47 protein-coding genes (1 of these 47 running past the window's edge) are annotated in these 57,671 nt (G+C 52.3%); 33 read left to right on the top strand and 14 right to left on the bottom strand.

Annotated elements, in window-relative coordinates:
- Positions 1–2,385, top strand: partial view of an EAL domain-containing protein gene (locus tag E3U44_RS16230; protein WP_134359145.1) — the 3' portion only. It extends 2,115 nt beyond the left edge of the window; the window shows 2,385 of its 4,500 coding nt (coding positions 2,116–4,500); its start codon lies off the left edge, out of view; it ends in the stop codon at positions 2,383–2,385.
- 47 nt (positions 2,386–2,432) lie between these two features.
- Here the strand turns inward: E3U44_RS16230 and E3U44_RS16225 are convergent, their stop codons facing one another.
- Positions 2,433–4,985: an FtsX-like permease family protein gene (locus tag E3U44_RS16225; RefSeq protein WP_134359144.1), complete on the bottom strand. Its 2,553-nt coding sequence runs from the start codon at positions 4,983–4,985 to the stop codon at positions 2,433–2,435.
- Positions 4,982–5,671 carry an ABC transporter ATP-binding protein gene (locus E3U44_RS16220; protein WP_134359143.1) on the bottom strand — a complete coding sequence of 230 codons (690 nt, stop codon included), beginning with the start codon at positions 5,669–5,671 and terminating at the stop codon, positions 4,982–4,984. Before E3U44_RS16220 ends, E3U44_RS16225 begins: the two co-directional genes overlap by 4 nt.
- 137 nt (positions 5,672–5,808) lie before the next feature.
- On the opposite strand from E3U44_RS16220, the gene E3U44_RS16215 reads away from it, so the two are divergent.
- Genes E3U44_RS16215 through E3U44_RS16205 form a run of 3 tightly spaced genes read left to right on the top strand, consistent with a single transcriptional unit; the run spans position 5,809 to position 9,929 of the window.
- Entirely contained in the window at positions 5,809–6,276 is a 468-nt protein-coding gene (locus E3U44_RS16215) for a nucleoside deaminase (protein ID WP_134359142.1), read from the top strand.
- A gap of 18 nt (positions 6,277–6,294) precedes the next feature.
- Positions 6,295–9,207, top strand: coding sequence for an FAD-binding and (Fe-S)-binding domain-containing protein (locus tag E3U44_RS16210; protein WP_240761583.1), 2,913 nt, complete (start codon positions 6,295–6,297; stop codon positions 9,205–9,207).
- Positions 9,208–9,248: 41 nt separating this feature from the next.
- Positions 9,249–9,929, top strand: coding sequence for a CPBP family intramembrane glutamic endopeptidase (locus E3U44_RS16205; protein ID WP_134359141.1), 681 nt, complete (start codon positions 9,249–9,251; stop codon positions 9,927–9,929).
- Positions 9,930–10,068: 139 nt separating this feature from the next.
- Here E3U44_RS16205 and E3U44_RS19710 read toward each other — a convergent pair whose 3' ends face one another.
- Complete coding sequence (locus E3U44_RS19710) at positions 10,069–10,413, bottom strand: hypothetical protein (RefSeq protein ID WP_206054819.1); 345 nt, start codon at positions 10,411–10,413, stop codon at positions 10,069–10,071.
- Positions 10,414–10,425: 12 nt separating this feature from the next.
- Positions 10,426–11,271, bottom strand: coding sequence for a tetratricopeptide repeat protein (locus E3U44_RS16195; protein ID WP_166805108.1), 846 nt, complete (start codon positions 11,269–11,271; stop codon positions 10,426–10,428).
- Positions 11,272–11,750: 479 nt separating this feature from the next.
- Between E3U44_RS16195 and E3U44_RS16190 the strand changes: the two genes are divergently transcribed.
- The 15 genes from E3U44_RS16190 to E3U44_RS16120 all read left to right on the top strand — a co-directional run bounded on the left by E3U44_RS16190 (position 11,751) and on the right by E3U44_RS16120 (position 28,902).
- The gene (locus E3U44_RS16190) at positions 11,751–12,605 is read left to right on the top strand and encodes a helix-turn-helix transcriptional regulator (RefSeq protein WP_134359139.1); all 855 of its coding nucleotides are present in this window, start codon (positions 11,751–11,753) and stop codon (positions 12,603–12,605) included.
- A 182-nt stretch (positions 12,606–12,787) separates the two neighbouring features.
- Positions 12,788–12,979 (top strand): Flp family type IVb pilin, encoded by a 192-nt coding sequence (locus E3U44_RS16185; RefSeq protein WP_134359138.1) that lies wholly within the window; start codon positions 12,788–12,790, stop codon positions 12,977–12,979.
- 93 nt (positions 12,980–13,072) lie between these two features.
- On the top strand, positions 13,073–13,597 hold the full coding sequence (locus E3U44_RS16180) for an A24 family peptidase (RefSeq protein WP_134359137.1): 525 nt from the start codon (positions 13,073–13,075) through the stop codon (positions 13,595–13,597).
- 26 nt (positions 13,598–13,623) lie between these two features.
- A complete protein-coding gene (locus E3U44_RS16175; protein WP_134359136.1) occupies positions 13,624–14,964 on the top strand; it encodes an AAA family ATPase in 1,341 nt (446 codons plus the stop codon).
- Between the two features lie 50 nt (positions 14,965–15,014).
- Positions 15,015–15,812, top strand: a complete 798-nt coding sequence (cpaB, locus tag E3U44_RS16170) for a Flp pilus assembly protein CpaB (RefSeq protein ID WP_134359135.1) — start codon at positions 15,015–15,017, stop codon at positions 15,810–15,812.
- Between the two features lie 125 nt (positions 15,813–15,937).
- Positions 15,938–17,632, top strand: a complete 1,695-nt coding sequence (locus tag E3U44_RS16165) for a type II and III secretion system protein family protein (RefSeq protein ID WP_134359134.1) — start codon at positions 15,938–15,940, stop codon at positions 17,630–17,632.
- A gap of 13 nt (positions 17,633–17,645) precedes the next feature.
- The gene (locus tag E3U44_RS16160; RefSeq protein WP_134359133.1) at positions 17,646–17,942 is read left to right on the top strand and encodes a hypothetical protein; all 297 of its coding nucleotides are present in this window, start codon (positions 17,646–17,648) and stop codon (positions 17,940–17,942) included.
- Between the two features lie 34 nt (positions 17,943–17,976).
- Positions 17,977–19,173, top strand: a complete 1,197-nt coding sequence (locus E3U44_RS16155) for a TadE/TadG family type IV pilus assembly protein (RefSeq protein ID WP_134359132.1) — start codon at positions 17,977–17,979, stop codon at positions 19,171–19,173.
- Between the two features lie 3 nt (positions 19,174–19,176).
- The gene (locus E3U44_RS16150; RefSeq protein WP_134359131.1) at positions 19,177–19,644 is read left to right on the top strand and encodes a TadE/TadG family type IV pilus assembly protein; all 468 of its coding nucleotides are present in this window, start codon (positions 19,177–19,179) and stop codon (positions 19,642–19,644) included.
- 124 nt (positions 19,645–19,768) lie between these two features.
- Positions 19,769–20,239 carry a TadE/TadG family type IV pilus assembly protein gene (locus E3U44_RS16145; protein ID WP_134359130.1) on the top strand — a complete coding sequence of 157 codons (471 nt, stop codon included), beginning with the start codon at positions 19,769–19,771 and terminating at the stop codon, positions 20,237–20,239.
- Between the two features lie 136 nt (positions 20,240–20,375).
- Entirely contained in the window at positions 20,376–21,563 is a 1,188-nt protein-coding gene (locus E3U44_RS16140; RefSeq protein ID WP_134359129.1) for a CpaE/TadZ family protein, read from the top strand.
- 18 nt (positions 21,564–21,581) lie between these two features.
- On the top strand, positions 21,582–22,961 hold the full coding sequence (locus tag E3U44_RS16135) for a TadA family conjugal transfer-associated ATPase (protein WP_134359128.1): 1,380 nt from the start codon (positions 21,582–21,584) through the stop codon (positions 22,959–22,961).
- A gap of 184 nt (positions 22,962–23,145) precedes the next feature.
- Entirely contained in the window at positions 23,146–24,117 is a 972-nt protein-coding gene (locus E3U44_RS16130) for a type II secretion system F family protein (protein ID WP_134359127.1), read from the top strand.
- A gap of 10 nt (positions 24,118–24,127) precedes the next feature.
- Entirely contained in the window at positions 24,128–25,078 is a 951-nt protein-coding gene (locus E3U44_RS16125; protein WP_166805107.1) for a type II secretion system F family protein, read from the top strand.
- Between the two features lie 290 nt (positions 25,079–25,368).
- Positions 25,369–28,902, top strand: a complete 3,534-nt coding sequence (locus E3U44_RS16120) for an HAD-IC family P-type ATPase (protein WP_134359125.1) — start codon at positions 25,369–25,371, stop codon at positions 28,900–28,902.
- A gap of 96 nt (positions 28,903–28,998) precedes the next feature.
- On the opposite strand, the gene E3U44_RS16115 is transcribed toward E3U44_RS16120, so the two are convergent.
- The gene (locus E3U44_RS16115; protein WP_134359124.1) at positions 28,999–30,159 is read right to left on the bottom strand and encodes a hypothetical protein; all 1,161 of its coding nucleotides are present in this window, start codon (positions 30,157–30,159) and stop codon (positions 28,999–29,001) included.
- Between the two features lie 415 nt (positions 30,160–30,574).
- Between E3U44_RS16115 and E3U44_RS16110 the strand changes: the two genes are divergently transcribed.
- From E3U44_RS16110 to iscB, 9 genes are all read left to right on the top strand, one after another.
- Entirely contained in the window at positions 30,575–31,492 is a 918-nt protein-coding gene (locus tag E3U44_RS16110; protein WP_134359123.1) for an arginase, read from the top strand.
- Positions 31,449–32,687, top strand: a complete 1,239-nt coding sequence (gene rocD, locus E3U44_RS16105; RefSeq protein ID WP_134359122.1) for an ornithine--oxo-acid transaminase — start codon at positions 31,449–31,451, stop codon at positions 32,685–32,687. The genes E3U44_RS16110 and rocD overlap by 44 nt, the downstream gene beginning before the upstream one ends.
- Complete coding sequence (gene amaB / locus E3U44_RS16100) at positions 32,684–34,204, top strand: L-piperidine-6-carboxylate dehydrogenase (protein ID WP_134359121.1); 1,521 nt, start codon at positions 32,684–32,686, stop codon at positions 34,202–34,204. The genes rocD and amaB overlap by 4 nt, the downstream gene beginning before the upstream one ends.
- Before the next feature lie 75 nt (positions 34,205–34,279).
- Positions 34,280–34,753: an LEA/WHy family protein gene (locus E3U44_RS16095; protein ID WP_240761581.1), complete on the top strand. Its 474-nt coding sequence runs from the start codon at positions 34,280–34,282 to the stop codon at positions 34,751–34,753.
- A gap of 111 nt (positions 34,754–34,864) precedes the next feature.
- A complete protein-coding gene (locus tag E3U44_RS16090; RefSeq protein ID WP_134359119.1) occupies positions 34,865–35,077 on the top strand; it encodes a dodecin in 213 nt (70 codons plus the stop codon).
- 99 nt (positions 35,078–35,176) lie between these two features.
- A complete protein-coding gene (locus E3U44_RS16085) occupies positions 35,177–35,638 on the top strand; it encodes a ferritin-like domain-containing protein (RefSeq protein WP_134359118.1) in 462 nt (153 codons plus the stop codon).
- A 59-nt stretch (positions 35,639–35,697) separates the two neighbouring features.
- Positions 35,698–36,705, top strand: coding sequence for a GTP 3',8-cyclase MoaA (gene moaA, locus E3U44_RS16080; protein WP_134359117.1), 1,008 nt, complete (start codon positions 35,698–35,700; stop codon positions 36,703–36,705).
- 220 nt (positions 36,706–36,925) lie between these two features.
- Positions 36,926–40,054 carry a bifunctional proline dehydrogenase/L-glutamate gamma-semialdehyde dehydrogenase PutA gene (gene putA / locus E3U44_RS16075; RefSeq protein ID WP_134359116.1) on the top strand — a complete coding sequence of 1,043 codons (3,129 nt, stop codon included), beginning with the start codon at positions 36,926–36,928 and terminating at the stop codon, positions 40,052–40,054.
- 315 nt (positions 40,055–40,369) lie between these two features.
- Positions 40,370–41,653 carry an RNA-guided endonuclease IscB gene (gene iscB / locus E3U44_RS16070; protein WP_134359115.1) on the top strand — a complete coding sequence of 428 codons (1,284 nt, stop codon included), beginning with the start codon at positions 40,370–40,372 and terminating at the stop codon, positions 41,651–41,653.
- A gap of 126 nt (positions 41,654–41,779) precedes the next feature.
- Here the strand turns inward: iscB and E3U44_RS16060 are convergent, their stop codons facing one another.
- From E3U44_RS16060 to queF, 8 genes are all read right to left on the bottom strand, one after another.
- Positions 41,780–42,226: a response regulator gene (locus E3U44_RS16060; RefSeq protein ID WP_166805106.1), complete on the bottom strand. Its 447-nt coding sequence runs from the start codon at positions 42,224–42,226 to the stop codon at positions 41,780–41,782.
- A gap of 9 nt (positions 42,227–42,235) precedes the next feature.
- Positions 42,236–43,360, bottom strand: a complete 1,125-nt coding sequence (locus E3U44_RS16055) for a sensor histidine kinase (RefSeq protein WP_240761579.1) — start codon at positions 43,358–43,360, stop codon at positions 42,236–42,238.
- 68 nt (positions 43,361–43,428) lie between these two features.
- Positions 43,429–44,364 carry a sigma-70 family RNA polymerase sigma factor gene (locus E3U44_RS16050; protein WP_134359113.1) on the bottom strand — a complete coding sequence of 312 codons (936 nt, stop codon included), beginning with the start codon at positions 44,362–44,364 and terminating at the stop codon, positions 43,429–43,431.
- Positions 44,365–44,540: 176 nt separating this feature from the next.
- Positions 44,541–45,149: a response regulator transcription factor gene (locus tag E3U44_RS16045; protein WP_134359112.1), complete on the bottom strand. Its 609-nt coding sequence runs from the start codon at positions 45,147–45,149 to the stop codon at positions 44,541–44,543.
- Positions 45,139–46,782, bottom strand: coding sequence for a hybrid sensor histidine kinase/response regulator (locus tag E3U44_RS16040; RefSeq protein ID WP_134359111.1), 1,644 nt, complete (start codon positions 46,780–46,782; stop codon positions 45,139–45,141). The genes E3U44_RS16045 and E3U44_RS16040 overlap by 11 nt, the downstream gene beginning before the upstream one ends.
- A 129-nt stretch (positions 46,783–46,911) precedes the next feature.
- A complete protein-coding gene (gene cysZ, locus E3U44_RS16035) occupies positions 46,912–47,736 on the bottom strand; it encodes a sulfate transporter CysZ (RefSeq protein ID WP_134359110.1) in 825 nt (274 codons plus the stop codon).
- 23 nt (positions 47,737–47,759) lie between these two features.
- A complete protein-coding gene (locus E3U44_RS16030; protein ID WP_134359109.1) occupies positions 47,760–49,085 on the bottom strand; it encodes an FGGY-family carbohydrate kinase in 1,326 nt (441 codons plus the stop codon).
- Between the two features lies 1 nt (position 49,086).
- Entirely contained in the window at positions 49,087–49,476 is a 390-nt protein-coding gene (gene queF / locus E3U44_RS16025) for a preQ(1) synthase (RefSeq protein WP_134359108.1), read from the bottom strand.
- A 65-nt stretch (positions 49,477–49,541) separates the two neighbouring features.
- Here queF and smc point away from each other — a divergent pair, with 65 nt between their 5' ends.
- The 5 genes from smc (at position 49,542) to E3U44_RS16000 (ending at position 56,933) form a co-directional block, all read left to right on the top strand.
- Positions 49,542–53,051 carry a chromosome segregation protein SMC gene (gene smc, locus E3U44_RS16020; protein WP_134359107.1) on the top strand — a complete coding sequence of 1,170 codons (3,510 nt, stop codon included), beginning with the start codon at positions 49,542–49,544 and terminating at the stop codon, positions 53,049–53,051.
- Between the two features lie 12 nt (positions 53,052–53,063).
- A complete protein-coding gene (zipA, locus tag E3U44_RS16015; RefSeq protein WP_134359106.1) occupies positions 53,064–53,963 on the top strand; it encodes a cell division protein ZipA in 900 nt (299 codons plus the stop codon).
- Positions 53,964–54,002: 39 nt separating this feature from the next.
- The gene (gene ligA / locus E3U44_RS16010; protein WP_134359105.1) at positions 54,003–56,030 is read left to right on the top strand and encodes an NAD-dependent DNA ligase LigA; all 2,028 of its coding nucleotides are present in this window, start codon (positions 54,003–54,005) and stop codon (positions 56,028–56,030) included.
- A gap of 207 nt (positions 56,031–56,237) precedes the next feature.
- The gene (locus E3U44_RS16005; RefSeq protein ID WP_134359104.1) at positions 56,238–56,432 is read left to right on the top strand and encodes a (2Fe-2S)-binding protein; all 195 of its coding nucleotides are present in this window, start codon (positions 56,238–56,240) and stop codon (positions 56,430–56,432) included.
- Between the two features lie 84 nt (positions 56,433–56,516).
- Entirely contained in the window at positions 56,517–56,933 is a 417-nt protein-coding gene (locus tag E3U44_RS16000; protein ID WP_134359103.1) for a secondary thiamine-phosphate synthase enzyme YjbQ, read from the top strand.
- 3 nt (positions 56,934–56,936) lie between these two features.
- Here E3U44_RS16000 and E3U44_RS15995 read toward each other — a convergent pair whose 3' ends face one another.
- Entirely contained in the window at positions 56,937–57,593 is a 657-nt protein-coding gene (locus E3U44_RS15995) for an esterase/lipase family protein (RefSeq protein ID WP_134359102.1), read from the bottom strand.
- Between the last annotated feature and the right edge of the window lie 78 nt (positions 57,594–57,671).

The following is a 57,671-nucleotide window of genomic DNA, read 5'->3' as shown; positions in this document are numbered from 1 at the left end:
TACGATTTAGTGCTGATGGATTGCCATATGCCGCGGATGGACGGCTATGAGGCAACCCGCCGGATTCGAGCTTTGGAGGCTGGCAAAGTACAGGTTCCCATTATTGCCATGACCGCCAATGTTCGAGAGGGGGACAGTGATAAATGCCTCTCGGCGGGCATGAATGACTACTTGCCAAAACCTCTCCGGCTAAATTTATTGCGAGACAAACTACAGCATTGGTTGGGCTTACATTCTTCAAGCACAACTAGAGTAGACTTATCAGGTACTCAACTAGAAAGTCTGGATGATGAAGTCCTATTAGATCCAGAAGTATTTAATCAACTTCGCGCCAGTGTGGGTGATGCTTTTTCTAAAATGATTGAGGCCTTTCTTGAGGATACCCCTCTTTATCTGGACTTGCTGCGAAAAGCAATCATTGAAAACGGAACTAAGGAACTCAGGGATATGGCCCATAGCATTAAGGGCAGTGCTATGAATTTTGGAGCCGTCCGGCTTGCTTCGGTCGCTAAGCAATTAGAAGAGTTGGGGCGTTCCGGTTCCAGCAAAGGGGCTAGAAAGCTATTAACGGTGCTAATTTCGGAATACTCCCTGGTTAAAGAAGCCCTACAACAGGAAATTCAGCCCGAATCTTATGGCGCTATGGACAAGAGACCATCGCGGGTGCTCATTGTCGACGACGATCGGGCCATGCGTATGGCTTTGCGTAATGTTTTGGAAGAGGGAGGTTACCGGATTGAGGAGGCGGTAAACGGCGAGCAAGCGCTTGCATTTTGTAGACGGCAGATGCCGGATCTGGTTCTGATGGATGCGATCATGCCGGTATTAGATGGCTTTAAGGCCTGCACTCAAATACGAGATATGCCGGGCAGTAGGCACACGCCGATATTGATCATTACCGCTTTGGATGATGAGCATTCCATTGAGCAAGCTTTTTCCGCGGGTGCGACCGATTATATCCCCAAGCCATTGCATTTTGGTGTATTACGGCAGCGGGTGGCCCGCCTCCTCGATGCCAGCCGCGCTGAGAAACATGTTCATCAACTTGCTTATCATGATTCATTGACCGGCTTGCCAAATCGTACTCTGTTTCGGAAGCATCTTGAGAAGCTGTTGAACCGGGTTCGTTCCGGGAAAGGAATGTTTGCAATTCTGTTTCTTGATCTAGACCGTTTTAAACTCGTTAATGATACCCTCGGCCATGATGTGGGTGATTTACTGCTGAAAGCAGCCGCTGAACGCATTGTCCACTGTCTCCGCTCGGGGGATATGGTAGCCCGCTTGGGAGGTGATGAATTCACGGTGATCTTGGAAGAGATTAGTTCGTCCGAGGTTGCAGAAGGAGTGGCTACTAAGATTTGCGGCGTGCTTTCTAAGCCCTTCGCTTTCTTGGGACAGGAAATGTATATCAGTACCAGCATTGGCATTTCCCTCTATCCTCATGATGGCGAAGATATTAGTACGCTCACTAAACATGCGGATACTGCAATGTTCCGTGCTAAGGAGCAAGGCAATAGCTACCAATTTTATGAAGAGGGTATGGAGACGGCAGCCGCTAAGCGGTTAGCTTTGGAGGCGGCTCTCCGCCGGGCACTGGACCGAAATGAGTTTACTGTCTGTTATCAGCCGCAAGTGGATCTTAACACTGGAAAGCTCATCGGCATGGAAGCGCTCATACGTTGGCATCATCCAGAACGTGGCCTGGTCTCGCCATCCGAGTTTATCCCACTAGCGGAAGAGACCGGGCTTATCGTGTCCATCGGCAAATGGGTGTTGCGGGAGGCCTGTGTCCAAATGCAATCCTGGCTACGGCAAGGATTTGGACCTTTCCGTATGGCGGTGAATGTCTCGGGCCGAGAGTTGGAAAGGGAGGATCTGGTAGATAAGATTATAGCGGTACTGGAGGAAACAGGTTTGCCCCCAGAGCTGCTAGAGCTTGAGATCACTGAAAGCGTGGTTATGAAATGTGCCGATGCAGCAATACCTAAGTTCCGTCAGTTGAGAGAAATGGGGATTAAGCTGGCGATTGATGACTTCGGTACGGGTTATTCCTCATTAAATTATTTGAAACGTTTTCCCGTCGATACATTAAAAGTTGACCGCTGTTTTGTCCGCGACATCATGAATAATTCGGATGATGCTGCAATCATTGTCGGCATTATTGCGTTAGCCCATAGTCTGCGTTTGAAAGTGGTTGCCGAAGGGGTGGAAACCCATGAGCAGGAAACCTTCCTTAAAGAACACCACTGTGATTCGATTCAAGGCTTTTACCTGAGTCAGCCTTTATCAGCAAACAGGATTGAGCAAACAATTTTGCACCGGGATAGGAAAGAATATCCTCTTTCGTCAAAGGTGTATCCCCTCCGGGCAAAAGGGACAGTTTAGAATCGAGTTCTTGATTTCCCCCTCCCCTCCAAAGAAGGAAGTTGGTATTACTCCTCCCTTAGTCCCGCAGCCGGAATGGTGTTGGCCATTCGCCATGCCGGATAAATACCCGCTAATAAGGCTGCGATCAAGGCCAGCAGAATTCCCTGTAAGAGAATCTCAGGAGAAATGGCAAACTCCATACTCCAGCCAAAAGAGCGGCGATTAATCACGTAAATTAACCCCATGGCTGACAGCAATCCTAGGGGAAGTGCCAGTAGGCCACAAACTAGCCCCATAAGCCCGGTTTGTCCTGTTACTAACCACCATAGTTGCCGGGGGATGAGGCCCGTGGCTCGCAGTATTCCAAATTCCCGCGTGCGCTCCAATTGGAGTGCCATCAGCGCGCTAAAGATACCGGCAAAAGCCACCAGTCCAGCAAGTAGACGTACAACTTCAGTGATGGCGAATGTGCGGTCAAAGATCTGCAATGAAAGTTCGCGAATAGACCGGTTAGTGCTGATTTGTAGTTCATGTTCTGGACTGATTCTTTCCAGCAGGATTTGACGAAGTGATTCAAGGTCTCTATTGGGTTGGGCATAAATCCCAATGCCGGAGACTCCGCTATCGGACCAATAACGCTGGTAAGTGTGGCGGTGGATAGTTACTCCTCCCCGATCGGATCTATAACTGCGGTAAACTCCAGCTACAGTGAAGGTATGCTGGCCTCGATCAGTGCGCAGCCGGAGGCTTGATCCGGGTGAGAGATCATGATGATAAGCATAGGACTCAGAAACCAGTACGGCCTCTTCATGGACAAACGCCTCCCAGGCCTTTTCCGGATTCCCAGCCGTAAATTGAAAACTGGCAAAGCTCTGGGGGGCAGGTTCAAGAACAGCCACATCGGTCAACCCCTCCCTGTCCTCCAGCCTTACTCGGCGTATGGTGCTGATAGCGGCGACTCCTGGAATGGTAGTAATACGGTCAATCAAGGTCGAATCCAGGGTGCTGTTGGCAGGAGTTAAGCTAGAACCGGGAATAGAGACATAAAGGTCGGCTTGTAAGGTCGTGGAGAGCCATTGACTGACTGAAAGCCGGAAGCTATCAATCATGACGCCAATCCCTACCGTGGCAGAGATTGCCAAGGTAAGAGCAGCCATTGCCACGCCGGTTCGGCTGAGACTCGCCACAATGCCCCGAGCGGCCAATTGTCCTAGAGTCCCAAAGCTACGGCCCAGTAATGGCCGGGCCAGGGCAAGTAAGAACGTGCCCAAGGCCGGTACCAGCAGGGCACACCCTACTTGCAGTCCGGTCAGGCCCACAAAGCCTAGGAAGATGCTTTTACTCGGCATCAGGAGCAGCAGAGTCCCGGCGATTAATAGGCTCCCGCCTATCAGAGCACTTCCCTTCAACCAACGCCGGGCTTGGGCTTCCAAGGGGGAGCGGCGTAGGGCCGTACCCGGGGGCACCTGGGTCGCTTCCCGGGCAGGGACCAAAGTGGCCGCAAGGGTAGCGCCTAGACCTAGGGCGATGCCTTTAGCCAAGCTCTCCGAAGTGATAGACAAGTCACGGACCTGGAGGGCGAAGTAAAGATCATTGAAGGTTTGGCTCACCAGCCCCAAGAGGAATTCGCCTAGACCGATGCCCAGGAGTGCGCCCCCTACCGAACCTAGGGCGCCAAGAACGAGCGCTTCGCTGAGAAGCAGGAGGAAGATTTGTTTTCGAGCTACGCCAATAGCCCGTAATAGGCCAATGAGACGTCGTCGTTGCAACCAGAGAAAGGTGACCGTATTGTAGACGATAAAGCTTCCGACCAGTAGCGCCAGTAAGCTAAGGGCGGTAAGGTTAATTTGAAAGGCCCGGGTCATTTCCGTTACGGCCTGACTGCGGGCACTGGTTTCGATAAGCTCTGCCCCCGGCGGTAAGAGATTTTTTAGCCGTGTTTGTTGGGCAACCCCCGCTTTGCCAGAGGGCAAGATCAGATCAATACGGTTTAGTTTTCCCAGTAGGCCTAAAACCTCTTGAGCAGTGGCGACATCGGCCATGAGTAAGTCCGCAAGTCCCTCTTGAGCCAGATTGTCTCCTTGAAAAATGCCCGCCACTTTCAAGCTGAGGTTTCGGGTTCCGACCTGGACGGTGAATTGCTCGCCCTGTTGAAACCCTAACCGTTGGGCCGTTGCTTGTTCGAGTATGACCGTGCCGGGCTCCGTGAGCAGGGCTGGAATGTCGATTTCTGAACCCGTGCCTGTTCCACTCAAATAATCGCGGAACGGCTGCTCTGCAAAGGGATCGATACCCAGCAGCCGCAATTGCTGGCCCTTTTCACCCGTCAGGTAAACATTACCTTCTACAATAGGGGCAGCAGGCTTTACCCGGTGATGCAACCGCAGCCGGGTATAAAACTGTTCTGAAAGGCCATCGGGTCCGCCAATGATCTGATGGGTTGCTCGCCCTGCCACACTTTCAGTAGCTAATAGGAAGGTCCGATGAGCACTGCTATTGGCAAGGTCAATGGCAATGACAACGGCCACGCCAAGGGCAATACCTAGCAGTGCTAGGGCGATCTGCCAAGGGTGTTGTTTTAAACTGCGCCAGTTGGCTCGCCACAGCACCGGAATCATTGGGGGAGCTCCTCGGCGACTAATCCTCCTGCGCGTAACCGCAGAATGCGATCCGCTTGCCCGACCACTTCTGGGCTATGGGTGACCATGATGAGAGTTTTGCCGGCTTGTTTGGTGAGACGGTCTAAGAGGGATAAAACCCGTTGTCCGGTTTCCAGATCCAGATTCCCCGTGGGTTCATCAGCCAGTATGAGCAAGGGATCGTGGACTAGGGCTCGGGCGATGGCCACCCGCTGTTGTTCGCCACCGGAGAGTTCATCTGGAGAGCTTTGAGCCCGTTCTAGGAGGCCGACTTCCTGGAGCAAATTTCGGGCGTGAGCGCGCTCAGCGGGACTATTGCGACCATTAAGCTCCAGTGGCAGCAGCAGATTTTCTTCTACAGTCAGGGTGGGGATGAGATTGAAGAATTGAAAGATGAATCCAATATGGCGTCGGCGCAGCAAGGTCCGATCTTCTTCGGAGAGTTGCATTAGAGATATCCCATTGATTTTCACTTCACCGGTGCTGGGAAAATCAATGCCCGCAATAAGATTGAGGAGGGTGGATTTACCCGAGCCGCTGCGCCCAAGTAGAACCACGCATTCACCCTTTTGCACAGTGGCGGTGAGCCCATGGAGTACCCGGTGCTCAGTCTCGCCTTCCCAGTAAGATTTGCTAAGGTTAAGGAGTTCTAATACTGCCGTCATTTCAAAATTGCTCTAGGGTCCTACTAGCGGAAGTGCTTATGCTTACTCTAACAGTAAATTAGACTTGTGGTTGAGTCGTCGCCTTAATTAACCTTTCCTCCCGCGGCTGAAGTCGCGGGTTTTTTTGCGGAGGATTTATGAATCCAGAGTTCATGGCAGAGGCAATTAGGTTAGCAAGTCAAGGCATGGGCGATGATCTTGGAGGACCTTTCGGGGCCCTGGTAGTTCGTGATGGGGAGATACTGGGGCGCGCTTGTAATGGGGTCATTAGGTTGCGTGATCCCACCGCCCATGCGGAAATTCAAGCCATTCGGATGGCTTGTCAGAATCTTAATCATTTTCATCTCGAGGGTTGTGCTTTATATTGCAGTTGTGAACCTTGCCCCATGTGCTTGGGGGCTGCTTACTGGGCCCATCTCGATGGTATCTACTATGCCGCTAGCCGAGAAGATGCAGCCAGTATTGGTTTTGCCGATGCCGCAATTTATGATGAACTCTGCCTTGAGCCGAGTAGGCGTCATATTCCCATGATCCAACTTATGCGGGAAGAGGTTCTCGATGTCTTTCGGCGCTGGAAGGAAAAATCGGATCGAATCCTTTACTGATAGAGAGCAATAGGGAGCATGATGCCTCAATTAAGCAGTAATTATTCCTTCCAAGAGCTTTCAAAAGCAATCCAGGGGGAAGTGCTGACCGATCGTTTGAGCCGGATGCTTTATGCTACCGATGCTTCTCCCTATCAGCAACTCCCCTTGGGGGTGGTTCGCCCTCGCAGTGTTGAAGATTGTGTGGTGCTGATAGATTTTGCTAACCGTCACCGGATTTCCCTGATTCCCCGTGCCGCGGGTACTAGTTTGGCAGGCCAATGTGTGGGTGAAGGGTTGGTGGTCGATGTTTCTCGGCACTTGACCAAAGTGTTGGAAATTGATGTCCAGGGTCGCCGGGCGCGGGTACAGCCGGGAGTGGTTTTAGATGGCTTGAATGAGCAGCTTCGGCCCTCAGGCTTGATGTTTGCACCGGACCCTTCGACGAGCAGCCGTTGTCAGATAGGCGGCATGATGGGCAACAATGCTTGGGGTCTGCACAGCCTCCGCGATGGGACGACTCGGGACCATGTGCTTGCGGTTAAAGCGGTCCTTAGTGATGGCAGTGTAGTTGGCTTTGGACCGCTAAGCCCCGGCGAATTGGAAGCGAAACTGGCGCTGAATTCCCTGGAAGGGAAGATTTACCGTGCCGTGGTTGAGGCTGTGGAGGAACAGCGGGAAGTGATCTTAGATCGCTATCCCAGTACCCGCGGGATTCCTTGCAATCAGGGTTATCCTCTGGACCTATTAGCCCAGGGGCAACCCTGGGTGAGCGATGGTCGGCCTTTCAATCTAGCGCCTTTTTTCTGTGGTAGCGAGGGGACCTTGTCACTGGTTGTTGAAGCCACCTTAAAACTGGTCCCTCTGCCAAAGGAGCGGACCCTCATTGGGGCTCACTTTAGTAGCCTTGAGGGGGCCTTGGGGGCAGTGGCCATGGTGCTAGAGCACCAGCCGGTGGCGGTGGAGTTATTGGATAAAACGATATTGGATTTGGCCCGAAGTAACCCGGAGCAGGCAAACAATTGTGCCTGGATAGAAGGGGCGCCGGCGGCGGTGCTGCTCATTGAACTGGAAGGTGATGGGGGCCAATTGCAGGGGCGGGGGGAGGCTTTAGCGGGAGCCTTGGGTGGGGGGAATGGCTGTTATGGGGCGCCGGTGCTGCCATTCCCGGAACAAGCATGGGCAGTGCGCCGCGCGGGTCTGGGGTTGCTCATGGGGGTAGCGGGTAAACGTAAGGCCGTGACCGGTATTGAAGATACTGCGGTTGCCGTGGCGGATTTACCCCAATATGTTATCCAGGTGCGAACTTTAATGGCCCGCTATCAGGTTGATTGTGTGATTTATGGATCGGCAGGGCGGGGGTTGTTGCACTTGCGGCCCAAGTTAGATCTGGAGCTGGTGGAAGATCAAGCCCGCTTTCAATCCATCATGACTCAAATGGTGGAACTGGTGAAAGCGTTTAGGGGGGTTTTTTCCGCCAAACATGGTGACGGACGGTTACGGGCCTCGTTTCTGGAAACCCTCTTGGGCAAGGAAATTATTGCCCTGCTGCGCCGCATTAAGCAGGCGGCCGATCCCCACCAGTGCTTCAATCCTGGCAAAATCCTGGAGCCTCCCCCCTTGCTGGACTCCCTCCGCACCCAGCAGGAAACCCCTCTAGGACCTACGTTGTCGTTTCTAGATTGGAGCAAAGACCAAGGCTTACGGGGCGCTGGGGCCCGCTGCAATGGGGCGGCCGTCTGTCTCAAAGGGGCCGGTCAGGGAACCATGTGTCCCTCCTATAGGGTGACCCAGGAAGAGCAGCATGGTACCCGGGGCCGGGCCAATGTTTTCCGGCAAGTGTTGGCTTCGCCTGGAGGGTTGACAGGTAGAGATAGCCCTTTGCTTAAAGAGGCGCTGGATCTATGCCTGGCTTGCAAGGGGTGTAAGACTGAATGTCCGGCTGGGGTTGACATGGCGCTCATGAAGGCAGAATTCCTACAGCAATACCAGAACCGCTATGGTCTTCCCTGGCGCGCTCGGGCGTTGAGTCAGTTCCAACGTTTGGCCTGGCTAGGCTCCTTTCTGCCCGCCGTGGCCAATGGACTATTGGCTTTGAAGTGGCCTCGGCGAGCATTAAAGCTGCATCCTCAACGCCAACTTCCCACCCTGGCGCATCGAACCTTTAGTTCCCAGCTTCGAGACCGCTCTCCCCATGCTCATGGGGGGCATCTTGGCGAAGTGGTGCTGATCAATGATCTCTGGACCGAGTTCTTTGCTCCCCAGATTGGGATGTCGGCCGTCAATTGCCTAGAGCAACTGGGATATGGAGTCACCGTGACCCCCTGGTTGTCGTCAGGAAGGATTCAGCTCAGTCAGGGGTTGTTGACTCACGCCCAGGAGCGGTTTCAGGAGGCGATTACCGTCCTTTATCCCTATGCCGCCGAAGGCAAACCATTAATTGGGTTGGAACCGTCGGAGTTGTTGACATTCCGGGATGAAGCTTTAGTTTTGTTGCCCGTGGGCGAGAGCCGCCGTCGGGCTGAAGCCATTGCGGGCAAGGCCCAGTTATTCGAAGAGTTCATGGCCCGGGAAGCGGCCGTTGGACATATCCATCCGTCATTTTTTGATGATCGAAGCCGCCGTATTTTGGTTCATGGCCATTGTCACGGCAAGGCCCTTGCTGGAATGCAACCCCTTTTAGATACGCTAGCCTTGATGAGAGGAGCGGTTATCGAAGCTATTCCTTCGGGTTGCTGCGGGATGGCGGGAGCTTTTGGCTATGAACAGGAGCATTATGAGTTGTCGTTGCGTATTGGTGAGCTGGTGTTATTGCCGGCGGTTCGCCGGGCCCCAGCGGGCACATTGGTGTGTGCACCGGGCATCAGTTGTCGGACCCAGATCAAAGATGGTACCCAAGTCCTGGCCTATCATCCTGCGGAGTTGTTGCAGAAAGCGCTTCTCTCTGTTTAGCGGTTGTTTTACAGTTTAAAAAACTTAGGTAGAGTATTGGCATGAACCGGCGGCAAGCATGGGTGGATATTATTCTTGCCCTGATCTTAGTGGGGGTGAGTGGAGTAGCTATTGGGCTAATGGGCGCATTGATGGCCCAGCATCAATTTTCCTTGCTATTGATATTGCAGGGAGTGGTCATTCTCCTCGGCTTACGCCTCCTGTTGGCCATGCGGGGGCAGAGTTGGCGGCACCTTGGATTACAAGCAATCACTTTTAAGGATCTGGGCCGGACGCTGGTAGGGTTGTTCAGTTGTATTGGCGCCAATATGGTGCTGACAACGGTGATATTTATGATTGACCCGCCATTACTCAAGCAACATATGAGTCAGCTTAAAGTGATCGCCACTTACTTGAGTGGTGAAATACCCTTTGCCGGAATTATCGCTATGATGTTCTTTGTGGGGGTGTATGAGGAAATAACGGCCCGAGGTTTCCTCCTGACTCGATGCCGGACTGCATTGGGAGGCCGATGGGGGCCCGTATTGTTATCCTCCTTTATGTTCGGATTAGGTCATCTCTACCAAGGATGGATCGGAGTAGCGCAAACGACTCTGTTCGGCATTGTGCTTGCCGCTTTAACGATACGGTGGGGAACCCTGTGGCCGGCAATTTTTGCCCATGCCATACTCAATACCTTTTCCCTTGTGGTTCTAGAACGGCTTGCTGAGCAAGTACCGTAAGTTTTTTTAGCACTCATCCCCGCCGATGCCTCTTCGTGCCCACAGCGCATGGGGCTGATCGGCTCGTAGGGGTGGTTGAGCAATGTGAAACCGACCGCATTCTTCTCAAGCTTTTTGCCGAGATATCTAAATGGCCGGGTTATTGTTTTGGGGGCGCATAATAATCCTTTTCATAGTGCCCTAGAGGCCTTTTAAAAGTGAACTCGGCAGGGGCCACGACTAAGGTTTGACCTGTCACTTTAAACGCCTCTCTATCCGCTATGCTGGCGAGGGCAGTGAGAGGACTGATCCCAATAAAAACTGCCGTTCCCACAATCGTCCCCACAAGCCCTAGAGGACGAAGAATTAAAACCTCTGTCAAGGCTTCTGATACTGTCCATCTAGGTTCTTCGATGTTTTCTTGAGAAAAAGCAGGACCAGTGGTGGTCAATACCAAAATGACGATTAACATCAAAGCGAGTTTTTTTCTTATTTGCCCAGACATGATTATTCTCCTCTATCCGTTTGCTTTAAGAAGGGCCTGAATTTTCTCCAAGTTGTCATTGGCTTCTGGATAATAGGTGGGTGAAGCATGGATGGCTTTACGGAAATATTTTTCAGCGGTTCGATGCTCGCCCTCCATCATCAGAATATACCCGATATGGTAGAGGGATTCGGGTTCATCCATAATGTTTTGGAAAGCGCCTGTGGCTTTATCATGATGGCCCTGACGTACGTAGATAAGACCCAGATTAGCCCAGGCCTTTTCATAACGAGAATCTTTGGCCAAGATTTTTTCAAAAAAAGAACGGGCCAATTCCCAATCCCCCGCAAGATAATGGGAATACCCGAGATTGTTGAGTAACAAGGGAAGTCCTGGTTTGATTTCCAGGGCGGCTTGGTAATGTTGCTGTGCAGTGACGTAATCCTTGCGAAGATCAGCAATCACCCCCAGGCCATTATGGGCCCGCCAGCGTTTTGGATCTATTTTAACCGCGGCTGCGAATTTATCCTTCGCCAACTCAAACTCCTTTTTATGGAGTTGCAATAATCCGAATCCTTCCAATGCTCCGGCATGATTCGCTTTTTGTTTTAGCGTGTCCCGATAAGCTTTCTCGGCTAGTTCCGTATTTCTTTTTTCCCGGTGTATGGTGGCTATTTTATAGAGGGCATTAATATTTTCTTGATCTAAGGTTAAGACCTTGACGTAATGAAATAAGGCCAGATCCCTATTGCCTGCCTTGAAGGCTTGGTCGCCAGTCTCTATCGCTTTTTGAACAGCTTGGGGATCGGGGGCAGCGGCATCCCTATTCTCAGGAGGAGGCTTGGTGGCAGTGGCGCAACCCAAAAGTGAGGTTGACAATGCTAGCAGCATTATCTGTACGAGTAATCTCATTCCTTGTGGGTATGGTTGAGAATCTAGGCTATCCATTTTTTATCCTTAGCCGATTTCATGGGAGAAATGGAATGTAAGTCTCTCAGTGAAAGTTTTTAAGTAGTTCTGAAGCGAGCCGGTGGCGTAGAGCCAGGGGACAGGGAAGTCCCCGCCAACCCTTTTTTCAGGGAGGAAAAACGGGTTGGCGGAACACTACCGGCTCGTTCCTAAAACACTTCATATTTTATTCATAGGTACTTAACTATTTTTACAAAGGGTGATGTCTTACTCATATCGGCAGCAAGAAGCGACCTATTAGCCCTTTCGTGCGCACGCTACTTGTTGCCTCTCTCTATGCCTAGTCCAGCTCCAAGCTACCCCGATTTTTAAGAATGTTAAACCTCAAGGCCAAGGTGCCGAAACATATAGGGAGATTAATCACCGTATGAAAAGATTTCGGAACCAGCATGAGGAAGGAAGCATCGGCTTCAGAAAGGTTAACCCTACTTTTAATCGATCTGAGGCAGCAGAGGGGAGAGCTAACGTCACCTGATGGCAAGTCTGATCTCCAGCATATCCTGGAACAGCAGGCGGTTGTGCATCATATTTCTTGGACGGGGGATATCCCCAAGAAGATAGTGGAGACGGCAGCTCAGGTCTTTTTTTTCGAATACGATTATCCCGACATTGCTAGGCTTTCATTCCTCCAGCAGACTAAGCTCCACTATCCCTCTATCCCTATTATCTTGGTCACGGAACAACATTCCGAGGCATTTGCTGTCTGGGCGTTTCGTTCGCGGGTTTGGGATTATTTTGTAAAGCCCCTGGTAGTCGACGATATTCTGCACTGCATGGAAAGTCTTGAGCTTGTAGTTGCAGAGCGGCATCGAGGAATGTCCAGGAAAGCGATTTTACCCCCCCATTCCATACCTACCGATGCCCGTTTCCGACCTTCGTCGCAAAAAAAAAACGCCATTAATGCGGGCATCTCTTATATAGAAAAGCATCTCCATGAGAATATTTTCCAATCCCAAGTAGCCGAGCTTTGCGGCATGACGCCTTTTCAGTTCAGCCGCTATTTCAAGCAAGCCTACGGCATGACCTTCCAAGAATTTGTTATCCGCCGGCGGATGACCGAGGCCGTGCGCTTACTTAAAAATCCGAGCGCCTCGGTTACGGATGTTTGCTATACCGTGGGCTTCCGGGATCTGTCTTATTTTACCCGCACCTTTCGGCGTTATGTGGGCATGACTCCTTCTCGCTATAAGGCCGATCTGGAGAATTTGCATACTTCCTTGTCTTCTTCCTCCCAAGTTTCCTAGGTTGTCACGGTAAAAGCAAAACAGTTCTAATCAATCGCAAGATTTTCATAACACTTAAATCGCCTCTGTCCCATAATGTTTACCAAGACAACGGTAAACAACACAACCAATTTTACATCAACCTTACCGCTGTCTGGGATGAGTTTGAGTTAACAAAATTTATAACGATGGAGGAAGATACCATGAGCAATCTGACCCAAAAAATCCGTTCTTTCTTGCGCGATGAAGAAGGCCTAACCATGACCGAATATGCGGTGGCAGGTGGTTTGGTCGTAATGGGTGCTGTTGGAATGTTCTCACTGCTGGGGAAGAATATTAGCGCCAGAATCAATGAAATTGCCCAGGCTGTCAGCGGTACCGCAGCTACTCAGTAATTGTTGGCAGGGAGGGGGCTCAGTTCCCCTCCCTGATTCTTTCTAGGACATCTCACTTTAAAAATTTATTCATTCTCTTTCGAGGTAAAACCCATGCTTACCTCTATCAGTTTCACCGCTTTTAGTGTCTTAGTATGGCTGTTAATTGCCACTAGTTATATGGACTTGAAATCTCATCGTATCCCCAATGTTTTAACTTTCGGCGGCGCTTTGTTAGGACTGGCATTACAAACCTGGTTTTTAGGTTTGGAGGGATTGTTTTCCGGCCTGGGAGGATTGACTCTCGGTTTGTTGCTGTATCTGCCTTTTTATCTGCTCGGCGGCATGGGGGCAGGGGATGTAAAACTCCTGGCGGCGGTGGGCGCCTTTCTGGGGGCCAAAGGCATATTAATGGCTGCCATTTTCAGTCTCTTTGCCGGTTCATTCATTGGCATCGGGGTGCTCATTGCCCGGGGTGTTTTTTTGGAAGTCTGGCGTCCCTATGCCACCACGGCCAAATTTCTGCTGTTGGCGGGAACCTATATTCCCCCGCAGACCAACAGGAATTTGAATACCCGTTTTCCCTACGCCGTGGCCATTGCGGCGGGAACTTTGGGTGCGGTCTTTTTATTGGCGTAGGGTGAACACTCAATGAGGTGATTTTTGTGGACACATTGGCACGACACATTTCGGAACAGCCTTCCATGGACCCCATGGAGATGAAATTGGCCGCCCTAGCTCCTCGTCCCCGGACGGTGGAGGAGACGGGCCTCAGCCAGAATCTTTTGGCAGCGCTGATCGCCAAGCACCTTTACGATGGAGGCGTCAGCACCCTGCGGGAGTTGGTGGCGAGAACCCTGTTAGCCGGATCGATTTTGGAAACGGTGTTGGCCCTGATGCGCAGCGAAGCCTATGTGGAAATTCGGGGCAGCGTGGACGGAACCACCGCCTTGCGCTATGGGCTCACGGATCGGGGCCGGGCTTTTGCCCTGGAGTCTTTGATGAAAAGCGGTTATCTGGGACCGGCCCCGGTACCGTTAACCCAATATATTCAGGTCGTGCAGGCCCAAAGTGTCCATCATCATCAGGTCACCCAGGCCCAGATGCAGTCTGCCTTTGCTGAGATCGTTATCGGCGATCATCTCTTAAATCAGCTGGGTCCGGCCCTGCATTCCGGGCGGGCCATTTTCATCTACGGTCCTGCCGGTACGGGTAAGACCTATATTGCCCAGCGCTTGGCTTGGATGCTCGGCGATCCGGTGCTAATTCCCCACGCCATTGCGGTCGGCGATACCCCCATTCAGCTCTTTGATCCCATCTTCCATCAGCCGATTAAAGATCCTGAGGGAACTCCCCATGCACTGTTCGAGCAAGGGTACGACCCCCGCTTTATCCTCTGCCAGCGTCCTGCCGTGCTCACGGGGGGGGAGTTAACCCTGGATATGCTGGAAATCAGCTATGAGGCGTCCACTAAAGTCTACCAAGCGCCGCTCCAACTCAAAGCCAATAACGGGATCTACCTCCTTGATGACTTGGGCCGCCAGCGGGTGGCGCCGATAGATTTATTTAATCGCTGGATTGTTCCCATGGAAAGCCAACAAGACTATTTGAATTTGGCCTCGGGCAAGCGCTTTCCCGTGCCCTTCGATGTGATCCTGATTTTTTCCACCAATTTGGACCCCAGCGCCCTCGCTGACGAGGCCTTTCTCCGCCGCCTGGGCTACAAAATCCGCTTTGGGGAATTAAATGCGAAAGAGTATGCGGCCATCTGGCGTCAAGTCTGTGAAGCGCGGGGCATCGAGTTCGATGGGGAAGTGTTGAGGTATGTGCTAGAGGAACTTTATGGCTCCAGCCATCGGCCGCTGCTGCCTTGCCATCCACGGGATTTGCTGTCCATGGCCTTGGATCAAGCCTGCTACTTGGGGGGTTCCAAGCAAGTGACCAAAGCCATGCTGGAGCTGGCTTGGCAGAGTTATTTTGTCGGACTAGAGAGTGACAAAAGCTAATTTACGGAGACTGCGATGGGGTTATCGTCAGAATCAAATAGGAGGTCAACATGATCAAGCGTAAGAGTTTGATGCTATTTTTCATCGCCATCGTCCTGGGGACCGGTGCCACTTGGATGGCCAATCAATGGCTCCAGAAGCGAATGCAGCCTGGGCCGGTAGAAGTGGTGTCTCCAGAGACTGCTTCCGTCGTGGTTGCTGCCCTGGAAATACCCTTTGGACAGAAAATCGAGGCGATGCACCTAAAAGTTGTTTCCTGGCCTGCCGATAACGTGCCAGAGGGGATATTTCATGAGGCATCCGCCGTGGAAGGCCGAATTGCCAGTCAAAAAATTTATCCAGGCGAGCCGATCATGAAGGATCGGGCGGTGGAGCAGCTTGGCGGTAGCACCTTATCGGCCCTTGTTCCCCGCGATAAACGGGCGGTGACCGTGCGTGTCAATGACGTCATCGGTGTGGCGGGTTTTCTTTTGCCCGGCAATCAGGTGGATGTCCTGTCCTCACGTAAAATTGATAGAAGTAAAAACCAAGTTCAAATCGAGACTATTTTGCAAAATTTAAAAGTCCTGGCGGTGGATCAAACGGCCTCCCAGGATAAAAACCAGCCCCTGGTGGTGCGCGCGGTGACCCTGGAAGCCGATCCGAAGCAAGCGGAGAAGCTATTTAAGGCGACCGAGGAGGGGACCATTCAACTGGTTCTGCGTAACCCGCAAGATGTTGCCCTTATCAAAGATCCTGAACCGGTAAAGGTGGCCAAGAAAACCTATTCTAAAGCACCGCAACCTGTTTCCGATTCGGTCACCGTGATCCGGGGAACCCAGGTGGATATCTCCAAAGTCAGGCTTTAGCTTAAGTCTTGGAAGGAGCAGGAACGCTTGAGGTTTTTTAAATAAGCAGGGAAATCTAAAGAGATTAATTTTGCCGCCGAACGATTAGCCAGCGACTTATATCTATAGAAAGGAGAATCCTCAGCATGTCCCCGCAAAAAAATCATTTTGTCGTTGGCAATCACCAATCCTGGCTATGCGGTAGCTTATTGCTCGCCATTAATCTTATTATTTTTTTCAGCCTTACTTCCCCTGTTTTGGCGCAAACCTCTCCCTTGACCCCACGACAGTCGGAGAATCTGATTATTCAATCCAATATCGATGGCGACTTTCAAGTGCCTTTATATAAGTCTGGGGTGATTGAGCTTGAAGAAAGGGCAAAGAGGATCTCTGTGGGTAACCCGGGTATCGCCGATATTCTCATGCTCCACAGCCGTCAATTGTATGTGGTGGGCAAGGCGCTCGGCACCACCAATGTGGTGGTTTGGGATAACAATGAACGGGTTTTTGCTTCCTTCAACATCGAGGTCGTCCATGACCTGGATATGTTAAAACGTAAACTTCATCGGTTGTTGCCCGGTGAAGTGATCGAAGTCCATTCCGCCCAAGAACGGATTATTCTCAGCGGGCAGGTCTCAAGTGTGGTGAAGATGAAGGCGGCGGAGGATTTAGCCCAAGGGTTTTTACCCGAATGCATCAGTGCCGAATCGAATGTCCTAGTGCGGGATACCACCCAAGGAACCCCCATTATTATTCAACAAGGTGAGGGTGGACGCGGCGCTAGTGGGGCTAACCAGGAGGGCTGCAAGAAAGGCAGTGTCGTTAATCTGATGCAGGTAGGCGGCGCCCATCAGGTGATGCTGGAGATTAAAGTCGCTGAGATTGCCCGTACGGTCCTGAAACGGTTCGACTCCAATTTTAATGTCTTTAGCTTCGACAGCCCCTGGAAGTTGGGTGCTAACAGTGGAGGGGCTTCCTTTCCCAACGCTTTGACCCCCAGCGGCAATGAGGTTCCCATCTTAGGTTCTCTCAATGGAGAGGATAGTCCCATTGGCCCGGTGGTTGATCTCTTTCAGCCGAACACTCCGGGAATACAAGATAAGGGGGTCTTTCTGAGCTACCTGAGTAGCAAATTCTTCCTGGAAGCGGTGCTGGAAGCTTCACGTCAGAAAGGGCTCGCCAAAGTCTTGGCGGAACCCACCCTCACTACGCTGACGGGTCAAGAAGCTCAGTTTGTCTCGGGAGGAGAGTTTCCCATTCCGGTTCCCCAAAGCGGTATTACCGGCAATGTGACCATTGAGTTCAAGGAATTTGGCGTGATCGTCAAATTTTTACCGCTGGTTTTGGATTCTGGCCGCATCAATCTTAAGCTCAATGTGGCGGTGAGCGAATTGTCTCAAGACGTCCCGGTCACCGTGGGAGTCCAAGGCACCGAAAGCACCTTCGTGATTCCTTCGCTGACTAAGCGCAGTGCCAAAGCCACCGTGGAATTAGCCGATGGTCAGACTATCGGTATTGCCGGATTGATTAACGATAACCTTCGGGAACTCGTGACTAAGCTTCCAGGCCTGGGTGATGTGCCGATCCTGGGCGCTCTATTCCGGAGCCAAGAATTTATGTCCGGCCAGACGGAACTGGTGATGTTCGTCACTCCCCATTTAGCCCGTCCCATTTCACCCCAGCAGGTCAAACTGCCCACGGACAGTTTTGTCCCCCCTACCGATCTTGAGTTCTATCTAATGGGCAGAATGGAGGCGCGGGAAATGTCGAACTCCTCCCCATCTTCTCAGGGCATTATTGATATTGGCCCCGAGAGTCACCGTTTTGGCCACCAGTTGTAAGGAGCATGCCCCGATGCGAGCAAACCTGATAAAAGTCTTTTGTTTTTCCGGTGGAATTCCCCTGGTGCTACTGCTCGGTTGTACCAGCACTGATCCGGTGCGTGTCGAGCAGGACTTTGGCAATTCAGTACGCAATATGATCCAGGCGCAAATCTACGATCCGGAGGCCGCCCGTAATCCTCCTGTAGATCCGCCGGCTGCACTGGATGGCGCCAAGGCGGGGGAAGCCTTGAAAGAATATCGCCAGGATGTGGGCAAGCCTAGCAAAGTGGAAAAAGAATTGCCCTTAAATATCCTCATCGGCCAGTGATCGGTACTGTTATTTGTGAATATGAGGGACTGAAATGAACGCACTGTATGCTATGCCCCATTCCCAGCGGGGGGTGACTATGGTTCTGTTCACTGTGGGCATGATCGCTATTATCGGCATGGCCGGGTTGGCGTTGGATATGGGGCATGCTTACCTGAATAAAACCCGTTTGCAGAATGCTTTGGATGCCGCCGCCCTGAGCGGTGCCAAGGTCCTGAACGATATGCATGATGTGGGTCAGGCCACCGCGGCTGCTTTAACCACCTTCAATATGCATCTTGAGGGTGAACTAGCGGATGCCGGTTTGGTTCCCACGGTGGAGGTTTCTGAGACCTTGTCTCCTTTTGTTCCCGGGGGGATCAATCCCCGTTACCTCCGGACAAGGGTGAATGACTTTCCCATGCAGGTCTGGCTGGCCCAGGTGCTCCCTGGGGTCGGCAACACTCAATCGGTAGGGGGAAGTGCGGTTGCGGGTCCCATCCCCCTAGGGCCTAAGAAATGTGATATCGCACCTATGGTTCTCTGCGCCGATCCAGGGGATACGGATTGCTCCGATGGGAATTGCTTTGGTTATTCCATGGATGGAGAGGAAGAACAGACTCTCAAAACCCATTCGGGGAACAGTAGTGATTGGGAAGTGGGGCCCGGTAACTTTCAGTTGATTGAGCTGGATTGCGGTCCAGGCGGAGATTGTGTTCGGGACGCCCTCTCTGGTGAATACGAAGGTTGTATTGAAGGGGATAGTGTCACCACCAAACCGGGGAATACCGTAGGCCCTGTGGCCCAGGGATTTAATACCCGTTTTGGTATTTATCAGGGGGGCATGTCTTCGAGTGAGGCCCCTCCTGATGTGGTGACTTACAGGGATTTTGATTCTTCAGGTAACTACTTTTGGCATGAAGGCTACTTGAGCCGCCTGCAGAACGGGCCTTGGGACTACAGTCCCCAGCCGGAGGGGATGGGTGTTCCCCAACGCCGAATATTGGCCGTGCCCTTTGGCAACTGCACCGGCACCACGGATGGGAGAGGAGAGGTGGAGGTGTTGGGTTATGGTTGCTTTTTCATGACTCGGCCCACTTCCCACTCAGGCAACACCCAGGAAATCTATGGACAGTTCATCGCCGAATGTGAGGCCGATGGTAGCGTCATCGAAGCTCCGCCCATCGATGACGATGACTTTGATCTGTACAAAATCGTCCTTTATAAGGACCCGGATAGCCAAGATTCGTAAGCCATGATGAGACCACCCTGTGATTCAACTAAAACCAGGCAACGGGGCATTGCGGCGACTGAGTTTGTCATCGTGCTTCCTGTGATTTTGCTGCTGATGCTGGGGACGGCCGAGCTAGGCCGTGCCTTTTACCAGTACAACACCTTGACTAAAGCCGTGCGGGATGGGGCGCGATACCTGGCCGACAATGCTATTAAGGGGGCGACGGGGGTGATTGACATTGATGCGGCGACTGAGGCGGAGACCAAGAATTTGGTGGTGTATGGAAATACGACGGCAAGCGGTAGTCCGCTCTTAGAAGGGTGGTCGCCGGCAGAGGTTACCGCTGCTGGGTTTGATGCCGCCCATGTCCGGGTCAGCGCTACTTTTGCTTTTAAACCGATGTTTTCAAGGATACCTGCGTTTGGGTTGGGTGAGGACATTGTGCTTGAGCTCAACTTCCAGGCGGCGACGACCATGAGAGCCTTATAAATCGCTGCTGTCAGGCCTGGGTTTGTGATTGCTAGGTTGAGAGGGCGCAGAGCAAAGCAATGCGTCCCTATTACACAAGAAAATGGGAATATCGGCTAACAGGATTGCTAGTTAAGAGGGTTTTATGAAGACATCACAGCAAGGAATGACCACGGTGGAGTTTTCGCTTATTGCTGGCTTAGTCATGATCGTGCTATTTGGGGTTATCGAAGTCGCGCGGGCATTTTTCGTCTGGAACACCATTGCCGAAGCAACGCGGCGTGGGGCGCGAGTTGCCACTGTCTGTCCCGTCAATCATCCTGCTATCGCTCGCATTACTATCTTCGGCGAGCCAGATGGGGGAGATTCCAGCCCCATTCTCAGCGGATTGTCAGCGGGCAACGTGACCCTCAATTATCTTGATAATGGGGGTGTGGCCACGGCAACTTTTGCCGATATCGCTTATGTACGAGTTGGCATCACTAATTATCAGCATACTTTACTGATTCCCTTTGTGGGGCAAACCTTGGAGGTGCCTGCCTTTAGCACCACACTCCCCGCTGAAAGCCTGGGCTATATCCCCGATCTAGGGACCCGAGAATGTTTTGGGGTTTAAGCGTCGAAGAAGCACAAGGAAGTGCCATGCCCCTCCAGCGAGGAGGAAACAAGGCGAGTGCGGCTGTCGGGAACAACCCAGCGAGGCTTAGCCGCAAACTCCAAGCGAGGAATTAAAGGTCAGGAGCAGACACTGAATGAGAAACAAACCCATGATACTTGTTGCGGGGCGGGATAAACAGCATCTACAGGCGATGGGACGTTTATTTCGTGACCCGTCAGAGCTACAGGTGCGCATTCACCATATCGAAAATGGCCATGCGGATCCCTTATATGGAATCACCGCCCAACCCGATATTCTTTTGCTGGTCCTGAGTGCTGCTTGGGAAGAGGAGCTGCGTGCCCTTAGAATCCGCACGGCTTCCCAAGGCTTGCCGATGATTGCCATCGGACCGGCGGGAAATACCCAAGTCATGCGAAGAGCAATGCAGGCGGGGGCCCGTGACTTTTTTACCCATCCCGCACCGCCAGAAGAATTATTGGCTTCCACATTGCAAATTGCGAAAGAGCTTCATTCGCCGGCCGTAACGGGGCAAGGCGTGCTGACGGCGGTTATCAATGCGACCAACGGATCAGGGGCGACGTTCCTTGCCTGTAATATTGCCCATATGATGACTGTCCACTCCAGGATCAAGGTGGCTTTAATGGATATGGACCTCCAATTTGGCAATCTTCCTCTCTATCTGGATATGAATATTCGCAACAGCCTCTCAGAGGTGTTTGCTGCGGTAGACCAACTCGATGGGGTTGCTCTTGAAGGCTATATGGGAAAACACCCTAGCGGGTTACACCTTTTGGCCTCCGCCTCTGAGCAAGTATTACTGCCCTGGGAAATCTCTGAAAAAGATCTCAATCGTCTCCTGGATGTCTCCCTCCAAGCTTATGAGCATGTCGTAGTCGATTTGCCCCGGCAAATCGACTCCTTGACAAGCACGGTATTGGAACGGGCTCATCATGTCATCATCGTGATGCAGGAGAGTTTAACTAGCATCCGCGATGCCAAGCGGCTGCTACAAATTGTCCAACGGGATTTGGCGGTATTGGATGAAAATATCTATGTGGTGGTGAATCGCCATCAAGATAAGAATGCGATTAGCTTGGCTGATCTGAGGGATGCCTTGAAGATTTCGAGTTTTTTGCTCATCCCCAATGATTTTAAACGAGTCATGCAATCCATTAACACGGGTGTTCCCCTTTTTGAAAGCGAAAGGAATGCGGCCATTACCAAAGCCGTCCTCAAGGTGGCGGTGAAGCTCAGTGGTCAACCCCAAGCGCAACCCCAAAATATATTGCGAAGGGCGCTATCGTACTTTCTGCCACATTAGCTTGAGGGTATTTAGTTTATGAATTTAAAGGAAAGAATGCGTAACGCGGGTTCGCAAGAGAGTTTGGTACAGGCGAATACTCCTTCGCTGGCAGCTGACGATCAGGCCCATGCAAAGGAAACGGCATCTGCCTTAGAAAGAGAATGGAAGCATCATATCCACCAGAAACTTCTTAAAGTCATCGATCTTTCTTTAGTCACCGGACTTGAGGAAAAACAGGCGCGCACTCAGATTCGTGAGGTGGTTAACCGCCTCATGATAGAGGAATCCGTTCCCCTGCCTGCTGCTATCCGGCAGCGGCTGGTGACCCAGATCGAAGATGAAGTTCTGGGATTAGGACCCTTGGAACCCCTGCTGGCTGACCCGAGCGTCTCCGATATCCTCGTCAATGGCCACCATTCAGTCTATGTGGAGCGGCAAGGAAAAATTGAGGGTACTGAGGTGCAGTTCAGGGATGACGCCCATCTGAGAAATATCATTGACCGCATTGTTTCCAATGTGGGGCGCCGCATCGATGAGTCTTCTCCCATGGTCGATGCCCGCCTGAAAGATGGTTCTCGGGTGAATGTGATCATCCCCCCATTGGCGATTGACGGTCCCATGCTATCGATACGCCGCTTTTCCGTGTATCGCCCCAGCACTGAAGATCTGATTGAGTATGGGACCCTTACTGCCATGATCGCAGAGGTCATCAGCGCGATTGTGAAGGCGAGGTTAAATGTTTTGGTCTCAGGCGGCACCGGATCGGGTAAGACGACCTTGCTCAATGTGCTCTCTGGATTTATCCCCCATAATGAGCGGATTGTGACTATCGAGGACTCGGCGGAACTGCAACTGCAGCAACCCCATGTGGTGCGACTGGAGACACGACCGCCCAATATTGAAAACAAAGGGGAGGTGACACAACGGGATCTTGTCCGCAATAGTCTGCGCATGCGTCCGGATCGAATCATTGTGGGGGAGGTGCGCGGGGCCGAGGCTTTGGACATGCTGCAGGCGATGAATACGGGTCATGATGGGTCACTCACAACGATTCACGCCAATACTCCTCGCGATGCGCTTTCCCGCCTTGAAACCATGATCACGATGGCCGGATTTAATCTGCCTATTCGCGCCATGCGTGCGCAGATGGCTGCTGCTATCCATATTGTCATCCAGCTCGAGCGGATGGAGGATGGGAAGCGCAGAGTGGTTAGCCTGCAAGAGATCCAGGGCATGGAGGGCGACGTGATCACCATGTCAGAAATCTTCAAATTTCATCGCCAAGGTATCGACAGCGATGGCAATGTGCAAGGCCGCTTCCAATCCACGGGACTCGTGCCTAAGTTCCATGAACGTTTGCGCCAGCGAGGAATTGAGCTCGATTTTGATCTTTTCGATCCTGATCGTCAAGTGTAAATACCTATGAATAAAATGTGAGGTGTTTTAGAAGCGAGCCGGTAGTGTTTCGCCAACCCGTTTTTCCTCCCTGAAAAAAGGGTTTGCGGGGACTTCCCTGTCCCCTAGCTCCACGCCACCGGCTCGCTCCAGGAATACTTCAAAACTTTCACTGAAATACTTAATTAAGGATAGGGTATATTCTATGGTCGGTGACCAACTGATCTTTTTGATTATGGTGTTTCTGGCGGTATTCCTGCTTGCCACCGCTATTATCGTCCCCACCTTTGGAACTTCAGCCCAGGCGGCGAAAAATCTGCGGCGGCGTATTCAGGGAACCATAGAGACACTAGACCCCGCGGCGATCTCTCTGTTACGGGAGAAAAGCTTTCATAAGCTCTCGCCCCTTGAGCGCTGGATAGAAGGGCTGCCAGGAATGGCGCGGCTGAGTCTGCTTATCAAGCAATCGGGCCGGGAGACCGCCGCTTACCGGGTCGTATTATTCGCTTTTGGCCTGGGTATGGGTTTCGGATTGCTGGTGTGGGCTCTGTCCCGGTCCCCACTCTTGGGATTGCTGGTGGCCTTCGTGAGTTTCATTTTTCCTATCTTAAAGATTCGCATAGAGCGGGACAAGCGGATAGGCAAATTTGAGGAACAGTTACCAGAGGCCCTTGATATCATGAGCCGGGCGATGAAGGCGGGATATCCTTTTGCTGAAACATTACACGTCGCCTCAGAGGAAATGCGAGATCCTTTGGCCAAAGAATTTCGCACCACGTTTGCGGACATCAACTACGGCATGAATATCAAAATCGCATTCCTCAGCCTATTGCAGCGGGTCCCTAGCATGAGTCTGATGGCTGTGGTGACTGGAGTCTTAGTGCAGCGGGATACGGGCGGTAATTTAGCGGAGATCCTGGAAAAGATCGCCGCAGTCGTGCGAGGACGATTTCGGTTTCAGCGCAAGGTACGGACCTTCACGGCAGAAGGGAGGATTTCCGCTTGGGTCTTGACTTTAGTCCCCTTCGTTCTGTCAGCGGCACTTCATGTGACCAACCCTGAATACCTGCCTATGTTGATAAAGGAACCCTTGGGTCGAACCCTAATCCTGTTGGCTTTTATTAATATCATGGTGGGTGTTTTTTGGATGCGGCGTATTATCCGTATCGATGTTTGAGGGTCCCCCTATGGAATATCTTCTGCAAATTTTGAATGAGCCTGGTCAAACCACGTGGTTCTTTGCCATTATCATGGGTGTGGCGACCACTCTTTTTGTGCTGGCCTTATTGTTACTTGCCGCTGGATTGTCTGATCCCATGCGCCGACGGCTGCGTTCCATTGCTAATTCCGGACATCATGATAGGAAAACTTCGGATGCGGTAGCGGAAGCGATAGCGCCTTTATCACCCTATATTTTACCGCGGCAAGAATGGGAACGCTCCAAAACCACGACCAAGCTGGTTCACGCCGGTTACCGCTCAGGTAATGCACTTCCCCTGTTTTATGCTATTAAGTTGCTTTCAGGAATCATTCTGCCGGCGGCTGCGATCTTTTTAACGACAATTTTCTATCCTAAATTTACCACCTTCCAGATTGTTTTCTTGGGCCTATTTTTAAGTTTTATCGGGCTATTATTTCCGAATAGCGTTCTAGAACGATTAATTAAAAAACGTCAGCGCCAGATTTACAACGGTTTCCCCGATGTACTCGATTTGCTGATCACCTGTACCGAGGCCGGTTTGGGGTTGAATGCGGCTTTAAAGCGAGTAGCGGAAGAATGCGCTGTTAGCCATCCCATACTTTCCGGGGAGCTGACTTTAGTGAACATGGAGATCCGGGCGGGGGTAAATCGCGTCGAGGCATTGAAAAATTTTTCCGCGCGAGCGGGGATAGAGGATATCCACAGTTTTGTTGCTTTTCTTTCCCAGAGTCTGCGTTTCGGCACCAGTATCGCGGATACTCTGCGAATTTACTCCGATGAATTCCGGGATAAACGGATGCAAAGGGCTGAGGAAATGGCGGCAAAGATGGGCACCAAAATGATTTTTCCCCTTATCTTCTGCATACTGCCATCCTTTTTTCTGGTGGCTATAGGCCCGGCCATTCTCGGCGTCCTCAAAGCGCTTGGAGTGCGTTAGTCCTATTCTGTTTCTGTTGAACACACATCTTCTTCCTCCTCCATTTCTATAGACTCAGGGTTTTCCAACAGCCTCTAAATTCGGTTCCAATGCTAGATGATTGGCGCGAGCGCATCAGTCTCTCACTGACCCTAAAATTAAGCTAAAGAGGGACAACTCCCCTATAGAGGTGAGAAGGCACCGGGTTTGCGGGGGTCTACTCTTCCCTCTACACTCTATCTCAAAAAATAGACAAGGAATTTCCATTTACAAAAACGGAACCAAAACAGGCAACAACAGAGGATAAGTTCGTGAAGGAGCACCGTAACTGGCACGCCCTGGGAAAAGCGGAAATACTTGACCACCTGGGAAGCAGTTCTGAGGGCCTCTCCCAGGGGGAAGCGGAGCGGCGCTTGGCTGAGGTCGGCCCGAATAAATTACCCGCACCGGAACGGCGCGGCCCTTTGATGCGGTTTCTGGCTCAATTCAATAACCTGCTGATTTATGTCTTGATCGGAGCCGCAGTACTCACTGCCTTTCTCCAACATTGGGTTGATACTTGGGTCATCCTTGGAGTGGTTTTTGTCAACGCCATTATTGGCTTTATTCAGGAAGGCAAGGCGGAAAAATCCCTGGAAGCCATCCGGGGTATGCTTTCTCCCTCTGCCTCTGTTGTCCGGAATGGCCAGCGTTACAATATCGCCGCTGAGGAGCTGGTGCCGGGTGATGTTGTGCTTCTTGAAGCCGGCGATAAAGTACCAGCGGATCTGCGCTTGTTGCAGGTGAAAGGCTTGCGAATTCAAGAAGCGGTGCTTACCGGGGAATCAGTGGCGGTGGATAAGGTCACCCACCCGGTGGAGGTGCGGGCGGATCTCGGCGACCGCCTTTCTATGGCCTACTCCGGCACCCTCGTTGCGGCCGGCCAGGCGAGAGGGATTGTCGTCAAGACCGGTGCCCGTACCGAGATTGGGCGAATCAGCGGCATGATTTCTGAGGTGGAGGAACTCACCACACCCCTACTTCAACAGATGGACCACTTCGCCCGTGTTCTTACAATAGTCATCCTCGGTGTCTCCGCTATAGTTTTCCTTTACGGCTATCTAGGGCTAGGGCAGGAGTTAGCCGCTACCTTTATGACCGTGGTCGGCCTTGCCGTCGCGGCAATTCCGGAAGGGTTGCCCGCCATTCTGACGGTGACGCTTGCCATCGGCGTCCAGAAGATGGCGGCCCGCAACGCCATCATTCGACGCTTACCCGCTGTGGAAACGCTAGGCTCCGTTTCCGTCATATGCTCCGATAAAACAGGCACGCTAACCCGCAATGAGATGACGGTGCGTTCTGTCATTACGGCGGGCAAGCTATTCTCGGTAAGCGGTACCGGCTATGAACCCTATGCCGGCGGGTTCAGCCTTGACGGTCAGGAGGTTGCAGCGGATGACTATTCAGAACTCATCGAAATGCTACGCGCCGGTTTACTATGCAACGATTCCAGCCTGCGACATCATCGTGATCAATGGCAAGTAAGCGGCGATCCCATGGAAGGGGCCCTGTTGGTTGCCGCCGTCAAAGCCGGTTTTGAGACAGAATCCGAATTGAAATATTACCCGCGTACCGATGTCATTCCCTTCGATTCGGAACATCGTTTCATGGGCTCCCTGCACCACGACCACGAAGGTCACGGCTATATCTTTATCAAAGGCGCTCCCGAGCGAGTGCTCGATATGTGCAGCCGGCAACGGGAAAGCAGCGGCGAAGAAGCGCCCCTTAATCGGGCCTATTGGGAGGAGCAGATTCAAACCATCGCCGAACAGGGGGAGCGGGTGCTGGCGGTTGCTACCCGCCCGGTGGCCGCTGAGCATTCCGAGCTTAACTTTGCCGATGTCGAAGAAGGATTGGTGCTGCTGGGTCTGTTTGGGTTTATAGATCCGCCACGGGAAGAGGCTATCGCCGCGATTCGAGAATGCCGCTCGGCCGGCATCCGGGTCAAGATGATTACCGGGGACCATGCCGCGACCGCCCGGGCGATTGCTCGACAGCTAGGGTTGGAGAATGTGGACGAAGTGTTCACGGGGCGCGAATTGGACCGCCTTACCGAAGCGTCGGTGGTGACCGCCCAAGCAATTACCCAGCAGCTTGAACGGCGGGATATAGACGAGGCTACCGCCGAGCGCGAACTCGAACGGCTCGCCGATGAGGCCCTGGTGGAAGAGACGGAGTTGGTGAAGGTGGCTTCGCGCGTTGACGTCTTTGCCCGTACTACGCCTGAGCATAAATTGCGCCTGGTGCAGGCCTTGCAAGCGAAGGAGGAAGTCGTGGCTATGACCGGCGACGGCGTCAATGATGCGCCGGCGCTGAAACGGGCCGATGTAGGCGTCGCCATGGGACGTCAAGGAACGGAAGCGGCCAAAGAGGCTGCCGAGATGGTGCTGGCTGACGACAATTTCGTATCCATCGAGCGGGCGGTACTCGAAGGCCGCACGGTCTATGATAATCTAAAGAAGGCGATATTATTTCTATTGCCCGTCAATGGGGGCGAATCCCTCACTATCCTCGCCGCACTCGTCATGGGGTTAACTTTACCTATTACTCCCCTTCAAATTCTCTGGGTTAACATGGTTAGCTCCGTGGCGCTGGCCATGGCCCTCGCCTTTGAACCTCCCGAACCCGATGTGATGCACCGCCGGCCGCGAGGGCGTGATGAGCCGCTCTTATCCGGATTTTTACTCTGGCGCATCGGCTTTGTCTCCTTCCTTTTTCTCGTCGGGATCTTCGGTTTTTTTGCCTGGACTCGACAACAGGGCGCCTCCTTGGAAGAAGCGCGAACCTACGCCGTTAATACCCTTGTGGTAATGGAGGTTTTCTATCTCTTCAGTGCTCGCTACCTTGGAGCGAGTTCACTGAGTTGGCGGGGACTTAAAGCCACATGGGCGGTATTCATCGCTGTGATTACCGTCGGTTTCTTACAGCTTATCTTCACCTATGCACCGTTTATGGAGCGCTTTTTTGATACCCGCCCCATCGATATCGTCCATGGAATCGAAATCCTTGCTATCGGTGTCTTACTCTTTATGGTGCTAGAGGTGGAAAAATGGCTTCGTCGCCGCTGGGTCGGCGCACCCGCCCGGGAAGAAGTGAAACCTGCGGTGCCTCCCCTGCCTCTTCCCCAGCGCAAGCACGCCGAACGCAAACGGATCTGGACCCCTGCAACCCTCCTGCTGGTGGCATTCCTCCTTTTATGGCCCGCCATTGGCATTTGGTTGCATTTAGATCATCTCCAGCGCCTGGACACTAAATTTGGCGCGCTAACCGAACGCCTAGACGAGATAACCGGAGCTAAAAGCGGATTGAATACCCAAGTCGCTCAAATGAGCGAACAATTGGAATCCTTGCAAGAAACCTTGGCTCAGTCTGAGCAACGATGGCACAATCTCCGCCGCGGTCAGCAAACCCTCATCCAGGAAACAGCGAGCCTGCGCGCCGGGGTGGAGGCGCTAGCAAATCGAGTGAATAAAATGGAGGAAAGAACGCTTGCTCTGCTACCCGCCGACCTTCATGATGCTAACTGGCTGTTAGCCCAGCCTGCCGATCACTATACGCTGCAATTACTCACCGCCACTGATGAAACATGGTTCTTTGAGTTTGTTCAGCGCTATCCTCTTCCTTCCGACTCTGCCTATTTTCGCTTCATCGAGAGGGAGCAGTATCGATATACGTTAGTGAGCGGCGTTTATGAGAGTGTCAGCGCCGCCCGCCAAGCGCTGACAGAACTCCCGCAACCTTGGCAAAGGTATAATCCTTGGATTCGTCAAATAGGCCGTATTCATCAGGAAATTCAAGCCCAATAAGCTTAGCCAGGCAGTTGGGGGCAATCGCCTTAGAAGCGATTTCTTCCCCCCTAGACCAAGCAATTATTTCAACATTAACCTAAGCGGGAAATTCTTCTAGGCGACCGAAGTCCTGATCACATGGGCTGCTTGCGCGGGAAGAAAATAATGATAGTAGGGCGCTGAATGGAGAGGATTATTCTGTTCATAGGTTAAGCCATAAAGGGCAAAATATTCTTTCGCTAAGAGAGCCGGCATCTCGCGCCGTGAAACCAACTCCAATAGCTTGCCGTTTTCAATGCTGCGCTCAAGACTGGGATCAATAGCGGCAAGTTCTTGTTTGATCTTTGAGGCTACTTTGACATGACGTTCGGGTTGGACAAAGACTTGCAATAGCAATCCTGCCGTATAATGGCCAGTCGCTTCCCTGGAATCTATACCCGCTTTTTTCAGGGCCTGGATAAGGGTTTCCAAACTCACCGCCTGGCGCTCATCTGAGCCTTGTCGACTGGCCCGTAGCGCCAAGTGATGAGCCGTAAAACCATAAACCCGATTCCAGTGCTGGATGATTTGGGCCGGTGCCTCGGCATCGGATTGATCTAAAAATATCCGCAGCACCTGGCCATTCGTCAGCATTTTGTATAACGGATAGGCATCCCAGCCGTCCGGAAATTGATAGGCGGCTTCTTCTGGAACCTGGCTTGGCAGATAACCGTGTATTGTTTGTAATAGTTGCGCCACTCTCTCCGCATCTTGGGTTGCTCCCGAGCCGCAACGGATAGCCACATGGTCAAAATGCACAGTCCAGCCTTGCTCCTCGGCAATGCCCAGCAAGGCAAGATCGGCCCGGCTATTGAGTAGGGATTCCACCGCCTTGACGGCCACATAAATATCGAAATTTTGCACGAAACGGGCAATGCGTTGGGCATGGGTGTCTGCTAAGGTGGCCTGTGCCTGTTCGAGTAAATCCGCTAACAAGGAGCGGGCCGGTGGGCTGATAGTCATCCCAGGCAGGTCTCCCTCTAAGGGCATGGCCTTACTGGCTTGATGGTAAGCAGTCAGCAAATCGTCCATGGTGAGGACATGCTGAAAGTAGGGCAGAGCCGAGACCAATTGGGGTGGCCCTTGGAAGGGAGTGAGATTAAGGCTGGCAAAATTTCCATCGGGTCGGGGGGCCCGCACCCGGCAAGGATTATCGGGATCGGGAGCTAATTGAGGGGCCTCCTCAAGTAATGTAGTGACCAGATCTTTTGCAAAGAGGGTATAGGGATCTCCCATTTCCAAGTCCTCAAGGTAGATATTCCCTTTACTTTTTGACTTTAGGAGCCACCGGGCGTTCCCATAACTTGGAGTAAGTCTCCCAGAGAAATTTTTGAGGAGTTGATTTCTCTGGGCGCTCATCCCCGCCGGTATAGGCCTTTTCCTGCGCACGGCGCACGCTACTTGTCGACTTCTCGGAGCGTGAGCAAAGCGGAACTGACCGCATTTTTCTCAAAATTTTTGCCGAGTTACTTACCCGAACAAAAGCAGCGTTTAGAGGGTCCAATGGGATGAGTAAGGTATTAACCGGGATAATTCATGAGATCACCACAAAGGCACTAAGAGCACAAAGAAATCAATTTTGTGTCTTGGTGGTGAAAAATCCAGATTAAGCGCAGGGAGATCTGCATCAAGATGGAAAAAGGTGGGAGCCATGAAGAGTGTTTCTATTATCGGTGCCGCAAGCGGTTGGGGCGCCAAGGACCGCCGCTGCGAGGCGGGTCCCGAGTCTCTTCGTCAGCAAGGCCTAGTCCCTCATCTGCGCCAGCAAGGCGTGCCAGCCTCCTGGGAACTCACGGTACGACCTCCGGCGAACCATGAGAATGCGCTGACTGCCGTCCAGGCGCTTTCGATGACGTTAAGCCAGGCGACCGGTAATGCGGTAGCTAAAGGTGAATCCTTCGCCGTTTTGGGAGGCGACCACTCCTGCGCCATCGGTACCTGGAGTGGTGTTTCCCAGGTGGGGGGACCCCTGGGGTTGATTTGGATAGATGCCCACATGGACTGTCACCTGCCGGAAACCAGCCCTAGTGGTGCGCTTCATGGAATGCCCCTGGCTTGTCTTCTAGGCTTAGGCGATCCCCGGCTAACGGCTATTGGCGGCCAGGGGCCCAAGTTCTTGCCAGAGCATGTGGTGCTTATCGGTATACGCAGCTTTGAGCCGGAGGAGTATTTATTGCTGCAACAGCTAGGGGTGAAGGTCTTTTTTATGGATGAGGTGCGCCGCCGTGGCCTTAAAAAAGTATTTCAGGATGCCTTGGAGCGGGTACGGAACCGGACTGCAGGATTTGGAGTAAGCATTGATCTCGACGCTATCGATCCTCACGAAGCACCGGCTGTGGGTACTCCGGTTCTAGGGGGAATCCCCAAGGGGGAATTAATCGCCCTGTTGAGACAGATCCAGGGAGAGCCCCGCTTTAGGGGAGTGGAGATTGCCGAATATAACCCCTTCCTGGATAAGGGATACCTGACGGCCGGCCTTATTGGTGAGTTGCTGTGCTCACTATTTACGCCACAGAGGTTTGCCCATGAACCCTATCATCGAATTGGAAAATCAGTACTCAGCGCATAATTACCATCCGCTGCCGGTGGTATTGACCCGGGGCGAAGGAGTCTATCTCTGGGATACGGAAGGAAAACGTTACCTGGACATGATGAGTGCCTATTCCGCAGTGGGTCATGGCCATGCCGATCCCCGCCTTGTCCAGGCTCTCGTCCACCAGGCCCAGCGCTTGACCCTGACTTCCCGGGCCTTTTATACCGATCGCCTAGGGCCGTTGCTAAAGTATGCCTGCGAGTTGAGTGGGCAAGACCGGGCTCTCCCCATGAACACCGGCGCAGAGGCCGTGGAAACCGCGCTTAAAGCAGCCCGCAAGTGGGCCTATCAAGTTAAAAGAGTCCCGGCAGGGCAGGCGGAAATCCTCGCCTGTGAGGGGAATTTCCATGGACGTACCATCGCCATTGTGGGCCTTTCCTCTGAAGCCCAGTACCGAGAAGGCTTTGGCCCTTTTCCTGCGGGTCTAAAATGTATTCCCTACAATAACTTGGAAGCCTTGGAGGCAGCAATAACGCCCCATACCGCCGCTTTTCTGGTAGAGCCGATTCAAGGTGAAGGGGGTATTATTATCCCGGATAAGGGTTATCTCCGGGGATGTGCCGAGATCTGCCGCCGTCATCATGTGCTGCTCATCTGTGATGAAGTTCAGACCGGGTTGGGACGCACCGGTAAATTGTTTGCCTGCCAGCATGAAGGAGTCCAACCGGATGGCCTCATTCTCGGCAAGGCCCTGGGTGGGGGGCTATTACCCCTCTCTTTATTCCTGGCCCGGGAGGAAGTCATGGGGGTTTTTCAGCCCGGAGATCACGGCAGTACCTTTGGGGGTAATCCCTTAGCTTGTGCGGTAGCTTTGAAAGCTCTCAAGATCCTGGTTGAAGATCGCTTGCCGGAACGTTCGGCTGAACTGGGAGAGGACTTATTACAACAGCTTCACCGGCTGCAAAGTCCCCTGATTCGCGAGATCCGGGGTCGAGGCCTGTTTATTGGCATTGAAGTTGATCCGCAACGGGTGACGGCGCGAGCCGTTTGCGAAGCCTTGATGGAACGGGGGCTATTAAGCAAAGAAACCCATGATGTGGTGGTCCGTTTAGCACCACCGCTCACTATTGCCCGGGAGCAAATCCATTGGGCGGTGGAGTGTATTATCCGGACCTTTCAAGAGCTGGAAGAAAACTATCCGGCTTCCACAACAAAGGTAAGTTCACAATGAAATTACTTAAGGATCTAGGCCTAGAAGATTTCAATCCAGGAGTTTGTTGGGGACCGGGATGTTGGTCTGGAAAGGAGACCAAGCGGGGAATTGATTCCATCAATCCGGCGACTGGGCAGCGGATCGCCAGTGTCGGGGGAGCGACCTCCTCCAATATGGAAACCCTGATTAACACCTCCCAGGAGAGCTTCATAACCTGGCGTACCGTCCCCGCTCCGGTACGGGGGGAGTTGGTGCGTCGGTTGGGGGAGTCCCTGCGGGCCCATAAGGATCTGTTGGGTAGCCTGGTGAGCTTGGAGACTGGCAAGATCAAGGAAGAAGGGGATGGGGAAGTGCAGGAAATGATTGATATGGCGGATTTCGCCGTGGGCCAGTCGCGGATGCTCTATGGCAAGACGATGCACTCGGAACGTTTCCGCCACCGCATGTATGAACAATGGCACCCCTTAGGGGTGGTTGGCTTGATTACTGCTTTTAATTTCCCGGTCGCAGTGTGGGCTTGGAATGCTCTGATTGCCGCCATCTGTGGCAATACGGTGATTTGGAAGCCTTCACCCAAGGTGCCTTTAACGGCAGTGGCGGTGCAGCACCTTTGCAACCAAGTGATGGAAGAGGTCGGTTATCCAGGGGTGTTTAACCTTTTGGTCACCGATGATAATCAACTTGCCGAGAGTTTGGTGCAAGATTCACGGCTTCCCTTGATCTCCTTCACTGGCTCAACCGAGGTCGGGCGGCGAGTGGGTGAGTTGGTGGCCTCACGGTTGGGACGGAGCCTGCTGGAACTCTCTGGCAATAATGCAGTGATTGTGGATGAAACGGCTGATCTTAATTTAGCCGTGCCGGCGGTGGTCTTTGGGGCGGTAGGCACGGCGGGGCAACGTTGCACCACCACGCGGCGTCTTATCGTTCACCAAAGCCGCTATGAGGAATTAATTTCTCGGCTCGTTCATGTTTACCCCCAGCTTCCCATTGGGGATCCCCTCGATAAAAAGACCTTAGTGGGGCCCCTGATTGATAGGGGGGCCGTGGCCCGATTTAACCATGCCATTGAAGCGCTTAAGCACCAGGGAGCTGAGATTCTCTACGGCGGCCAGGTGCTCCAGAGAACTGGATATTTTGTCGAGCCTACCTTAGTCCGGGCTGAGAATCATTGGGAGATTGTGCAGCAGGAGACCTTTGCGCCCATCCTCTATTTGATCCCCTTTAAAACCCTGGATGAGGCCATTGAACTTAACAATGCTGTCCCCCAAGGATTTTCCTCCTCCTTGTTTACCAATAATCTCCGGCATGCAGAACAGTTTCTTTCCCACTGTGGCAGCGATTGTGGTATCGCCAATATTAATATTGGGACCTCAGGGGCTGAAATTGGGGGGGCTTTTGGGGGCGAAAAGGAAACCGGCGGGGGCCGGGAGGCAGGCTCTGATGCTTGGCGAAACTACATGCGGCGGCAGACCAATACCCTCAATTGGGGCACGGAATTGCCTTTGGCCCAAGGGATTCGCTTCGATATCTCTTAATGGTTAGGAAGTAGGTTGCCAAAAATTAATTTCATTAAAACAATTTTAGACCCCAGGTGGGGAGTACTTGCTCTTTTGAGTTTAGCGTTGATGGCCTGTGCCACCCTTCCAAACTATGAACGACCACGGGTCTATCTCACTCATCTCCAGTTCCAAGAAGCGAGCATGCTGGCGCAGACTTTTTTACTGCGCTTACGCATCGATAATCCCAATGATACCGCCCTGCCCATTAATGGGATTGATATAGAACTTATTTTGAATGGACATTCCCTTGCCCAGGGGTTAAGTAACCAATTCCTTGCCGTACCTCGTTTTGGCAGTGCTGAGGTGGAGGTGCGGGCGACAACCACCCTTATCAGCCTACTTCAACAGGTTCTCTTCCTTCAAGGCCAAGAGAAGCTGAGTTACAAAATCGCTGGACGATTACACCTGGCCCGCACCTTAGGCTTTGGGCAGTCCGATTTTCCTTTTCAAGAGAAAGGGGTGTTGGATTTAGCCACGCTCCAGAAGAGAAGCACAAGGTTGAATGCGGTGCCGGGCGGACGTTAAATTTGGCAGAATGGCTGGCTATTGCCTACCCTATCAGGGGGGGCAAGTCTAAACTGATGACGGTGCCCTAGGTGAACGCCTAGATATTCATAAAGTAAGGGGGAAATTTCTATGTCAGATCATGTCTATAAAAAGATAGAGTTGACCGGGAGCTCTACCCAAAGTATCGAGGATGCCGTACAACAGGCGCTAAATAAAGCTTCGAAAACCCTTCATAACCTACGTTGGTTTGAGTTGGCCGAGACCCGGGGTGAGATTGATGATAAGGGGCAGATCAAGCATTGGCAGGTGAGCTTGAAGGTAGGGTTCAGAATTGACGGGTAATTTGGATCTTATCGACCTTGGAGGCAAGGAGCATCGAGGAGTCAGTGAGCATTTGAGAGACGGACCGAAGCGAGACAAGGGCAATTAGCGAGGCTCGTTATGAGTAACGAAAATATTGATACTGAGGCGGTTATCGCCAAGCTCAATCAGATCCTGGAGATGGAGCTAGCGGGAGTGGTGCGTTATACCCATTACTCGTTTATGGTTTTTGGCTATAGCCGGATACCTATTGTCTCCTGGTTGCGCAAAGAAGCGGAAGAGGGCCTTGCCCATGCCCATGAAGCAGGGGAAATAATTACCCATCTTGGTGGTCATCCTTCCCTGGGGATTGGTCCCTTGTTGGAGACTCACAATCATGATATTGGGGCTATTTTGAGAGAATCCCTAGAGCATGAAAAGGCTACCCTCAAGGTCTATTTTGAATTGTTGAGTTTGGTAAAAGATCGTTCAGTTTTTCTTGAAGAATATGCACGGCGATTGATCTCAGAGGAGGAGATCCATCAAGGTGAGATTAATAAGATGTTACGAAAGCCTGGAGAGGTAGGCGTGTTTTCTCCCTAACCTATCTCAAAAATTTTACTTTTCCTCACTAAACGGCTTTGAGTTAAGGAAGCAAGCCCTTGGCAGTTGTCGATACCTTCCATCGTCCTTTACGGGATTTGCGGGTCTCTGTGACTGACCGCTGTAACTTTCGCTGTCCTTATTGCATGCCCAAGGAGATCTATGGTCGAAAGTGGGCCTTTTTGCCCCGTAATGAGTTACTGACTTTTGAAGAAATAAGCCGTCTGGTGCGGATCTTTGCCTCTCTCGGTGTTGAGAAAGTTCGGCTTACAGGGGGCGAGCCTTTGCTCCGCCAGGAATTAGAGCAGTTGATCCGGATGCTGGCGTCCATTGAGGAGCTACAAGACCTGACTCTGACGACCAATGGCTCTTTGCTAGCTTCTCGAGCAGAGAGGCTGAAGGAGGCCGGTCTAAAGCGGGTGACGATAAGTCTGGACTCCTTAGATGAAACCACTTTTATGGCCATGAATGATGTTAAATTTCCTCTAGCCCAGGTGTTAGAGGGGATCGAGGCGGCCACCAAAGCCGGGCTCATGCCGATCAAAGTCAATATGGTTGTTAAACGGGGCGTGAATGATCAGGATATTGTGCCTATGGCCCGCTATTTTCGGCATAGTGGGCATACTGTCCGTTTTATTGAATACATGGATGTGGGTCACACGAATGATTGGCGCTGGGAAGAAGTTGTCTCTGCCCAAGAGATAATTGACCAAATCGGTGCCCACTGGCCCCTAGAACGGATCGCTTCCCCTTATCCTGAAGAGGTGGCTACCCGTTACCGCTATGGTGATGGCGGGGGAGAAATTGGGATCATTGCCTCGGTAACCCAGCCCTTTTGCCGGGACTGTACCCGGGCCCGGCTTGCTGCCGATGGCCAGCTTTATACCTGCTTGTTTGGGAGCCGCAGCTATGATCTGCGGCGGCGGCTGCGCAATGGTTGTTCCGATGCGGATCTTGCGGCTTTCCTCAAGCTCATCTGGTGGCGCCGCAATGACCGCTATTCAGAGTTACGCAGTGCAGCAACCGTTTCTTTCGATAAGGTCGAAATGTCACGCATTGGAGGCTGAAAGCCTCCGATCTCTATTTCATCTCTAGCCGTTAAGAACCCCTTTCCTGAACTATATTTACAGAGAAGCTGCGGGGAAACCTTACTTGCAGCGAAGGGCAAATCAAGCCTGAAAGAGAGTTCCACGATTAAGCGCTAAATTTTTGATGGGTACGGCGCTAATACGCCTTAATCCATCCTACTTAATTAAATGGGAACCCTTATAAAAAGCGAGGAAGCTCATGATTTCTGGTATTGAATTACCCTCCCCAAGCTCGCCCCGGGCGGCTATCAGCGCGGCCTATCTCGCCGATGAAACCGTCTGGATTCAGTCCCTATTGCGTGAGGCGGAGTTGGACCAGGAGGCCAGTGAGCGAGTGAAGCAGCGGGCAAGTCAATGGGTGCAGTTAGTGCGCGAGAGGCGTCATCGCCATGGAGGATTAGATGCTTTTCTCCATGAATATGACCTCTCCACCGAGGAAGGGGTCGTACTTATGTGCTTGGCCGAGGCCCTATTGCGGATCCCCGATGATGAGAATGCGGACCGGCTTATCCATGACAAACTCACCAAGGGCGAGTGGAGCAAGCATCTTGGACATAGCCATTCGCTCTTTGTCAATGCCTCTACCTGGGGGTTGATGCTAACTGGGCGTCTGGTGCGTTTGGAAACGCGCTTGCTTGATGATGGCAGGGGCGTTCTTAAACGTTTGGTGAAGCGTGGAGGGGAATCCTTAGTGCGGTTAGCCCTCCGGCAAGCCATGCGCATTATTAGTGGCCAATTCATTATCGCGCCTACCATTGAGGACGCCCTGACGCAGCGTCGGGGGAATGAACGCTACTCCTTTGATATGTTGGGTGAAGTTGCCCTCACTCAAGCCCGTGTTGAGCAATATTATCGTGCCTATCGGCATGGAATTGCCGCCCTGACTCAGGTAGGACAAGATCAACAGGGCCGGGAGTCGGTAGGAATTTCTGTCAAGCTTTCGGCGCTACACCCCCGTTATACTTTTTCCCAACGAAAAAGGGTGCAAGCGGAGTTGGTACCTCGGGTGTTGTCGTTAGCCCGTGAAGCTTGTGCTGCCGGCGTCGGGTTAACCTTGGATGCGGAAGAGAGTGATCGTTTGGAATTGATGCTAGATGTCTTTGAAGCTGTATTCCGCGATCCCTCCCTAAAGAAATGGGAAGGCTTCGGTCTGGCGCTACAAGCTTACCAAAAGCGGGCAGTACCAGCCTTGGAGTATTTGCTGGATCTCGCCCGAAAGGAAGGTCGGCGTATTCCGGTGCGTTTGGTCAAAGGCGCCTACTGGGATACGGAGATCAAGCGCGCCCAGGAACAGGGATTACCAGGCTACCCGGTTTTTACCCGAAAGGCCAATACAGATATTTCTTTCCTTGCTCTGGCCCGCCGACTGCTCAATGCCCGCGATGCCTTATATCCTCAATTGGCCTCCCATAATGCCCATACTGTGGCCTGGGTATTGGAGGTGGCGGGGGAGCAGCAAGGTTTCGAATTTCAGCGCTTACATGGCATGGGAGAACTCCTTTATAACGCCTTGCGAGAACAAGGAATTCAGGTTCCTTGCCGAGTTTATGCCCCCGTGGGAGGTTATAAAGACCTTTTACCTTACCTGGTGCGGCGGCTGCTGGAAAATGGCGCTAATACCTCTTTTGTCAACCGGATTGAGGATGAAAAAGTACCCCTTGAGCAGATGGTGGCCGATCCGGCTAAGCACGTTCGTACCCTGTCCTCTATACCCCACCCCCGGATTCCCTTGCCACCTCATCTTTATGGAAGATTCCGGCGTAATTCTCTGGGAATTAATCTAAATGATCCGACCACCCTGGATCGCTTAATGGCTGAACTTGCCTCTGCCATGGGGCGGCAAAGGCAGGCGTCGCCTCTTATCAGTGGCGAGGCGAGAGAGGGCAATGGGCGAGTGGTGCGAGATCCTAGTGATCGGCGGCGAGTAGTGGGGACGGTGATTGAAGCCGATCACAAAGCTACTACTGAAGCCTTGGCTGAAGCCACCTCCGTTGCCCCTGGCTGGGATGCCACCTCTGTTCTCGGGCGGGCCGAGTGCTTGGAACAGGCGGCTAATTTACTTGAGGAGCGCCAAGTTGAGCTGATGGCCTTGTGTATTCGCGAAGGGGGCAGGAGTATTCCCGACTCCCTCTCTGAAGTGCGAGAGGCGGTGGATGCGTGTCGTTATTATGCTGCTGAGGCCCGTCGGCACTTTGCTATACCCAAGAGATTACCAGGGCCCACGGGTGAATATAATGAGTTAGCCCTTCATGGGCGCGGTGTATTTGTTTGTATCAGTCCTTGGAATTTTCCTCTGGCCATTTTCACCGGCCAGGTGGCGGCTGCATTGGCGGCGGGAAATACAGTGATTGCCAAACCTGCTGAGCAGACCTCCCTAATCGCAGCGTTGGTGATCCAATGGTTACATGAGGCGGGTGTTCCATCCCGGGTTTTACACCTCCTGCCAGGGGAAGGTCCGGCAGTAGGCCAGGCTTTAGTGGCCGATCCCCGGGTTAGTGGCGTTGCCTTTACGGGTTCAACCGAGACTGCCCATGCCATTAACCGGATATTGGCGGAGCGTGAGGGGCCCATAGTGCCGCTCATTGCCGAGACCGGCGGCCAGAATGCCATGATCGTGGACAGCTCCGCCTTGCCGGAACAGGTGGTGGTGGATGTCATGAGTTCAGCCTTCAATAGTGCCGGTCAACGCTGTTCGGCCTTGCGGGTGTTGTTTCTCCAAGAAGAGGTGGCCGATCTTATATTAGAAATGCTGATGGGCGCCATGGAGGAGCTAAGAATAGGTGATCCGGGACGGATTGAAACCGATATAGGTCCTCTCATCGATGAGCAAGCCAAAGCACGCCTCGAAGCCCACTGCCAACGAATGGACCAGGAAGCGCGCTTGCTTTACCGCTTATCGTTGCCTGAAGATACTCCAAAGGGTTGTTTCTTTGCGCCTCGGATCTATGAACTGGAGAGTTTGACCCAACTGACGGGTGAGGTTTTTGGCCCTATTTTGCATGTTATCCGCTATTCATCCCAGCAGCTCAATGAAGTGATTGATTCCATTAACCGGACCGGATATGGCTTAACCCTGGGAATTCATAGCCGAGTGGATGAAACGGTTCGTTATATCCAAAACCGAGTTCAAGTGGGCAACGTTTATGTCAATCGCAATATGATCGGTGCCGTAGTAGGCGTGCAACCCTTTGGGGGAGAGGGCCTTTCGGGGACGGGGCCTAAGGCCGGTGGCCCCCATTATCTATTGCGCTTTGCCACTGAGCGCTCGACGAGTATTAATACGGCGGCGGTGGGAGGAAATACCGATCTTTTGTCCCTGCGGGAGTAAGAGAGGGTTGATTGAGCCGAATTTAAGTGAAAAATCTCCTCTCGGGGTGGTTCTGGCGCGATCGTTGAGTCGTCGCCTAACTAATTCTCTAAGTTCGTCCTGAACTTTTCGAATGAGTTGGTTGGCTCAACCAGCCTCAGCCCTTTGGGGCTACGTTTGAGGATGAAGCGAAAGCGACTCACCTTGGGGTGCATTTCTCAGCCCCAGGCACGAGGTCAAAGGCAATGAACTACGGAGCGACACACGAGCGAATGTCGAGACTGAACGACCCTTCAAACATTGGCGAGAGAACCCTTACTTTTCGGAGTCACGAAAGTGAATAGCGTTTTTATATTAGACACTGATAAAACACCACTGATGCCGTGCAGACCCTCAAGAGCTAGGCGGTTGTTGCGGGAGGGGAAGGCTGCCGTGTATCGAATGCAGCCGTTTACCATCATATTGAAATATCGCGTAGACCCTAGCCCTCAGCCGGTTGGATTCAAGGTTGACCCAGGCAGCAAAACCACAGGACTGGCATTAGTGGGCAATTTCCCTCAACAGGGGCGCGTGGTGTTATGGGGTGCAAATTTGGAGCACAGAGGGCAGTCTGTACGCGATAGGTTAGAGAAGCGGCGCCTATTGCGCCGAGGCCGCAGAGGCAGAAAGACCCGCTACCGTGCGCCCCGGTTTTTGAATAGAACCCGCCCCAAAGGCTGGCTAGCGCCTTCACTGCGATCCCGGGTTGAGAATGTTTCGACATGGTTTAACCGCTTACTCGATAGAGCGCCCATTTCTGAGTGCCACATTGAAACCGTACGCTTTGATATGCAGAAAATTCAGAACCCTGAAATTAACGGCGTTGAGTATCAACAAGGGGAACTGCAAGGCTATGAGGTGCGCGAATATCTGCTGGAGAAATGGGGTAGAAAGTGCGCCTACTGTGGCAAGAATAGCGCCCCTCGGGAAGTTGAACACATCGTTCCTAGATCTAGAGGTGGCAGTCACCGGGTATCTAACCTAACCCTGGCCTGTACTCCGTGCAATCAAAAGAAGAACAGTAAAACGGCCACCGAGTTTGGGTATCCTCAGATCCAATCCAAAGCCAATCGGCCTTTAAAAGATGCCGCCGCGGTCAATGCTACCCGCTACGCCATTGGGGGTGTTATTCAGTCAATAGGGCTGCCGACTTCTTTTTGGAGGGGTGGACGCACCAAGAAAAACAGGATTTCTCAGGGCTACGCCAAAGACCATTGGATTGATGCCGCGTGTGTTGGCGAAAGCGGTGAGCAAGTGACAATCACCAAAGGGCATCGGGCGCTACATATCAAAGCCACTGGTCGCGGCACACGGCAAGTTGTGCTCACCGATAAATATGGCTTTCCACGAGGGAAAGCTGGGAGGTGCAAACGGGTGAAGGGATTTCAAACGGGTGATCTAGTAAGGCTCTCGCAACCAAGAGGCAAGTATGAGGGTATACACACCGGAATACTGGCAAGCATCCGGGCTAACGGCACTTTTGATATCAAGGCCAAGGCCGGGAAGATTTCGGCCAACTGGAAGCATTTCAAACTCATCCAAAGAGGGGATGGTTATGACTACGGGCTTTCGGCTGTCTGAGCCAAACACGGCAACAACAGCATGTCATGCGGCCCTCGCGCTCCGGCTCCGTGCGCCACTGCGTTTCGCATCGTCGCTAGGGGGGCGTCGTGCGTCCCTGCACTTCTTCAAGGCCGTTCTAAAAACTTATTCACCCGGCAGCCTGACAATAGTGAGCCAGAAGTTATCGATGCTTCTCACAATCTGAATAAACTCGTCTAGCTCTACCGGTTTGGTGACATAACAATTGGCGTGTAGATCATAGCTTCTTAAAATGTCCTCCTCATCTCGGGAAGTGGTAAGGACCACCACGGGAATCCGTTTAAGGACAGGGTCCTGTTTGATTTCTTGGAGGACTTCGCGACCGTCTTTTTTCGGTAGATTCAAATCCAGCAGAATGAGATCCGGGCGGGGCACATCGGCATATTGACCTTCTTGGTGTAAGAATTCCATTGCCGCAACCCCATCTTCCACCACATGGAGCTGGTTCTGCATTTTGGCCTCTTTGAGGGCTTCCTGGGTCAAGCGCACATCACCAGGGTTATCTTCTACGAGTAGAATTTCGATATCTTGTCTGGTCGCGGGTATTTTCATTGATGGCGGCTATTCCTCTTTTGCTGGTAACGGCAGGGTGAAGAAAAAGGTGGTGCCTTCGTCTGGCTTAGACTCTAGCCAGATTTGTCCTCCATGGCGTTCCACAATCTTTTTGCAAATGGCAAGGCCAATCCCCGTGCCGGGATATTCCTTTTTAGTATGCAGGCGCTGAAAGAGTAAAAAAATCCGTTCGGCGTATTGGGGTTCAATCCCAATCCCGTTATCGGCCACAGAAAAAACAACCTGGTCTCCTTTTTCTTTAGCGCTAATATGAATTTTCGGTGTCCTTTCCCCCCGAAATTTTAAAGCATTACTGATCAGGTTCTGAAACAGCTGTACTAACTGGGCCTCATCCGCAATTAAAACCGGCAAAGGCTCGACGGCAAGATGGGCATGGGTTTCTTCAATGATGAATCTAAGGCTTTCCAGGACTTTTTGGATGATCTGGTTGCCATCCGTCCTAGTAAAGGGCTTACCCTTCGTGCCTACCCGGGAATAGGCCAGCAAATCATTGATAAGCGCCTGCATTCGAGTAGCTCCATCCACCATGAACTCAATAAACTCATCGGCATCTGAGTCCAGTTGGCCCCGATAGCGACGTGCCAGCAGCTGGGCATAGCTGCTCACCATCCGCAAGGGTTCCTGGAGATCATGGGACGCCACATAGGCAAATTGTTCGAGCTCGGTATTCGAGCGAGTGAGTTCTTGGGTTTGCCGTTCTAGGGCCTTTTGTATCTGTTTGCGTTCAGTAATGTCCCGGATGGCACTGGTAATTAAAAGGCTACCATTAACTTCCATAGGGCTAAGGCTGATCTCAGCACAAAAAAGGCTTCCATCCTTACGTGCTGCATAGAGTTCTCGGCCCTCGCCCATGGGGCGAGTGCGGGGATGTTGGTAATATTCCTGGCGGTATTGTCCATGACCGGCACGATGTTGCTCAGGCACTAGGATCTCAATGGGTTGGCCAATGAGTTCAGCTCGTGAATAGCCCAGCATGTGTTCTGCCATGGCATTCACGAGGACAATGCGACCGTACTGGTCGGATATCACCATGGCATCAGGGGCCGCATCCAGTAACTGACGAAAAGGGATCTGGACTTCCGCTATTATTTCATCGGGACAAGGGTTAGACATTCTATAATCAGTCTTGGAAGTCGTGGTAAAAATATGAATTAGCGCTAATACGGCGCTAACCCATAGTATCACATTGCCACTGTGCAGTTATCTTCTTTTGAAGTCTCGTTTTCAATCATCGCCCGCAGCCGCTTGATAGCCGTTTGCTGAATCTGTCGTACCCGCTCGCGAGTAATCCCAATACTTTGACCGACTTCTTCAAGTGTCTTTGCTTCATATCCATCGAGTCCGTAACGGCGTTTAAGGACCTCCTGTTGGCGCTCAGTAAGCTGCGATAGCTGATGATTAATAGTGGCTTTTTTATCGAAAATTTCCCATAGAATGGCCGGGTTGTTCCTTTCATCCGGGAGTAAATCGGCAAGACAATCTTCATTGTTCTCGCTTAGGGGATCATTGAGTGAAGTCTCCGGGATCTGGAAACTCAGATAGCGTTGGATTTTCTCCAGGGGTTCGTTAAGTGTTTTGGCGATTTCCTCCAAGCGCGGTTCGGTGTTATGGGTTTGCCCCAGCCGTTTTGCTTCCCGTTGATAGCGGCGGATGGTTTTTAAAACATGAACGGGAATTCGAACGGTTCGTACTTGATTCATCAAGGCCCGTTCTATGGCCTGTTCTATCCACCAACTGGCATAGGTGGAAAACCGAAAGCCAAGCTCGGGATCAAATTTTTCCACGGCGTGAATTAGCCCAAGATTGCCTTCTTCAATCAAATCCATCAAAGGCAGGCCCCGGCTAACATGACGGGTGGCCATTTTTACAACCATGCGCAAGTTGCTTTCAATCATGCGGTCACGGGCCTTGCGGTCTCCCCTTTGGGCCAATCGCGCATAATGTTTTTCTTCTTCGGCGCTTAGCAGGGGGGCTTTGCCGGCATCTCGCATATAAAGGTTCTCTAGAGTAAAACCAGCCTCTAAGGTGGGATCGGCGCTATTTTCGATCTCTTCATGATCGACCAAAGTGACCGGGGGATTTGCCGATTGGGAAGAGGGAAATTTTTCGTTCACCATCGCTGCTACTCTCTCTCATTATTGACCTATTTCGCAGCTATTTTATAAGGGCAAACCCTAGCAGCGACTATCCGTAATTCTACGGATAAGGTGATAAAGAGGGAGTGGACGTTTGAATATAACTTTTTAATTTCAAAATAATTATTTGCTTATGCTCGCTTAGCGCAAACGGCAAGTTAGGATCTTTCTAAGACCGCTAGACGGACTAGATCGGCCAGGGATTTCGCCTTAAGCTTCTCCATGACTTTGGCCCGATGGGCCTCGACAGTTCGGATACTAATGTGCAGTTCGGCGGCAATATGCTTGTTCATTTTGCCCTCTGCCAACAGCTCGAAGACTTGCCGCTCCCGCTTGGTTAAACACTCAAGCCGGGCTAGAAATTCCCTAGGGGCATCTTGGGGCTGCCCCTGGTGACTCCCCTCAGATAAGGCTTTATGGATGCGGTCTAATAAAGCTTGGGCGCGGAAAGGTTTTTCGATGAAATCTTTGGCCCCCGATTTCATTGCTTGAACGGCCATAGGCACATCGGCATGGCCGGTGATCATAATGACGGGGAGGTGGATTCCCCGTTGCGGCAACAGCTCTTGCAGCTCGAATCCATCCATGCCTGGCATTCGCACATCGAGTAGAATACATCCCGTGAGTGGGAATTCCCCGCTCTCAAGAAAGGTCTGAGCAGAAGCATAGGTCTTTACATTAAAACCTTCTCCCTTTAAGAGTAAAGCTAATGATTTACGCATTGCCTCATCATCATCCACGATGTATATCGTGTTTTCAGGTAGCATGATGATTATCCTTTGCAGGGGTAATCGGTAGTCTAAACTGGAATGTGGTACCGCTATGGCCGTTGGACGTGACCCAAAGCTGACCGCTGTGGGCCTCAATAATGGATTGGCAAATGGATAGCCCCATTCCCATGCCCTCTTGTTTGGTGGTAAAGAAAGGTTCAAATATTTTCTGCTTGAGGTTATCAGATAAGCCGGGACCCGTATCCTGGACCAGTACCTCAATCGCTGTTTTGCCGACCACTAAAGTCTGAATTTTGAGTTTCCGCTCTTTGCATTGGGCTGTGATCATGGCATCGAAAGCATTGCGCACCAGATTGAAGAGCACCTGCTGAAGCAGAAGATTATCGGCTGTGACCGAGGGAAGGGGCGTCTGCAAGGCCAATTCAATGGCGATGTTTTGCCAGCGCGCTTCCACTTGCATGATATTCACCGCTTCCCGAACCAGTTCATTGATCTCCACAAGTATCCGCTGTTGCTCTTTTTTGCGGACGAAATTGCGAAGATGGCGAATGATTTTGCCTGCCCGCTCGGCTTGGGTGGCAATTTCTTCGAGAATATCCCGCAGAGCTTGAGACGCTGGGGCGTATGGTTCAAGTGTGCGTAAACAAATATCGCTGTAAGTGGTGATAGCCCCCAGGGGTTGATTGAGTTCGTGGGCAATTTCAGCAGCCATTTCCCCAAGCGTGCTTAGGCGTGAAATATGAGCCAGTTCTAATAGACGTTGCTTGGCCAGATCTTCGGCCTGTCTTTGCTCCGTGATGTCGATACCGGTGTAGATCACATATTCCAGGGCACCCCTGGAGTCGAGTAGTGCCGCGCTCGACCAGGCGATGAGATACCGCTCTCCAGCTTTAGCTTGTAAATAGTCTTCATATTTTTTGGGAATATTTCGTGCTTGCAATTGTTTGAATTTTTTTGCGACTCCTTTTTTTGTCTGGTCTGGGGAGGGGGTGAATTCCCAAAAGAACCGCCCCTTAGCTTCTTTGGACGAATATCCGCTGATTTTTTGAAAGGCTCGATTGAGGCGGACAATCTGACCTTGGTGGTCCAGGACAACCACCAAAGCATCGGCGGTGTCCAAGATTGCAGAAGTAAAGTCCCGCTCTTTGCGAAGCAACTCTTCTGTGCGTTTGCGCTGCAAGATTTCCTGTTGAAGTTGACGGTTTGCTTCCTTCAAGTGAGCTGTTCGTTCGGCGACACGTTGCTCTAATTCGTCCTGGGCTTGGCGCAATGCGGTTTCCGTTTGTTTCCGTTCCATGGCATAGCGCAAAGCCCGTCCGACAAGTTGGCCGTCACTTTGTCCTTTGACTAAATAATCTTGAGCCCCCCGTTTCACTGCTTCAATTGCCAGTTCTTCATCGGCAAGGCCACTGAGTACCACGATGGGGAGCTGAGGAGCGGCTTCCTTCACCCGGCTCAGGGTGTCTAGGCCGTGACCATCGGGGAGGGATAGATCCAATAAAATAGCATCGAATGGCTGCTTATGAAGTAATGGTAGGGCTTGGCTGAGCCGTTCTACTGAGGTGGCCTCAAACTGGGTTTCTTTGGCCTCTTGCAGGGCCAGTTGCACAAGCCGGGCATCGCCCGGGTTGTCCTCAATCAGTAGCAGTTTAATCGGAGAGGACCGCATTTTCCTTAGCAGACTCGCTATCAGCCGTTGTCCAACATGGATGGCCTATATTTATATTTAAAATTTATTTATCACGCCATTATAAATACACTAATTAGATATCCCAATAAATCATGGATTTAGTTGTGTTTACCGGGTTTCTGCCTGGCCTTCATGGGAAGAGGCAGTAGTCACATCTTCTTGTTGGTCGGAAACGGTTTGGGTAGCAGAAGAACGTTCCTGCTCTGGGCTGTGGGGTTTTAGCTGGGCTACCCAGAGGGCAGTGGCGCCTGCGACAGCGCTGGGCATCACTAGAAAATTTACCAAAGGAATAGAGTTGGCTAGCATGGTGGCTCCCCCAAATCCTAGCCCTAATAAGCGGTGCTGTTGCAGTTGTTGCCTTTGTTCAGGGAAAGTGACTCCATGGTTCCCCATGGGGTAATCCATATATTGTAGAGTGAGCATCCAAGCGCTGAAAGCGAACCACAGGAAAGGAGCTACAATGTTAAGCCCGGGAATGAAAAATAAGATTAGGAGGGGTATGGCCCGCAGGGTAAAGTAACCGATCTTTTTCAGTTCCATCCAAATGGCGGGGAGCGCTTCCTGAAGCAATGTTTTCCAGGTGCCTGATTGAGAAATCTCCTGACCGGTGAGCTGCCGCTCAACTGCTTCCGCCAGCATTCCGTTGAAGGGAGCAGCAATCAGGTTGGTGAGCATGGAGAAGATAAAAAAGGCCACAACGGCCATGGTGATGGCGAACAGTGGCCAAAGCAACCAGCGTAACCAATCCAACCACTGGGGCAGCAGCGCATCAATAAGAGTGCCAAACTGGGCTGCCCCCAGCCAGATGAGAGTAGCAAAAAGAAGCGTATTAATGGCCAGGGGAATATAGGCGTAGAGACGCAAACCAGGACAATGGATAAGGGAAAGCCCCCGTAAAAGGTAATTCGCACCGACAAGTGTTTGAGTAGCCATGGTTGATTCCTTTTATCTTCTAGTCATAAATTATCTAAGTCGGGGCACGGCGCTGTTGCGCCTGAAGAGCAGGTCAAAGCCCGCTGTGCCAGCAATGCGCTTCCATAAGCCGCTTCGGTCTCACTCGCTATAGTGACGGGGACCTTGAGCATTTGTTCCCTGATTTGGGTCCAAGCGGGATTGTGAGCTCCCCCACCGGTAGTTCTCACCTGCTGAGGAAAAGGAGCGCCAAGGGCCTGGAGTTGCCGGTATCCTTGCGCTTCGATACGGGCGATGCCTTCGAGGATAGCCTGGAAAAAGATAAGATCATCGGGGGGACGAGGAGTGAGACGAGGAGGATACTGGAAGTCGGGGATAGGAAAGCGCTCGCCTTGAGCCGGTAGGGGATAATAGCTTAGCCCCGTGGGCTGTTCCGGCCGTAGCTGTGGCGTCATCTCATCGAGTTGGGCTTGGGTAAAGTATTGCCGCAGGACAGCGCCACCGCTATTAGAGGCACCGCCAGCTAGCCAAAGGTTGCCCAAGCGATGGCTATAGACCCCATATTTTGCGCTGAAAAGGGGGTGCTCAGAGGCTATTTTGAGGGCCAAGGTAGAGCCGAGGGAGGTGACGGCATCACCTGGTTTGCCCGCACCGGTGGCCAGAAAGGCAGCAATACTATCAGTGGTGCCCGCGACCAGGGCCGCTTTGGGGGAGAGTCCCAAGGCCTTAACATGGGCAGGGTGAACCGTGCCGATAATCGTTCCTGGAGGGACCACCGAGGGCAGGAGTTCAGAGCGTGTTCTTACCTGCTCAAGCCAGGCGGGCCATTCTCGCCGACGGGGATCGTATCCCGTTTTGAGGCAGTTATTTTCGTCGCTGAGTCCTAATTTGGCGCCTAAGCGAAAGGCAATCCAGTCTGCTTGATGGAGCAAATACGCGGCTTGGCGGACCTCGGGGCGGGCTTGTAAGTGGAGGAGTTTGGCCAAACTGGAAGTGGCGCCAAAAGCCCCGCTATTGGGAGGCGCTTGTTCGGCAATGAGCTGTGCTTCGGTACGGCTGCGGCTGTCGTTATAGAGTAAGGCGGGGGTGAGAGGGTTCCCTTTTGCATCCACTAATAATACCGTGCCGGAGGTCCCATCCACGGCGAGGGCCCGAACTGCGCTGGCGGGTACCGAAGCAAACAAGCTGCGGAGAGCTTGCTGAACTGCTTGCCACCATTGCTTGGGATCCTGCTCAATGATTTCCCCTTGACGCTGGGGAGGAGGCAGGGAGGCATGACTGCGACCCACGGCAGCCCCTGATTCGTTAATAGCAACCACTCGGCAGCCTGAAGTGCCTAGGTCAATTCCAAGAAAAAGATCCTCGGACATGTCAGGGCAACCGGACAACCTGGGGGGCGTTCCACTCGGGTTGGCGATATTCAGCCACCACGGTGGTGTAGATGCCACCACGCACATTAAATTCAGCCCTAAGGCGCATAAATCGGGGAGTACAGGCAGCGACCAGATCATCTAGGATTTGGTTAGTGACTGCCTCATGGAAGGCGCCTTGGTCTCGATAGGACCAGACATAAAGTTTGAGGGACTTTAATTCCACACAGGCGCGGTCGGGGACATATTCCAGATGCAAGGTAGCAAAGTCCGGCTGGCCCGTTTTCGGACATAAACAGGTAAACTCTGGAATTTTGATCCGAATGGTATAGTCTCGTTCCGGGAAGGGGTTGGGAAAGGTTTCAAGTTCTCGACTCGGTTGGCTAGGCATCTTGCTGTCTCTGTGTTAGCGTTGCGTCTTTCAAATTTGGTTTTATTATCGCTTAAATCCATGCCATGCGCCTAAAGAAAATCAAGCTCGCTGGCTTTAAATCGTTTGTCGATCCCACCAGTTTACCCTTGCCCAGTAACCGTGTAGCCATTGTGGGTCCCAATGGCTGCGGCAAGTCCAATGTGATTGATGCCGTGCGTTGGGTGATGGGGGAAAGTTCAGCCAAGCACTTGCGCGGCGATTCCATGGCTGATGTGATTTTTAATGGTTCGACTTCCCGTAAACCGGTAGGTCAGTGCTCCGTGGAACTGGTGTTTGATAATAGTGAGGGGAGCCTAGGCGGGCAATATGCCACTTACAATGAGATTGCCATCAAGCGGCAGGTTAGTCGAGACGGCCAGTCCCATTATTTTCTTAATAATGCCCGCTGTCGCCGCCGTGATATTACCGATATTTTTCTGGGGACCGGCCTGGGGCCACGGAGTTATGCCATTATTGAACAGGGCATGATCTCTCGTCTTATCGAGGCTAAGCCTGAGGAGCTGCGTGTTTTTCTGGAAGAAGCCGCGGGGATTTCCAAATACAAGGAGCGCCGGCGGGAGACTGAAAACCGCATGCAGCATACCACAGAAAATCTTAATCGCATTAATGATTTAAGAGAGGAAATTGGAAGGCAGCTCAATACTTTGCAGCGCCAAGCAAAAAATGCAGAAAAGTATCAAGAACTTAGGCGGTTAGAACGGGAAATCAAAGCTCAAATTCAGGCCCTGCGTTGGCAGGCATTGGATGAGGAAGGACGCAAACAAAACCAGGACATTGAGCGAAAAGAGACTCTCTTGGAGGGGCGCGTAGCGGATCTGCGGCAAGTAGAAGCCCGCTTAGAACAGCAGCGAGACGCGCTCCATCAAGCTCGGGATAAGGCGGCTGAAATTCAGGAGACCTACTATAGTCAGGGGACCGAGATTGCCCGATTGGAACAGCAACTTCACCATGAACGGGAGCAGTGGGCGCAGCACCAGCAGGAGCAGGAGCAGATAGAGCATCAGTTGGCACAGGTGCAACAGACTCAAGAGGAAAAGCGAGCGCTGATTGCACAGACTCAGCAAGCCCTGGTCAGCCATGCGGAATCCCAGGCAGGGGCACAGCAACAATGGCAGGCCGCCCAGCAATGGTTGGAGACTACGGAAGCCTCCATGCAGGATTGGCAGGTGAATTGGGAAAGTTTTAACCAGCGGGCAGCAGAGCCGACCCAGAGGGCCCAAGTGGAGCGTAGCCGACAACAGCAGCTAGCACGACAGCAACAGCAACTGCAACAACGCCGGGCCCGCCTTGAAGAGGAGACCCATCAACTGGGCCAGAATGATGATGGGGAGGGGGTGGATGAGTTACGAGAAGAGCGGTTTATCCTAGAGCAACAAGTGGCCCAGCAGCAGGAAGCGCTTGCCCGTTCTACTGCGCAGATTTCCGAGCATCGAGAGCAAGAGAAGCAACTTTCTAGGAAACTCCATAGCCAGCAAGGACATTTGCACCATTTACAGGGCCATTTGACCTCTTTGCGGTCGCTACAGCAGGCTGCCCTTGGCCGCGGCAAGGACGGAGTTGGTGCCTGGTTAGAGCAACAGGGCTTGGCGGAGAGTTCCCGCTTGGCAGAGGTCCTGAGGGTTGAGCCGGGATGGGAGCAAGCGGTAGAGCGGGCTTTGGGAGTGTACCTGGAAGCTGTTTGCGTGGCAGGCTTGGAGCCCTTGACCCATAAGGTTCTGAATTTAGAAGCTGGCTCTCTTATCCTGTTTGACACAGCCGCTTCAGCCCAGGCCAACCGAGCGGAGGCGGGAGTCCCCTTGTTAAGCAAGCTCCAGGCTCCATGGCCTTTGGATTCCTTACTGGGGGGAATTTACGCGGTGGAAACCCTGGCCGAGGCATTTGCTTTGCGGGCCCGCCTTGCTCCGGGGGAATCGGTCATCACCCGCGACGGCGTTTGGCTTAGCTCCTGCTGGTTAAGCTTGGTCCGAGAGAGCGATGAGAAGTCAGGGGTGCTGGCCAGGGGGCGGGAGATAGAGAATTTGCAACAGGAAGTTGCCCAATGCCAGCAGGAGGTGGAGAGCCTTGAGGAACAGTTAGAGGGCGTCCGTAGTCGTCTTCATGCCTTAGAGGGCGAACGGGAGCAGCATCAAGATGCAACGCACCAGTTGCAACAGAAACTAGGAGAGCACCAGTCCGCCTTGGCACGGGCGGAGGCCCAGCAGGAACAGCAGCGTCTTCGCCGGAGGCGGGTGGAGGAGGAACTAGAAGAGCTTCAGTTCTATTTGGCTGAAAATGAACAAGAGCGGCAACTAGCCGAAGAACAGCTCCAAGAAGCGCTGATAGACATGGAAAACCTTGCCGAGGAGCGAGAACGGCTGGTGGCGGAGCGGGATCGGCTGCGGGCGGCGGTGGAGCAAGTTCGCACTGAGGCGGGGGCAGCAAAAGATACCCTCCATCGATTGGAAATGGAAGGGCAGACTCTCCAGGTGACCTTGGAATCGGCCCAGGAAGCCACTGCTCAGGCCCGTCGGGAGTACAGCAAGCTGATCCAGCGTCGGGAAATGTTGGAAGCCGCTCTGGCGAGTGGCCAAGGGCCCCTGCAGGAACTGCAAGCTAGGCTGGAGACCCACTTGCAACAGCGGATGAGGATCGAGCATCAGTTAAACCAGGCGCGGGAGCAGGTAACTACCCTGGAAGCCGAGTTGCAAGCCAGGGAAGAGGAGCAGCGCCAAATTGGAAAAGCCATCGAGGAGCAGCGAACCGCTTTGGAGCGGCTCCGCGTTGATGGACAAGCGATTCAGGTGCGGGCACAGACTCTGAGAGAACAATTGCACGAAGACGGCTTTAACCCTGAGCAAATATTAGGGAATATGCCTGCAGGCAGTGAACTGACTGCCCTGGAAGGAGAATGCGAGCGCATTGCCCAGCGCATTCAGCGCCTAGGTGCCATTAATCTGGCCGCTATTGATGAATACCGGGTTCAAGCGGAGCGGGAACAATACTTGGACTCTCAATATACCGATTTAACTGAAGCGCTGCAAACCCTAGAAAATGCCATTCAGCGCATTGACCGTGAAACCCGCAGCCGTTTCCGGGACACCTTTGATAAGGTCAATGGCGGTTTGCAAACCCTATTTCCCAAGCTTTTTGGGGGGGGGAAAGCCTACTTAGAATTAAATGATGATGATTTGTTAAACACGGGTGTTAAGATCATGGCGCGCCCTCCCGGTAAACGAAACAGTACTATCCATTTGCTTTCAGGGGGAGAGAAGGCGCTGACTGCAATAGCGCTGGTATTTGCTATTTTTCAACTCAATCCTGCGCCCTTTTGCATGTTAGATGAGGTGGATGCCCCTCTTGACGATGCCAATGTGGGGCGCTTTTGTGAATTGGTGAAGGAAATGTCAGAAAAGGTGCAATTTATTATGGTGACTCATAACAAGACTACCATGGAGATGGGGCACCAGCTGACGGGAGTAACCATGCATGAGCCTGGCGTCTCACGCTTGGTTGCGGTGGATGTGGATGAAGCCGTGCAACTAGCGGCCGTTTAGTGAGGGAGTTTTATGAATGATCTACGCCTGGCGTTGCTTGCAGTCGGTGTTTTAGTCCTTGTTGTGGTTTACCTTTATAGCCAATGGGAAGCTAAACGGAAAGGAATTCGCGATCAGGAACTCGGGCGTAGACGCATGCCAACACTGGGTGCCTATGAGGAGGGTTTAGAGGCTCCAGCAGGGTCTACCGAACCCCCTCAAGAGGTTAAGATTTCGCCCCAGGAACCTGAGGCTAGTCCAACTTCTCAACCCCCGGGGGGAAGCCAAGAGTCGAGAGGACCAGAAGAGGAATTTTTGGAGGATCTGGATGGTTTGGCTACCCTAGTAGAGGAAACTAAAGAGGACCATCCTGAGAAAATACCGGAGCGCACTGAGGTTATGTCAACTAAGGAAGCTAAAAAAAGCCGGTTTGCCCTACCGAAAAAGTGGTTCAAAACAAAATCCCAATCTGAATCGCAATCTCCTCCGCCCCCGCCTGAGACTTTGGGGCCTGAGCTTATCATCGTACTGACGGTAGTAGCGCGGGGAAAGAGTATGTTTCGAGGCACCGATATCGTCCAGGTCTTGGAGGGCAAGGGGCTTCGGCATGGAGAAATGAATATTTATCATGCTTACTCGCCTGGAGGGCGAGCCGTATTTAGTGTGGCCAACATCATGGAGCCGGGATCCTTTGATTTGGAGCAGATGGACCATTTTTCCTCTCCCGGGCTTACTTTGTTTTTGCGTTTGCCTGGACCGGCAGGCGGTTTTGCCGCCTTCGATGCCATGTTGGAGACGGCCGAGCTGTTGGCTGAAAAGCTCAATGGAGAAGTCCGAGATGAACGGCGGAATGTACTGACCACCCAGGCAATTGAGCAGATACGAGAGCGTATTCTGGCCTTTAATCGGACCCGCCGCTCCATGGGCGTGTGATTAGACACCCCCTATAGCGTCCATACGCCAAGGGATATCATGACAGTGTCGACCCAAGCGAGGGAGCGCATAGAAACGTTACGTAAGTTAATAAATGACTATAACTATAATTACTATGTTATTGATAATCCAATAGTTCCTGATAGCGAATACGACCGCTTGATGCGGGAGTTACAGAATCTGGAAGCCCAATATCCGGAGTTGGTCGTTCCCGATTCGCCCACCCAGCGAGTGGGGGCTGAGCCTCTTGAAGCCCTCGGGGAGGTCAAGCATGAAATCCCCATGTTATCCCTGAACAATGCCTTCAGTGAAGAAGAGCTGGCCGATTTTCATCGGCGGGTCAAAGAGCGCTTAGGGATGGAACAGGTAGAATATGCGGCTGAACCTAAGCTTGATGGCCTTGCCGTTAGTTTGTTGTATCAAGAAGGGATTCTGGTGCAGGGGGCAACCCGGGGCGATGGTGTGACGGGAGAGGATGTCACCCACAACGTTCGAACTATTCCCACCGTATCCCTGCATTTGCGCGGTGAGAAGATTCCTTCCCTGTTGGAAGTCCGCGGTGAAGTGTATATGCCTAAGGAAGGGTTCGAGCAACTTAACCGGGAGCAACTTGCCAAGGGCGAAAAAACCTTTGTGAATCCCCGTAATGCCGCCGCGGGCAGTTTGCGCCAATTGGATCCTCGGATCGCGGCTAGCCGGCCCCTGGCGATATTCTGTTATGGAGTTGGCAAAGTGGAACAGGGGACATTGCCTCAGCGTCATAGCGAGATTTTGGCTCGCCTTGAGCAGTGGGGTTTGCGTATCCCCCCTCAGGCGGAGGTGGTGGAGGGACTAGCGGGTTGCCGAGAGTACTACCAACGGCTATTGAAACGGCGTGATGAGCTCCCCTATGAGATCGATGGCGTGGTATTCAAGGTGGATCGCTTCGATCAACGCCAGGCCTTAGGATTTGTGGCCCGCGCTCCCCGTTGGGCGGTTGCCTACAAATTTCCTGCCCAGGAGGAGTTGACCCAAATCTTGGGTATTGAGGTGCAAGTTGGACGCACCGGGGCACTGACTCCCGTTGCCCGGCTCCAGCCGGTATTTGTAGGCGGTGTCACGGTAAGTAATGCCACCTTGCACAATGAAGGCGAAATCCGGCGTAAAGATATCCGGATTGGTGACACCGTTTATGTGCGCCGGGCCGGGGATGTGATCCCCGAGGTGGTTAAGGTGGTTCTAGAACACCGTCCTTCTGATGCTCGCCTTTTCCAGATGCCTACCCAGTGCCCCATCTGTGGCTCTGAGGTCATCAAAGACGAGGGGGGAGCCATTGCCCGCTGTAGCGGTGGTTTGTACTGTCCGGCCCAACGCAAAGAAGCGATCAAACACTTTGCTTCGCGTCGGGCAATGGATATCAACGGCTTGGGAGACAAGTTGGTGGATCAGCTTATAGAACGTGAGCTGGTTAAGGATGTGGCTGATCTGTACCACCTTACCGCGGAGCAACTTGCTGGCCTAGAGCGCATGGGGCAAAAGTCGGCGGCTAACTTGATGAATGCTATTGAGGGCAGCAAGCACACCACCTTATCACGTTTTCTGTACGCGCTGGGTATTCGTGAGGTGGGAGAAGCCACTGCCCAGGTATTAGCGGAGGAATTTGGTTCCTTGGAAGCTTTGGAAAGCGCCAGTGAAGAGAGGCTTCAGGAGGTGACGGACATTGGCCCGATAGTGGCTACTCATATTGCCGCTTTTTTTCGCCAACTCTACAATCGCCAGGTGATCCAGCGTTTGCGAGAAGCAGGGGTCTGCTGGTCAGAAAAAGAAGGTAAAAGGCCAATTTCCCAGCCCCTTTCCGGTAAGACCTTTGTGTTGACGGGGGCTTTGGAAAGCATGACCCGGGAGCAGGCCAAGGAGCGTTTGCAGGTTCTGGGGGGCAAAGTGACGAGCAGCGTTTCTTCCAATACCGATTATTTGGTCGTCGGTGCTAATCCCGGTTCTAAATTGACAAAAGCAAAAGACCTCCATATCGCCCTCTTAGACGAAGGGGATTTTAAGCATTTGCTCGACAAGGCATCCCTCCCTTAATACTTCAAGACTGACGTCATTTGTCGCTTCCCAGTAGGCGGAAGCCTGAAACGCTATATCGGAAAAAACTGGATATCCACCTTCGCGGATGTGACGACTCCGGTCCTTTTGCGTAAGTTCTGGCTAAAAAAATCTAATTTAGTATTGACAATCATTCGCATTTATAATTAGATCTCTAGTAGGGAAGATACAGAGGGTACTAAAGCCATGTATGTGTGTATATGTCGTGCCGTTACCGATAAGCAATTGCAAGAAGCAATTTTGCAGGGCACTAATAATCTTCGTGATTTAAGGCGCCAACTAGGTGTGGTGAGTAGCTGTGGCAAGTGTGGTCGTTGTGTACGGGAGATTCTACAACAGTGCCAGCAAGCGGCTACTGCTGAAGTCAGTAGTGCGGTGTGACCTGCTGGAGTATTTATTCTTCAGGGATAGCGATTGCGGGCGTTTTGGGTTGACGCTAACGTATTCTCTGGCAGAATCGAGCGGATGATAATCCAGGAAAGGTTAGAGATAACGGCGCCAGGTCGTGGAACGGTGGAAATCACCGACCAGGTGCAACGTATCGTTACGAGTAGCGGTATCAAGACGGGCTTGTGTCATGTCTTTATTCATCACACTAGTGCTTCATTGATGCTTTGTGAAAATGCGGATCCGGCTGTGCGGCATGACTTGGAGGCCTATTTAAGTCGCCTTGTGCCTGATGGCGATCCCTTGTTTACCCATAGGCAAGAAGGCGCAGATGATATGGCTGCCCACGTGCGCACGGTCCTGACCCACTCAGAACTCAATCTGCCGGTCACGGATGGCCGTTGTGCCCTGGGTACGTGGCAGGGGGTTTATGTTTGGGAACACCGTTTCTCAGGCCAACGGCGGCGGGTCACGGTGACCGTGTATGGAGAGTAGGCTTTAGGGGGTAAAATGATGATAGCGTAAAAAAGTCCCGGTAAGCTGTGCCACGGCAGGGGAGAATAATAACCCCGTGTGATTAGTCCTGACCAGGCAATGATCCGTCATCCCCGACAATTTTGTTTCTATAACGCCTACCGTCCCGTCATTGGGTTGGGGCAAACGCGCAATCAGTTGGCCGATGCCTAAGCCCCGAACTCCTGCAATAATTCCTAGTTTTTGGGTAAATTCCCAGGGAGGGGCGCTTTCAATGAGTAATCCCTCTTCGATGATTTGTCCTAAAAGATAGCGGCCCGGCTGGTGGCTGTAAAGTTGCCGGGCGACGATGCTGCCGGCAAAGGGCGTACCAAGTGCCACCACTCCTCCAGGTCGTTGTTCAGGATATCTTTCTAATAGCTGCTGTATTAAAAGCCCTCCCAAGCTGTGCCCCACGAAGTGAATGGCTTCTGCCTCTAAATTTTCGATACAGCGGTGTAGATGAACAAGCGTTTCATTAAGGCTATCTCGGAGGGAGCGGTAACTGAAACAGACGGTTCGGTAGCCCTGTGCTCTAAGGCGGTTGGCTAGAGGATACAGACAAAACCCCTTCATCCAGATGCCATGGAGCAAAATGACCGCTTCCGATTTTTTGGGAGGATGAGGAAAATAGCCTGTCATAAATTTTTACATAAACTTTCCATAATTATTTATAAATAACTTTAATATATAAACATAATTTATTGATTAATAATTAAT

The sequence above is a fragment of the Nitrosococcus wardiae genome (genome assembly GCF_004421105.1).
In the GTDB taxonomy this organism is placed as follows: domain Bacteria; phylum Pseudomonadota; class Gammaproteobacteria; order Nitrosococcales; family Nitrosococcaceae; genus Nitrosococcus; species Nitrosococcus wardiae.
Note: the sequence above shows the minus strand (reverse complement) of the source record. Positions and strands in the feature narration are given on the sequence as shown.

Bases quoted from the DNA above. Each gene is read 5' to 3' on its own strand.
- E3U44_RS16045 (WP_134359112.1), bottom strand. From the start codon at position 45,149: ATGCTACCTGAAAACACGATATACATCGTGGATGATGATGAGGCAATG.
- ligA (WP_134359105.1), top strand. From the start codon at position 54,003: ATGACAGTGTCGACCCAAGCGAGGGAGCGCATAGAAACGTTACGTAAG.
- E3U44_RS16050 (WP_134359113.1), bottom strand. From the start codon at position 44,364: ATGGTGAACGAAAAATTTCCCTCTTCCCAATCGGCAAATCCCCCGGTC.
- E3U44_RS16005 (WP_134359104.1), top strand. From the start codon at position 56,238: ATGTATGTGTGTATATGTCGTGCCGTTACCGATAAGCAATTGCAAGAA.
- E3U44_RS16130 (WP_134359127.1), top strand. From the start codon at position 23,146: ATGGTCGGTGACCAACTGATCTTTTTGATTATGGTGTTTCTGGCGGTA.
- E3U44_RS16060 (WP_166805106.1), bottom strand. From the start codon at position 42,226: ATGAAAATACCCGCGACCAGACAAGATATCGAAATTCTACTCGTAGAA.
- E3U44_RS16205 (WP_134359141.1), top strand. From the start codon at position 9,249: ATGAACCGGCGGCAAGCATGGGTGGATATTATTCTTGCCCTGATCTTA.
- rocD (WP_134359122.1), top strand. From the start codon at position 31,449: ATGAACCCTATCATCGAATTGGAAAATCAGTACTCAGCGCATAATTAC.
- E3U44_RS16220 (WP_134359143.1), bottom strand. From the start codon at position 5,671: ATGACGGCAGTATTAGAACTCCTTAACCTTAGCAAATCTTACTGGGAA.
- E3U44_RS16190 (WP_134359139.1), top strand. From the start codon at position 11,751: ATGAGGAAGGAAGCATCGGCTTCAGAAAGGTTAACCCTACTTTTAATC.
- E3U44_RS16165 (WP_134359134.1), top strand. From the start codon at position 15,938: ATGTCCCCGCAAAAAAATCATTTTGTCGTTGGCAATCACCAATCCTGG.
- E3U44_RS16160 (WP_134359133.1), top strand. From the start codon at position 17,646: ATGCGAGCAAACCTGATAAAAGTCTTTTGTTTTTCCGGTGGAATTCCC.
- E3U44_RS16185 (WP_134359138.1), top strand. From the start codon at position 12,788: ATGAGCAATCTGACCCAAAAAATCCGTTCTTTCTTGCGCGATGAAGAA.
- E3U44_RS16215 (WP_134359142.1), top strand. From the start codon at position 5,809: ATGAATCCAGAGTTCATGGCAGAGGCAATTAGGTTAGCAAGTCAAGGC.
- E3U44_RS16115 (WP_134359124.1), bottom strand. From the start codon at position 30,159: ATGGGAGATCCCTATACCCTCTTTGCAAAAGATCTGGTCACTACATTA.
- E3U44_RS16000 (WP_134359103.1), top strand. From the start codon at position 56,517: ATGATAATCCAGGAAAGGTTAGAGATAACGGCGCCAGGTCGTGGAACG.
- E3U44_RS16225 (WP_134359144.1), bottom strand. From the start codon at position 4,985: ATGATTCCGGTGCTGTGGCGAGCCAACTGGCGCAGTTTAAAACAACAC.
- amaB (WP_134359121.1), top strand. From the start codon at position 32,684: ATGAAATTACTTAAGGATCTAGGCCTAGAAGATTTCAATCCAGGAGTT.
- E3U44_RS15995 (WP_134359102.1), bottom strand. From the start codon at position 57,593: ATGACAGGCTATTTTCCTCATCCTCCCAAAAAATCGGAAGCGGTCATT.
- zipA (WP_134359106.1), top strand. From the start codon at position 53,064: ATGAATGATCTACGCCTGGCGTTGCTTGCAGTCGGTGTTTTAGTCCTT.
- queF (WP_134359108.1), bottom strand. From the start codon at position 49,476: ATGCCTAGCCAACCGAGTCGAGAACTTGAAACCTTTCCCAACCCCTTC.
- E3U44_RS16155 (WP_134359132.1), top strand. From the start codon at position 17,977: ATGAACGCACTGTATGCTATGCCCCATTCCCAGCGGGGGGTGACTATG.
- E3U44_RS16085 (WP_134359118.1), top strand. From the start codon at position 35,177: ATGAGTAACGAAAATATTGATACTGAGGCGGTTATCGCCAAGCTCAAT.
- putA (WP_134359116.1), top strand. From the start codon at position 36,926: ATGATTTCTGGTATTGAATTACCCTCCCCAAGCTCGCCCCGGGCGGCT.
- E3U44_RS16090 (WP_134359119.1), top strand. From the start codon at position 34,865: ATGTCAGATCATGTCTATAAAAAGATAGAGTTGACCGGGAGCTCTACC.
- cysZ (WP_134359110.1), bottom strand. From the start codon at position 47,736: ATGGCTACTCAAACACTTGTCGGTGCGAATTACCTTTTACGGGGGCTT.
- E3U44_RS16125 (WP_166805107.1), top strand. From the start codon at position 24,128: ATGGAATATCTTCTGCAAATTTTGAATGAGCCTGGTCAAACCACGTGG.
- E3U44_RS16055 (WP_240761579.1), bottom strand. From the start codon at position 43,360: ATGTCTAACCCTTGTCCCGATGAAATAATAGCGGAAGTCCAGATCCCT.
- E3U44_RS16040 (WP_134359111.1), bottom strand. From the start codon at position 46,782: ATGCGGTCCTCTCCGATTAAACTGCTACTGATTGAGGACAACCCGGGC.
- E3U44_RS19710 (WP_206054819.1), bottom strand. From the start codon at position 10,413: ATGTCTGGGCAAATAAGAAAAAAACTCGCTTTGATGTTAATCGTCATT.
- E3U44_RS16180 (WP_134359137.1), top strand. From the start codon at position 13,073: ATGCTTACCTCTATCAGTTTCACCGCTTTTAGTGTCTTAGTATGGCTG.
- E3U44_RS16110 (WP_134359123.1), top strand. From the start codon at position 30,575: ATGAAGAGTGTTTCTATTATCGGTGCCGCAAGCGGTTGGGGCGCCAAG.
- E3U44_RS16210 (WP_240761583.1), top strand. From the start codon at position 6,295: ATGATGCCTCAATTAAGCAGTAATTATTCCTTCCAAGAGCTTTCAAAA.
- cpaB (WP_134359135.1), top strand. From the start codon at position 15,015: ATGATCAAGCGTAAGAGTTTGATGCTATTTTTCATCGCCATCGTCCTG.
- E3U44_RS16145 (WP_134359130.1), top strand. From the start codon at position 19,769: ATGAAGACATCACAGCAAGGAATGACCACGGTGGAGTTTTCGCTTATT.
- E3U44_RS16135 (WP_134359128.1), top strand. From the start codon at position 21,582: ATGAATTTAAAGGAAAGAATGCGTAACGCGGGTTCGCAAGAGAGTTTG.
- E3U44_RS16140 (WP_134359129.1), top strand. From the start codon at position 20,376: ATGAGAAACAAACCCATGATACTTGTTGCGGGGCGGGATAAACAGCAT.
- E3U44_RS16030 (WP_134359109.1), bottom strand. From the start codon at position 49,085: ATGTCCGAGGATCTTTTTCTTGGAATTGACCTAGGCACTTCAGGCTGC.
- smc (WP_134359107.1), top strand. From the start codon at position 49,542: ATGCGCCTAAAGAAAATCAAGCTCGCTGGCTTTAAATCGTTTGTCGAT.
- E3U44_RS16150 (WP_134359131.1), top strand. From the start codon at position 19,177: ATGATGAGACCACCCTGTGATTCAACTAAAACCAGGCAACGGGGCATT.